This is a genomic window from Grimontia sedimenti (assembly GCF_011045095.1).
Classification (GTDB): domain Bacteria; phylum Pseudomonadota; class Gammaproteobacteria; order Enterobacterales; family Vibrionaceae; genus Enterovibrio; species Enterovibrio sedimenti.
In genome coordinates, this window is record NZ_JAALDL010000022.1 from 1 (window position 1) to 57671 (window position 57671).

Sequence of the window (57671 nt, forward strand, 5' to 3'; positions counted from 1 at the left end):
AGGCTACCGTCCACAGTTCTACTTCCGTACTACTGACGTGACCGGTACTATCGAACTGCCAGAAGGCGTTGAGATGGTAATGCCAGGCGACAACATCCAGATGGTTGTAACTCTGATTGCACCAATCGCGATGGATGAAGGTCTGCGCTTCGCAATCCGTGAAGGCGGCCGTACTGTTGGTGCGGGTGTTGTTGCTAAAATCATCGAATAAGATTTGACGACACACTAGCAAAAAGGGCATCATTTGATGCCCTTTTTCTGCGCCAAATCTTTGGATTGGACTTTTTTTCACCGATTTGCCGCAGTGGACATTGTTTTAGGGATAAGAAAATAGATGGTCATATGAATTTAAATCTATTTTCCTTGTTCTTTTACCTCGCTGACGCGAGGTTGTTGTCGTCTATGAAGTAGACTAGTTACAGGTAGAATGTATGAAAGCGAATGCTGAAGCCCAAACCGGGTCAATGGACGCCCTGAAATGGGTTGTGGTCTTTGCCTTATTGGCCGTAGCGGTAGTGGGAAATAGCCTGTACAGTGATATGTCTGTCGTGCTACGCGCTGCTGCAGTTGTTGTGTTAGTTGCCGCCGCTGGTGGTGTTGCTGCACTGACTGCCAAAGGTAAAGCAGCGATCACCTTTGCACGTGAATCGCGTATGGAAGTGCGTAAAGTGGTATGGCCTACTCGCCAGGAAACTTTGCAAACCACTCTCATCGTTCTGGCTGTCACTGTCGTCATGGCGCTCATCCTGTGGGGCATCGACGGAATCATGGTCCGTCTGGTCCGCCTATTCACTGGCGTGTGAGGTTAACTACATGAGCGAAGCTCCAAAAAAACGTTGGTATGTTGTTCAGGCTTTCTCTGGTTTCGAAGGCCGTGTAGCGAAGTCGCTGAAAGAACATATCAAAATGCACGAGATGGAAGACTTCTTTGGTGAGGTACTGGTACCAACCGAGGAAGTGGTTGAAATGCGCGCAGGACAGCGTCGTAAGAGCGAGCGTAAGTTCTTCCCAGGTTATGTTCTGGTTCAGATGCTGATGAACGATGAGTCATGGCACCTGGTGCGTAGCGTACCACGTGTAATGGGCTTCATCGGCGGTACACCAGATCGTCCAGCGCCGATTTCTGATAAAGAAGCAGACGCTATTTTGAACCGTCTGGAGAAAGCGAGCGAATCGCCAGTACACAAAACTGTGTATGAAGCGGGTGAAGTTATCCGTGTTACTGAAGGCCCATTTGCGGACTTCAATGGTGTGGTAGAAGAAGTCGATTACGAGAAGAGCCGCCTGAAGGTGTCTGTCTCTATCTTCGGCCGTGCGACACCGGTAGAACTGGAATTCAGCCAAGTAGAAAAATCCTGATCATTTTTTGCTCGGTAACAGTTGCGAGGGGCGCGAAATTTGAATACAATTTCGCGCCCTTTTGTTAAACGGGGAGTCTGCTTGTCAAAAGTAGACGTTTGAACCCAAATTTAGGTATTTAGTAATGGCTAAAAAAGTAGAAGCTTACATCAAGCTGCAAGTTGCAGCTGGTATGGCTAACCCAAGTCCACCAGTTGGTCCAGCTCTGGGTCAGCACGGCGTGAACATCATGGAATTCTGTAAAGCGTTCAACGCACGTACAGAATCTCTAGAGAAAGGTCTGCCAACTCCAGTAGTTATCTCTGTATACAGCGACCGTTCTTTCACTTTCGAAATGAAGACTCCACCTGCAGCAATTCTGTTGAAGAAAGCAGCAGGTATTAAGTCTGGTTCAGGCCGTCCTAACACTGAGAAAGTTGGTACTGTTACCGACGCTCAGATCCAGGAAATCGCTGAAACTAAAGCGAAAGACATGACTGGTGCAGACATTGAAGCGATGAAACGCTCAATCGCCGGTACCGCTCGTTCAATGGGTCTGGTAGTAGAGGGTTAAGACAATGGCAAAACTGACTAAGCGCATGCGCGTAATCCGCGAGAAAGTTGATGTGACTCGTGAGTACGACATCAACGAAGCTGTTGCTCTTCTGAAAGAACTGGCTACTGCTAAATTCGTTGAAAGTGTAGACGTTGCTGTTAACCTGGGCATCGATGCACGTAAATCAGACCAAAACGTTCGTGGCGCAACTGTACTGCCACACGGTACTGGCCGTGACATCCGCGTAGCGGTATTCACTCAAGGTGCGAACGCTGAAGCTGCTAAAGAAGCGGGTGCTGACATCGTTGGTATGGAAGACCTGGCTGAGCAAGTTAAGAAAGGCGAAATGAACTTCGACGTAGTTATCGCATCTCCAGATGCAATGCGCGTTGTAGGTCAGCTGGGTACTATCCTGGGTCCTCGCGGTCTGATGCCAAACCCGAAAGTTGGTACTGTAACTCCTAACGTTGCTGAAGCAGTTAAGAACGCTAAAGCTGGTCAGGTTCGTTACCGTAACGACAAGAACGGTATCATCCACACCACCATCGGTAAGGTTGACTTCGACGCTGACAAGCTGAAAGGTAACCTGGAAGCTCTGCTGGTAGCTCTGAAGAAAGCTAAGCCCTCTTCAGCGAAAGGCGCTTTCATCAAGAAAGTGAGCATCTCTACCACTATGGGTGCAGGTGTTGCGGTTGACCAGAACACTCTGGACGCACAAGCAAACTAATTGCTTGAAGCGATGAGTTGCTGTATAATTCGTCGCTTCAAATTTATGGCTAAGTTCGGCTTGCCGAACTTCGTCCAAGACCGTAGGCGTCTTACATAAGTAAGACTTAATCGTTACCTACGTAGACGGTGCCAGGAACATGATAGATATATTTCTTTCTTGGATCTGCGCCGTAATTACTCTCCTGCTGTGAAGCAGCGAGTGGTGTAAAAACAATCCAGGAGCAAATCCAAATGGCATTAAATCTTCAAGACAAAAAAGCAATTGTTGCTGAAGTCAACGAAGCTGCCAGCGGTGCCCTGTCTGCAGTTGTAGCTGATTCTCGCGGCGTAACAGTTGGCGCGATGACTTCTCTTCGTAAACAAGCGCGTGAAGCGGGTGTTTACATGAAAGTTGTTCGTAACACACTGGCTCGTCGTGCAGTAGACGGTACTGACTACGAATGTCTGAAAGACATCTTTGTTGGTCCTACACTGATTGCGTTCTCTACTGAGCACCCAGGTGCTGCAGCGCGTCTTTTCAAAGACTTCGCGAAAGAGAACAAAGATTTCGAGATCAAAGCTGCTGCATTCGAAGGCGCGCTGACTAACGCTGACGTACTGGCAACGCTGCCAACTTACGACGAAGCTATCGCACGTCTGATGATGTGCATGAAAGAAGCGTCTGCTGGCAAGCTGGTTCGCACTATCGCGGCTGTTCGCGATCAGAAAGAAGCTGCGTAATTCGCATTGCTTTTTACTGGTTGCTATTTAAACTAATTGTTGACTTTAAAGAGAATTGTTATGTCTATCACTAACGAGCAAATCCTAGACGCAGTTGCAGAAATGTCTGTAATGCAAGTTGTTGAACTGATCGAAGCTATGGAAGAGAAGTTCGGTGTTTCTGCTGCTGCAGCAGTTGTTGCTGGCGGCGCTGCTGCTGGTGAAGCTGCAGAAGAGCAAACTGAATTCGACGTAATCCTGACTGCTGCTGGTGCAAACAAAGTTGCAGTAATCAAAGCAGTTCGCGGCGCGACTGGTCTGGGCCTGAAAGAAGCGAAAGCAGTTGTTGACGGCGCTCCAGCACCTCTGAAAGAAGCTGTTTCTAAAGAAGAAGCAGAAGCTCTGAAGAAAGATCTGGAAGAAGCTGGTGCTTCTGTTGAAGTTAAGTAATTATTGCTTAGCTTCTTAGCCTGAAAAGGCTAATGGCTGGTGGCTAAATAGCCACCGGCCTTTTTGCGCTGTAGGGCAGTGGTGAATTTTGCACCCCGTTTAGTCACTGCTGACCATGCAAACACATCGGAATTAACCCTCTGATGTTCCTACAGTAAACGGTGGTTATTAGTTACTGTCCCTCAGTCTGGACAGTTTGGGTCACTTATCAGCGAGCTGAGGAACCCTATGGTTTACTCTTATACCGAGAAAAAGCGTATCCGTAAGGATTTTGGTAAGCGTCCTCAAGTTCTGGACGTGCCATACTTGCTGTCGATCCAGCTTGATTCTTTTGAAAAGTTTATCGAGCAGGATCCAGAAGGGCAATACGGTCTTGAAGCTGCCTTTCGCTCTGTCTTTCCGATTCAGAGCTACAACGGCAATTCCGAGCTGCAATACGTTAGCTATCGTCTCGGTGAGCCAGTTTTCGATGTTAAAGAATGTCAGATCCGTGGCGTAACTTACTCTGCACCACTGCGCGTTAAACTGCGCCTGGTGATGTTTGACAAAGATGCACCTGCTGGCACCGTAAAAGACATCAAAGAGCAAGAAGTCTACATGGGTGAAATTCCACTCATGACGGACAATGGTACCTTTGTTATTAACGGTACTGAGAGGGTTATCGTATCCCAGCTGCATCGTAGCCCGGGCGTCTTCTTCGACAGCGATAAGGGTAAAACCCATTCCTCAGGTAAAGTGCTGTATAACGCGCGTATCATTCCATACCGTGGTTCATGGTTGGACTTTGAATTCGATCCTAAGGACCTGCTGTACGTACGTATTGACCGTCGTCGTAAGCTGCCTGCATCGATCATCCTGCGTGCGTTGGAATACACCACCGACCAGATCTTGGACATGTTCTTCGAGAAAGTTGTTTTCGAAGTTCAGGGCAAGTCACTGGTGATGGAATTGGTACCTGATCGTCTTCGTGGTGAAACTGCGAGCTTCGATATTGAAGCTGACGGTAAGGTATACATCGAGCAAGGTCGCCGCATCACTGCGCGCCACATTCGCCAGCTCGAAAAAGACGGCGTGAAACAAATTGAAGTCCCTGTTGAGTACATCGTGGGCAAAGTTGCTGCACGTGACTACATCAACGAGGAAACCGGTGAGATCATCGCTGGTGCTAACCAAGAGCTGAGCCTAGAAACTCTGGCGCTTCTGTCTCAGGCTGGCCACAAGAAGATCGAAACCCTGTTCACCAACGACCTGGATCACGGACCGTACATGTCTGATACCCTGCGTATCGACAGCACGACTGACCGTCTGACCGCGTTGGTTGAAATCTACCGCATGATGCGTCCTGGTGAGCCACCAACGCGTGAAGCAGCAGAACAGTTGTTCGAAAGCCTGTTCTTCTCAGAAGATCGTTACGATCTGTCTGCTGTAGGCCGTATGAAGTTCAACAGCTCCCTGACTCGTGAAGAAATGACCGGTCCCGGCGTACTGAGCCACGATGACATCATTGAAGTGATGCGCAAGCTGATCGATATCCGTAACGGTATCGGTGAGGTGGACGATATCGACCACCTGGGCAACCGTCGTATCCGCTCTGTTGGTGAAATGGCTGAGAACCAGTTCCGTGTGGGTCTGGTACGTGTTGAGCGTGCGGTTAAAGAGCGTCTGAGCCTTGGCGATCTCGACAACGTGATGCCACAGGATCTGATCAACGCTAAGCCTATCTCTGCGGCGGTTAAAGAGTTCTTTGGCTCTTCTCAGCTGTCACAGTTTATGGACCAGAACAACCCGCTGTCAGAAGTTACGCACAAGCGTCGTATTTCTGCACTGGGTCCAGGCGGTCTGACGCGTGAACGCGCAGGCTTTGAAGTTCGAGACGTACACGCAACCCACTACGGTCGCCTGTGTCCTATCGAAACGCCTGAAGGTCCAAACATCGGTCTGATCAACTCGCTTTCAGCGTTTGCGCGTACTAACCCGTACGGCTTCCTGGAAACGCCTTACCGTAAAGTTGTTGACGGTAAAGTGTCCGATGACATCGACTACCTATCTGCGATTGAGGAAGGTCAGTTCGTTATCGCGCAGGCAAACGCTGCGCTGAACGAAGACGGCTCTTTCACAGATGAATTGATCACTGCTCGTCAGAAAGGTGAATCAGGTCTGCACCCACGTGACCATGTTCAGTACATGGACGTTGCAACCAACCAGGTTGTATCTGTGGCGGCATCTCTGATCCCGTTCCTTGAGCACGACGATGCTAACCGTGCACTTATGGGTGCGAACATGCAACGTCAGGCAGTACCAACTCTGCGCGCCGATAAGCCGCTGGTAGGTACTGGTATTGAACGTGCAGTAGCGGTTGACTCGGGCGTAACAGCTGTTGCGAAACGCGGCGGTATGGTTCAGTCCGTAGACGCATCACGTATCGTTATTAAGGTTAATGAAGATGAGCTGGTACCAGGCGAAGCAGGTATCGACATCTACAACCTGACGAAGTACACCCGTTCTAACCAGAACACCTGTATCAACCAGCGTCCATGTGTGATGCCAGGCGAGCCTGTGCAGCGCGGTGACGTACTGGCAGACGGTCCTTCGACTGACCTGGGTGAACTGGCACTTGGCCAGAACATGCGTATCGCGTTCATGCCTTGGAACGGTTACAACTTCGAGGACTCCATCCTTGTATCTGAGCGCGTAGTCCAGGAAGACCGCCTGACTACCATCCACATTCAGGAACTCCAGTGTGTGGCGCGTGATACTAAACTGGGTAGCGAAGAAATTACTGCTGACATCCCTAACGTGGGTGAGGCTGCGCTGTCTAAGCTTGACGAATCTGGTGTTGTATACATCGGTGCGGAAGTGAAAGGCGGCGACATTCTGGTAGGTAAAGTGACGCCTAAAGGCGAAACTCAGCTAACTCCAGAAGAAAAACTGCTACGTGCAATCTTCGGTGAGAAAGCGTCTGACGTGAAAGACTCTTCTCTGCGTGTTCCTAACGGCGTATCTGGTACGGTTATCGACGTACAAGTATTCACCCGTGATGGTGTAGAGAAAGACAAGCGTGCGCTTGAAATCGAAGAAATGCAGCTGAAAGAAGCCAAGAAAGACCTGACAGAAGAGTTCTCTATTCTGGAAGGTGGTCTGGTAGCACGTGTTCGTGGCGTACTGGCAAATGCTGGTTACAGCCAAGACAAACTGGCGAACATGGATCGTCAGGCGATGCTTTCTCAGACTCTTGACGACGAAGCACTGCAAACTCAGCTGGAGCAACTGGCTGAGCAGTACGACGAACTGAAAGCTGACTTCGATAAGAAGTTCGACACCAAACGCCGTAAGATCACTCAGGGTGACGATCTGGCACCGGGCGTCCTTAAGATTGTTAAGGTATACCTGGCTGTTAAACGTCGTATCCAGCCTGGTGATAAGATGGCGGGTCGTCACGGTAACAAGGGTGTTATCTCTAAGATCAACCCTGTTGAAGACATGCCGTATGACGAAACTGGTGAGCCAGTAGATATCGTACTGAACCCACTGGGTGTACCGTCTCGTATGAACATCGGTCAGATCCTTGAAACCCACCTTGGCCTGGCGGCTAAAGGTATCGGTAACAAGATCAACAAGATGATCAAAGAGCAGCAAGAACTGGCGAAATTCCGTGAGTTCCTGCAGAAGGTTTACGATCTGGGTGACACGCGTCAGAAAGTGGACATCAGTACGCTGACTGACGAAGAAGTGCATACGCTGATCAAGAACCTGCGAAGCGGTCTGCCAATCGCAACCCCTGTGTTCGATGGTGCACCAGAGCCGGCAATCAAAGAACTGTTGAAATTGGGTGACCTGCCAGAATCTGGTCAGCTGAACCTGTTCGACGGTCGTACTGGTGAGAAGTTTGAGCGTCCTGTAACTGTTGGTTACATGTACATGCTGAAACTGAACCACTTGGTTGACGATAAGATGCACGCCCGTTCTACCGGTTCTTACAGCCTTGTTACTCAGCAGCCGCTGGGTGGTAAAGCTCAGTTCGGTGGTCAGCGTTTCGGTGAGATGGAAGTGTGGGCGCTGGAAGCATACGGCGCAGCATACACCCTGCAGGAAATGCTGACTGTTAAGTCGGATGACGTGAACGGTCGTACGAAGATGTATAAGAACATCGTCGACGGCGATCACCGCATGGAACCGGGTATGCCGGAATCTTTCAACGTACTGCTGAAAGAAATCCGCTCGTTGGGTATCAACATCGAGCTGGAAGACGAATAAGCCCAGGCTTGTTTGCACTTCCCAGCGTAAAATGAGATGCAGCAATAAGGCTGCATCTCAAATACAAAGGGAATTTCCGGTATCAATATGAAAGTGCAGAGTGTCTGCACTTTTATGGGTCAACTCCTCACAGGAGCCGAATGTGAAAGACTTACTTAAGTTTCTGAAAGCACAGCACAAGACCGAAGAATTTGATGCAATCAAAATCGGTCTTGCTTCACCAGACATGATCCGTTCATGGTCTTTCGGTGAAGTGAAAAAGCCAGAAACCATTAACTACCGTACCTTTAAGCCTGAGCGTGACGGTCTGTTCTGTGCACGTATCTTTGGCCCGGTAAAAGACTACGAATGTCTTTGTGGTAAATACAAGCGCCTGAAGCACCGTGGCGTGATCTGTGAAAAATGTGGTGTTGAAGTTACTCAGACCAAAGTACGTCGTGAGCGTATGGGTCACATTGAGCTGGCTTCACCTGTTGCCCACATCTGGTTCCTGAAATCACTGCCTAGCCGTATCGGTTTGCTGATGGACATGCCTCTGCGTGACATCGAGCGTGTTCTGTACTTCGAATCATACGTTGTGATCGAACCAGGCATGACCGATCTTGAGCGTAGCCAAATGCTGTCTGAAGAACAGTATCTGGACGCGTTGGAGCAATGGGGTGATGAATTCGACGCTCGTATGGGTGCCGAAGCAGTGAAAGCCCTGCTGGCGAACATGGACCTGGCAGCTGAAGCTGAACTGATGCGCGAAGAGCTGGAAGAAACCAACTCTGAAACCAAGCGCAAGAAAATCACCAAGCGCCTGAAGCTTGTTGAAGCATTCCTGCAGTCTGGAAACAATCCTGAGTGGATGATCCTGACTGTTCTTCCAGTACTGCCGCCGGATCTGCGTCCGCTGGTACCACTGGATGGCGGTCGTTTCGCGACATCAGATCTGAACGATCTGTACCGTCGTGTTATCAACCGTAACAACCGTCTGAAGCGCCTGCTGGATCTGGCTGCACCTGACATCATCGTACGTAACGAAAAACGTATGCTGCAAGAGTCAGTTGACGCCCTGCTGGACAACGGTCGCCGTGGTCGTGCCATTACTGGTTCGAACAAGCGTCCTCTGAAGTCTCTGGCTGACATGATCAAAGGTAAGCAAGGTCGTTTCCGTCAGAACCTGCTTGGTAAGCGTGTAGACTACTCTGGCCGTTCGGTAATCACCGTTGGTCCATACCTGCGTCTGCACCAGTGTGGTCTTCCTAAGAAGATGGCACTTGAGCTGTTCAAACCATTTATCTACGGCAAGCTGGAAGCTCGTGGTCTGGCGACCACCATCAAAGCGGCTAAGAAGATGGTAGAGCGCGAAGAAGCGGTCGTTTGGGATATTCTGGATGAAGTTATCCGTGAACACCCAGTACTGCTGAACCGTGCACCGACACTTCACCGTCTGGGTATTCAGGCGTTTGAGCCAGTGCTCATTGAAGGTAAAGCAATCCAACTGCACCCACTCGTTTGTGCGGCATACAACGCCGACTTCGATGGTGACCAGATGGCTGTTCACGTACCTCTGACACTGGAAGCACAGCTAGAAGCGCGTGCTCTGATGATGTCGACCAACAACATCCTGTCTCCTGCGTCCGGTGATCCAATCATCGTACCTTCTCAGGACGTTGTATTGGGTCTGTACTACATGACCCGTGAGAAAGTTAACGCGAAAGGTGAAGCACTTTACCTGTCTGGCCCTGCGGAAGCTGAAAAAGCATACCGTACTGGCAGCGCAGAACTGCACGCACGCGTTAAGGTTCGTATCAAAGAAGTGCTGTTCGACGAATTGGGTAACCGCTCTGAGAAAGTTGAGCTGGTGGACACCACTGTTGGTCGTGCAATGCTGTGGCAAATCGTGCCTGAAGGCCTGCCATACAGCATCGTTAACCAGGCGCTGGGCAAGAAGCAAATCTCTGCTCTGCTGAACACCTGTTACCGTGCACTGGGTCTGAAAGATACCGTTATCTTCGCTGACCAAATCATGTACACCGGTTTCGCTTACGCGGCACTGTCTGGTGTATCTGTTGGTATCGACGACATGGTTATCCCGCAGGCTAAATACGACCTGATCGAAGCGGCAGAAGCTGAAGTTGCTGAGATCCAGGAGCAGTTCCAGTCTGGTCTTGTTACTGCCGGCGAACGTTACAACAAAGTTATCGATATCTGGGCTGCAGCGAACGAACAAGTTGCTAAAGCGATGATGGATAACCTGTCTTTCGACACCGTGATTAACCGTGATGGTGAAGAAGAAGAGCAGAAGTCGTTCAACAGCGTATACATGATGGCCGACTCAGGTGCTCGTGGTTCTGCTGCACAGATTCGTCAGTTGGCGGGTATGCGTGGTCTGATGGCGAAACCAGATGGCTCGATCATCGAAACGCCTATCACGGCAAACTTCCGTGAAGGTCTGAACGTACTTCAGTACTTCATCTCGACGCACGGTGCACGTAAAGGTCTTGCGGATACCGCACTGAAGACTGCGAACTCCGGTTACCTGACCCGTCGTCTGGTAGACGTAGCTCAAGACGTTGTAGTAACTGAAACTGACTGTGGTACCTCAGAAGGTATCAACATGATGGCAGTTATCGAAGGTGGTGACGTTAAAGAAGCACTGCGTGAGCGTGTTCTGGGCCGTGTGGTTGCAGAAGACGTACTCAAGCCAGGTACTGATGAAGTACTGGCGCCACGCAACACCCTGCTTGATGAGAAGTGGTGTGACATCCTGGAGCAGAACTCTGTAGACCAGGTGAAAGTGCGTTCTGTCGTAACCTGTGAAACTGACTTCGGTTGTTGTGCAAACTGTTACGGTCGCGACCTGGCTCGTGGTCACATTGTTAACCACGGCGAGTCTGTTGGTGTTATCGCGGCACAGTCAATCGGTGAACCAGGTACCCAGCTGACGATGCGTACGTTCCACATCGGTGGTGCGGCATCTCGTGCGGCAGCAGAAAGCAGCATCCAGGTGAAGAACAACGGTTCTATGCACCTGCACAATGCGAAGTTCGTTACTAACAACGCTGGCAAGCTGGTGATCACTTCACGTGCATCTGAGCTGACTATCGTTGACGAGTTCGGTCGTACCAAGGAAAGCTACAAGCTGCCTTACGGTTGTGTACTGAGCAAGAAAGATGGCGATGCTGTTAACGCGGGCGAAACCGTGGCTAACTGGGATCCGCACACCATGCCGATCATCACCGAAGTAGAAGGTCGCATCGAGTTCGTTGACATGATTGACGGTGTTACCGTTCAACGTCAAACGGATGAGCTGACCGGTCTGTCTTCAATGGTGGTTCTGGATGCTGCAGAGCGTACATCAGCAGGTAAAGACATGCGTCCTACCGTTCGTCTGATTGATGCATCTGGTAACGCGGTGATGATCCCGGGTACTGATATGCCTGCACAATACTTCCTGCCTGGTAAAGCAATTGTCCAGCTGGAAGACGGTGCAAACGTAGGTGTGGGTGATACTCTGTCTCGTATTCCTCAGGAATCTGGCGGTACGAAAGATATCACCGGTGGTCTGCCACGCGTTGCGGACCTGTTCGAAGCTCGTAAGCCTAAAGAGCCTGCAATTCTGGCAGAGATCACGGGTGCAGTTTCCTTCGGTAAAGAAACCAAAGGTAAACGCCGCCTGATCATCACGCCAACTGACGGTTCTCCATACGAAGAGATGATTCCTAAGTGGCGTCAGCTGAACGTATTTGAAGGTGAGAAAGTTGAGAAAGGTGACGTCATCGCCGATGGTCCAGAATCTCCACACGACATTCTGCGTCTTCGTGGCGTGCGTGCGGTAACTGAGTACATCACTAACGAAGTACAAGACGTTTACCGTCTGCAGGGCGTTAAGATTAACGATAAGCACATCGAGACTATCGTTCGTCAGATGCTGCGCAAAGTAACTATCCTGTCTTCAGGCGACTCTGAGTTCCTGGAAGGCGAGCAGGTAGAATACTCTCGCGTCACTATCGCGAACCGTATGCTGGAAGCGGAAGGCAAACAGCCTGCAAGCTTCGAGCGCGATCTGCTGGGTATCACCAAAGCGTCTCTGGCAACTGAATCGTTCATCTCTGCGGCATCGTTCCAGGAAACGACCCGCGTACTGACCGAAGCAGCTGTATCTGGCAAGCGCGACGAACTGCGCGGCCTGAAAGAGAACGTAATCGTTGGTCGTCTGATCCCTGCGGGTACCGGTTTTGCTTACCACAAGTCGCGCCAAGCGCGTCGCAACGTGGTAGAAGAACCAGTAGCTCCGCAAATCGATGCTGAACAAGCATCTCAGGATCTGGCAGCACTGCTGAACGCAGGTCTGAGCGACGACAACTAATCTCGCGTCATGACTGATAAAAGGCATCCTTCGGGGTGCCTTTTTTATTGCCTGAATTTCAGTAAGTCAGAGACTATCTGAGAAGCGAGAAGCGAGAAGCGAGAAGCGAGAAGCGAGAAGCGAGAAGCGGAGTCTAGAAAACCGGCTGATGAATAACATCAACCGGAAGGACTGAGAACGTTATATATTAAGCGCCGGGAGGAATTGCTAAGCTGTCCGCAATCAGCTGGATCAGCATGTCTTCTTTTTCGAAGCGCATTTCCATGATTTCGCCAACAGTAGAAATGTCGCTGTCAAAACCCGCGAAATTGTCGTCATCTAAGACAAACCCACTGTACTTGTCATTGAAGTTCAGAAGGGGCTCTGTCGTTTCTACTATATGTAAGTAGAGACCATCAATCTCTTCGTTGGTGGAGAAACCAGTGGCTTTCCAACGCTCCATGACCATGTCATAGATTTTGAAGTGACCCGCGGAGATATAGTCCACCAAGGCTTCACAGAAGCGATTCAATTCTTCTTCGGTTGGCAGACAGGTTTTATTGTTGCCAGAAAGACCAGCTACTTTGCAGTACTGAACCAGCAGTTCCTGTCTTAACGTTAACCAGTAGTCGATCACATCACTGTAACCGCCCCACTGTTGTTGTGCTTTTTCGAGTTTATTAAGCATGACCACGTTCCTCATGATCAGCGCACCTGAGCGCTTTTATAGGATTACAGCCATATCAATCAGGCCATCAATTGTCTAACATCAGGTTACTGATTTTAGAGTGCCTCAAATCGCCCGGCCAAGCAAGGATCGAAGTGTTGTTATGTCTGATCAAAAAGATCTTGTATATCTGTGTTGTGTAACTAAAGGACAACTCTGGTTGGCGGATCACAACCTTCCACTTATCTCTAAAAATCAATTGGATAAATGGGTTAAGGCAAGCTACGCCATAGGACACTTTGATGGGCATGAGGTTGTGTATGCGTATGGGCACCACAGTGCACGTGAAACTGAGCTGGCTGGATTGCGATCTTTGTTACACCTGCCCGGGGAATTGTTCAATCTCGCAGGGCGCGCTATTCAGATTGATTACATGCGTGATTCTCAGGTGTTTTGTAGCCGTTGTGGCAGTAAAAACCGTTTTGAGCCGTCTCATCCTGCGATGGTATGCGATGCCTGTGAGACGGTTCATTATCCACGGGTTTCACCTTGTGTGATTGTGGCTGTTAAAAAGGGCGGTCAAATTCTGTTGGCTCATCATCCTCGCCATAAAAACGGTATGTATACAGTGATTGCCGGTTTTGTCGAAGTGGGAGAGACGCTGGAGCAATGTGTTGCCCGTGAGGTGAAGGAAGAAACAGGAATAGATGTTAGTAACATCCGCTACTTTGACAGTCAGCCTTGGGCTTTTCCCTCCAACCTGATGATGGGGTTTGTCGCAGACTATGAGAGCGGTGAGATTAATCCAGACTATGAAGAGCTCACGGACGCGCAGTGGTTTGATGTCGATGACTTGCCGCTGGTGGCACCGGAAGGGACCATTGCCAGACGCTTGATTGAAGCGGTCAAAGTGCAGAATTAAGGGATGCAGAACATCCCTTTTTAGTGGTTACCGGAACCTATTGGGTGTGGGAAAGGATGAGGGCATTAACTGCTGCCGCTTGCTCCATCTGCACCATATGTCCAGCCCCTGCGAGAACGTGCACTTCTGCATTGCTGATGTTTGAAGCGTGCGAGGCAGGGATTACCGCATATGACTCGCCCCAAATCACAAGCGGTGACGGAATAGCATCTAAGTCCAGCGCAACGCCTTGGGTGCCATCCACAAAAAGCTGATCGGCGAGCGTGTTCAGTGAGGTTTTTACTCCATCAAGCCGTTTGTATTTGAGAACATCATCGACCAGATTACGCGTGACCAAACTACTGTCTGCAAAAAGCAGCTGCAAGACAGGTTTTAGGGTTTTCCGGCTTTCTGAATCGACAAAGCCACGGATGTAGTTGCTGTTGATGTCTTTCCCAAGGCCAGCGCTGCCAATCAAAGTCAGCGAAGCGACCTTATTGGGATGGAGCCTTGCGAGTTCACCACTAATAAGCCCGCCCATCGAATGACCGACCAAATGGGCTCTCTCAATATCGAGCTTATCCATCACAGTCACGACGGTGTTGATGAGGTCGTTAAACTGCACATCTGCTGAAATCGCTGACTGTCCGTGGTTTGGAAGATCAAGCGCCAGCACAGGCGCTTTTTCGGCAAGGGCATCCAGATTAAACAACCAGTTATCCAAGTCGCCGCCAAAGCCATGTATCAGCACATAAGGTATTCCAGATGCGTCGGCATTCTGATGACTGTATCGAATGCGTCCTGCGTCGGTGTCGATAAATGCATAGGCGGAGGCTGCTTCTTCCTCGTCTCCTTCTTCGGAAGAGGGCTGAACAAAGGCGGCGATATAGGCATCGACTTCTTCGTCTGTCACCTCTGGTGGCGCAAGCACACCGAGCAGTGCCTGAACCGAATATACATCTCCTTCCACTGCAACCTTGCGTCTTAGGAGCCCTGCATCCGGCGCTTCCACCTCGCTGGCAATCTTGTCGGTTTCCACATCCATGATCACCTGACCGACTTCAACGGTGTCGCCCTCGTCGACATGCCAATCAGTGAGGGTGCCTTCCTTCATGGAAAGCCCCCATTTGGGCATCACCACAGGTATGATCTTCTCACTCATTTATTTGCCCCCATCGTTCGGTTTACGGCGCTGACAATGTCGTTAACGGTCGGTACATAGATATCTTCCAGTGATGGAGAGAAAGGCACGGGAGTATGGGGAGGGGTCACCATGGCAATCGGTGCTTTTAGTGACGAGAAGGCTGACTCAGCCACTTGTGCAGAAACGTCTGCAGCGATTGAGCAGCGTGGGCTGGCTTCGTCTATACACACCAAACGACCTGTTTCTTCGACGCTTTCCACCACAGTATCGATATCAAGTGGGGAGAGGGTGCGTAAGTCAATCACCTCACATTGCACGCCTTGTTTCGCCAGTTGCTCAGCCGCTTCCATTGCACGTGTGACGGTCAGACCATAAGACACCAGAGTGACGTCTTTACCTTCACGAAGTACATTGGCTTCGCCAAAAGGAATGGCATAAGGGGCTTCCGGCACATCAGATTCGGTGGCATAGAGGTTTTTATGCTCAAGGAAGATCACTGGGTCATTGTCTCGGATGGACTGAATAAGCAGCCCCTTGGCATCGTAGGCATTTGATGGGCAAACAACCTTTAGCCCCGGAATATGAGTGAAAAGAGGCGTGAGCATCTGGCTGTGTTGTGCTGCGGCTCTAAAACCAGCGCCGCACATGGCGCGGATCACAACTGGCGTTTCTGCTTTACCCCCAAACATATAGCGGAACTTGGCGGCTTGGTTGAAAATCTGATCGAAGCAGACGCCCATAAAATCGATAAACATCAGCTCTGCGATCGGACGGAGCCCGCAGGTTGCAGCGCCAATGGCAGCGCCCACATAGGCACTTTCCGATAGAGGTGTATCCATCATCTGGTTAGGATGTTTGGCATAAAGCCCTTTTGTGACACCAAGCACGCCGCCCCATGCATCGTCTTCACCCGGTGCGCCGGTACCGCCGACAATGTCTTCGCCCATCATGATTACGTTAGGATCACGGGACATTTCCTGATCGATTGCTTCGTTAATTGCATCCTTGATTGATAGTGTTCTGGCCATCATCACTCTCCTTGTTATTCTGAATAGCTGACGTAAACATCAGTCAGTAGGGCACTGGCTGGTGGTTGTGGCGCATCAATCGCAGCGCGAACGGCATCTTCGATAAGTACGGCGACTTCGCCATCAATGGCGTTGAATTCGTCAGCGTTGATAAGTCCAGTTTCTTCCACGCGCTGGCGGAAGACTTTCAGGCAACAGCGGTTGGTGCGGATATCTTCCACTTCGCCGTCAGCGCGGTAGGTCTGGGCATCCCCTTCAAAGTGGCCAAAGAAGCGCACCATTTTGCACTCGAGCATCGAAGGGCCACCGCCGTTTCTGGCGCGTTTGATGACTTCTCCAGCGGCTTCATAAACAGCGAAGAAATCCGTGCCATCGACAGTGACGCCCGGCAATCCAAAGCCAGTTGCGCGGTCGACATAAGAATCACAGGCCACTGCCCAATCCACGGAGGTTGATTCCGCATAACCGTTGTTTTCAATCACAAAAATGGTGGGAAGTTGCCAGACGGCAGCAAGGTTTAAGCTTTCCAGAAAGGTCCCTTGGTTGGATGCGCCATCACCGGTAAAGCTGATGCCGACACCGCCGTGGCCAAGGTGCTTTGCGGCAAGGGCTGCGCCACAAACCAGCGGGGAGCCAGCACCTAGAATGCCGTTGGCACCCATCATGCCTTTGGATAAATCTGCAATGTGCATTGAGCCGCCTTTACCGCGACACGAACCTGTCTCCTTGCCATAGATTTCTGCCATCATGCCGTGCACGTCCACGCCTTTGGCAATACAGTGGCCGTGTCCTCGGTGAGTGGAAGCGATGCGGTCGTTGTCATTCAAATGCATCATGATGCCAACGGCCGTGGCTTCTTCACCGGCATAGAGGTGCACAAAACCCGGAATGTCGCCGCGGGAAAAGTCGACGTGAAGGCGTTCTTCGAAATCGCGGATGGTTTTCATCATCCGGTATGCGTCCAGCAACTGTTCACGAGAGAGTGGAAATGGATTATCACTCATGAGTTTCTCCTTGATGTTGTCGTTGTGTGTGTCGATGGAAAGCGAAGCAGGCCATGCTCAGCGGCAAAGGCCATACAGCGCGGTACATCGACTGTGTTGAAAGCATCATGTTTGAGGGTGACCGACACTTTGTCGTCAGGGCCAAATGGCAGCTCACGCTCGCCGTCGAGGGCGAGAGAGCCCTGCTGGCTGACAGGCGTAATGAGTAAATCGGGTTCAAAATGCTGGCTGTGCCCAATATGAACTGGCGTCAGCAATCCCGGGGCGAGTGGCGCATTGACGGAATAAATTGCGTCTTGTGGGCTGGTGAAGGAGAGGTGCATGCCCACAGGTGCTTTTCGGGTGATGGGTTGGATTAATCCGGCAATGGAAGAAAGCCCAATTAGTGAGGGGTCGGCAAAGGTAACAAACAGCTCCCGAAGGCTTTCTGGTCGCCAGACGGCGCGGGCACCGATAAAACGTTCTTGCACGACGGCTGCATCGACAAGGGCGATATCACGGGTCTCGTTGACTATGATTTCCAGTAGTTTGTTAGCTTCAAATGCCTGTGATGGAGGAATTTTTCCCGACACTGCAAGACCTGTAGCGATGCCAGTGATGGTGGGTTCTGTCAGTGGCGGAAAAGCATTATTGGTGCCGCTTGAAACGCCCGAAATGGGAGTGTTTCCGCAGGCTTTGACCACCAGACGGTGAGTACCGTCTCCGCCAAGAACGACAATCGCGGAAACACCGAGTTCGCGCATGGCATGGCTGGCATCAAGGGTATCCTGCGCAGTGGATGAAACGGGCATGGAGAGCCAGCGGACATCTGGCATCCGAAAATTATTCAGTGAAGCCTGATGCAGCCCACGTTCTATGTGCGTTCTAAGGCCAGCCCGTTCTGGCATCATCACCACCTGGTCCACACCGCCTTGGGCAAGCCCCGACAGAATGCGAAGTACCATGTTGGCTCTGTCTGTCAGTTGCAGGTTTGCGCCTTTGGCAATCACCCGTCGAATATCACGAGCGGAAATGGGGTTGGCAATGATCCCTACCGTCAATCCTGTCACAGTCATTCCTCGTCCTTGGCTGGTGGAGAGGACAGAACAAGTTACGTGCCAAATTGAAAATTGGATAAATTCCTTTTTATTTCAAAGTTTTGATTGTTTCTCTGATTGGTGTTGAGTGTGGCGTTCACACCACGGTCTGCAACAGGTGTGGCGTTCCATGCTTCAAGCTGTCACAGGGTATTCAACCCTGTGTTGTGATTGAGAAACAAATTGAATAAAACCATGGCTGAAGTCTTCGGGAGTTGTATCTGGGTTCTGTTGCTGATTAATAATTAATCAGTAAACAGGAGCAGTTGTTTATGGCAGTGACGACACAAGTCAGTGAGCACATCAAGGAAGTGCAAAGCGTGATAGATGGAAGCCAGACATCACGCGATGAAGTGATCGCGGCGTCTTGGACGCGGTGTATCGATGATTACCATCTTGACCCTGTGGTGTTGCAGGAGGCTTATATCGTGCCTCACACCCAACTCAAGGAGCACAGGGAACGGCTCGATAAGCTCATCCGCACAGCCAAATATGGTTTGGATGCTTTGTTTCACCAGGTCGCGGATCATGGCTATGTGTTAATGCTGACAGATGCCGAGGGCGTGACGGTCGATTATCAGGGAGATGCATCACTCACCTGGGAGCTGAAAAAAGCTGGGCTCTACCTCGGGGCGGAATGGTCTGAAGCGCGGGCGGGCACTTGCGGAGTTGGTTCTTGTATCTACACCGGTGAAGCGCTAACGGTGCATCAGAGTGATCACTTTGATGCCACTCATTCCCCACTGTCTTGCACAGCAGCACCGATTTACGATGTAGATGGTTCATTAGCAGCGGTGTTGGATATCTCAGCTTTGCATAGCCCCGAGCCCAAAGCCAGCCAGGCGCTCACCTTGCAACTCGTTACTTCCTGTACCCGTCGCATTGAAATGGCGGCGCTGATGAATACCTTCCGGAAGGAATGGATCATCCGCCTGAGTCAATCTCCCGCGTTTTTAGATGTGGATCCTGAATGTGCCATGGCGGTAGATGCCGAAGGAAGGGTCATTGGGATGACACATAGTACCCAACGCCTGCTTTCGCGGATTAAAGGCAACAACTGGCGCCAACCACATGCACTGTTGGGCAGTTTGCTTTCAGACTTCTTTAACCTTGATATCAATGAGCTTCCCGCGCTCAGCCGGGCACTTCCCACAGAAGAGAGGCTACTGGCCACGGTTCATGGTGATTTATGGTTTGCCCATGCTATAGCCCCGCAGCCTTCTTCAATACGGCGGCGCAAAAAAGTCGTGAGTGGCAGCTTGGCATCGCTTTATGGTGATGATGCCAAGATGGCGGATTTGGCCATCAAAGCGACCACGCTATCAATGTCGGACTTGCCACTTCTGCTGAACGGTGAAACCGGCACTGGGAAGGAGTTTTTGGCCAAAGCCATTCATGAGAGTTCGTCACGCAAATCCGGCCCTTTCATTGCCATTAATTGTGCGGCGATCCCTGAAAGTCTGATTGAAAGCGAGCTCTTTGGTTATGCAGATGGCGCCTTTACCGGCGCGCGCAGCAAAGGTAAAAGAGGGCTGATTGAGCAGGCTAACAACGGCACCCTGTTTTTGGATGAAATTGGGGATATGCCCTTGTCGCTTCAGGTCAGATTGCTTCGTGTGTTAGCTGAAAGGGAATTGCTGCCCGTCGGCGCAACCAAGGCTATCCCTGTTTCTTTCCGCGTGCTTGCGGCAACACATAAGTCCTTACCTGAACGGGTGAAAAACGGCAGTTTTCGTGAAGACCTTTTCTATCGTATCAATGGTGCCACCCTCACGATTCCCTCGCTCAGAGAGCGAAGCGATATTCTCTGGCTTGCAGAAACCTTGATCACCAAGCTGGTTGACCGAACAGTCTGTGTTTCAGCCCCGGCTGGGCACATACTTGAGCGTTATGACTGGCCCGGCAATATTCGAGAACTGGAAAATATGCTGCAGTTTGCGCTGGCCTTTTGTGAGGGAAATGAGCTGTTGCCTGAACACCTTCCTGAACAGTTGTTAAACCCAAAGCGCCTGACCTCTAGAGAGACTGAATCTACCGGAGGAACGCTTGAGGTACTCGAAGCCTGTGATTGGAATATTTCGAAAGCGGCGAAAGTGTTAGGTGTAGATCGCTCAACGGTGCATCGGCGAATCAAAAAAGCGGGTATTAAGCGTCGATATGACACGGATTGAGTCGAAAACAGGCAAAAAAAACCCGCCGTAGGGAGGCGGGGGTAAGATGCGATTATGGGTAGTGTCTGTCAGACATTTTGTTATTTGTGCAAATATTTAACATGTCATTAAAGATCCGGCAAATGTACGGTATCACTAGAGACAATATTTATGATCGCCTCCACAAAGGGTGTCTTTTGTTGTCCTCGGAGGGTGGTACAATACCGCCACCAAATTTGCAGGATGTAGACAATGACAGAACTAAAGAATGACCGCTATTTGCGTGCGCTGTTGAAGGAACCGGTAGATTACACACCGGTATGGATGATGCGTCAGGCTGGCCGCTATCTGCCTGAGTACAAGGCAACCCGCGCGGAAGCTGGCGACTTTATGTCATTGTGTAAAAATGCTGAGCTGGCGTGTGAAGTGACCCTTCAGCCGCTGCGACGCTACGATCTGGACGCTGCTATCCTGTTCTCCGATATTCTGACCATTCCAGATGCGATGGGACTGGGCCTTTACTTCGAGACTGGCGAAGGCCCGAAATTCGAGCGCCCAATCACCTGTAAAGCTGACGTAGAAAAAATCGGTCTGCCAGATCCGGAAGGTGAACTGCAATACGTGATGAATGCCGTTCGCACTATCCGCAAAGGTCTGGAAGGGAAAGTGCCGCTGATTGGTTTCTCTGGCAGCCCATGGACATTGGCGACTTATATGGTTGAAGGTGGCAGCTCAAAAGCTTTCACCAAAATCAAAAAGATGATGTACGCCGAGCCACAAACCCTGCACCTGTTGCTGGATAAGCTGGCAGACAGCGTGATTGAGTACCTGAATGCGCAAATCAAAGCGGGTGCACAGTCAGTAATGGTCTTTGATACTTGGGGTGGTGTACTGACCCCACGTGATTACAACGACTTCTCGCTGCAATACATGCACAAGATTGTTGATGGCCTGATCCGTGAAAATGATGGCCGTCGTGTACCGGTCACCCTGTTCACCAAAAATGGCGGGATGTGGCTGGAGAAAATTGCGGCAACAGGCTGTGATGGTGTGGGTCTGGACTGGACCATTGATATGGCTGACGCCAAACGTCGCATCGGTGACAAAGTGGCGCTGCAAGGCAACATGGACCCATCCATGCTTTACGCATCACCAGAGCGTATTCGTCAGGAAGTGGCGACGATTCTGGAAGGTTTCGGCAATGGCACTGGCCACGTGTTCAACCTGGGCCATGGTATCCATCTGGACGTGCCGCCTGAAAATGCAGGTGTGTTTGTGGATGCGGTACACGAGCTTTCCAAGCCTTACCACAAGTAATACCGTTTACGTTTATTGAGGCCAGCAGATGCTGGCCTTTTTCGTTTTTGCCGTCCTGTACAGGGTTCGTCGGGAATTTTCCCAAGAAAGCTGTACATGATGTTTATTTCTTTTAAAAACAAGTAATTATATTGTTCTTTCTTTCATTTTAAAAATTATGTACAGGTTAAAGCTGTTTGACTTGTTAAATGCTGATCAAATTATTGGGGGATGAAAATTTTTGGTTATTTAACCGAAATTGCATCGAACAGGTTCACCGGGAAAATTCCTCGCAAAGCTGTACGATCCAGTTAACGACTTAAAAATCAAGTAATTAAAATTCTGAAGTTGTTTGAGATTATTTGGTGTTCAGAAAAAAGCTGATTGTCATAAGAAAAGCTGATCAATGCGTTTTCTCAAGATGGGCAGGATCTCCGCTTCAAACCACGGATTTTTCCTCAGCCACAGATTATTGCGGGGAGAAGGGTGGGGTAGCGCGATAAAATCCGGTGACCAGTTAGTGTTGGCTTTCACCGTTTCAGTCAGAGTTTTGGGCTTCCCTTCCAGATAATAGCGCTGTGCATAATCGCCAATCAAAAGGGTCAATTCCACATTGGGAAGATGGGATTTAATCGCAGCGTGCCACTTTGGTGCGCACTCGGGTCTTGGCGGCAGATCGCCAGAATTACCTCGACCCGGATAGCAAAACCCCATCGGCATGATGGCGACCTGAGCAGGGTCATAGAATCTTTCTTTACCCATCTGAAGCCATTCGCGCAGGCGATCACCGCTGGGGTCATTCCATGGAATGCCGGTTTCATGCACGCGGGTTCCTGGTGCCTGACCGATGATCAGCAACCTGGCGGAAGACTCAGCCTGCACCACAGGACGCGGACCCAATGGTAAATGGGCTTCGCAGTGGCGGCACTCTTGCACCTCTTTCAACAAAATTCCCAAAGGCGTGTTTGTCATCAATACCCCAGCGTGAAGTCCATTTGATAGTTTAATGGCTCGCCATTTAGCCAGCGTGTGTAGTTGTCGACGAAAATACCAAACACTTGTTCCGGGAAGCTCTCGGCTGAGATATGAGGCGTGGTCGTAATGGAAGGATGTGTCCAAAACGGGTGCTCAGGTGCGAGCGGCTCTTTGCTGAATACGTCCAACACCGCATGCTGGATGTTTCCACCTTCGATTGCTTCGAGGAGACCTTCTTCTTCCAGCACTGGCCCGCGACCAACGTTAAACAGAATGGCTTGTTTGCAAGCAGACAGTGTATCCCGGTTGAGTAAGCCTTTGGTTTCCGGTGTGGAAGGCAATACTGAGACAATCACATCTGCTTTGGAAAAAGCCTCAGTCATGTTGGTGTTGGTGATGATCTTATCAAACCCTTCTACGGCTTTTCCGGAGCGGTTCACACCCATCACCTGCATCCCAAAATGGCGTGCGGTCTTAGCAACATGCGCACCAATTGAGCCTGTCCCAAGTATCACCATACATTTTCCGGTCAGACCCTGATAAGGCACTGGTGACCATTTGCTTTCCAGCTGCGCATCGCGGTAATGGGCAAAATGGCGAGTTAATGTCAGAAGCTGACCGATAACATACTCCGACATCAAGGGGCCGAAAATCCCACGCACATTGGTAAGTTGATAGTCACTTCTTGGTTTGGCCAGCAGGGCATCACAGCCTGCAAAGGTCGACTGCAACCATTGAAGGCTCTCTGCCTTTTCAAGCTCCGGCGCGAATTTCGGCGGGTCGGCGAGGATGATATTGGCTTTGCTGATATCTTCGGTGATTAGCAGATTAGGCAGGGCAGCGTCTTTCAATAACGCCAGATAACGTTTTTGTTGGGCTGAGCAAAGATAAAGATGGTTCAAATCTGTTCCTTTTGCTATTGCAGTATATAAAGTACACTTGCGCGGAAATCCTATCCGGCATTACACGTCGGCAATCACTGTAGACGGCAGACCATGTTACAGAATCCGATCCAGCTGCGACTCGAAAAACTCGACTCATGGCAGCATATCACTTTTATGGCAGCGCTGGTGGAGCGCATGTATCCCAACTATGCGGCGTTTTGCCAACAGACTGAGTTTGCGGAGCCTCAGGCATTCCGCCAACTTTTGGATGCAGTATGGGAAGTGCTGACGGTTAAGAACGCCAAAATCAACTTTGAGCGTCAACTGGAGAAGTTGGAAGAGCTGATCCCGACCACGGAAGAATTTGATATTTATCTGGTTTATCCAGCGATTGATGCCTGTGTGTCGATGTCGACGCTGATCCATACGCTGCTGGACCGCGACCTGCTGCTGGAATCTGTGCTGAAAGTCAGCCAGCAATCGGTGGCGAGTGTGGCGCAGCTTGAAGAAGCGCAAACCGGCGTTGAAGTGACGAACGAGAACCAGAAAGAAATGGAATCTGTCTGTGCCGAGTGGGACATGCAGTGGGCTATCTTCCGTGCACTGAAAGAAGCAGAAGAGCGTGATGTTGAGATGATCCGCGGCATTCGCAATGAACTGCGTGAAGAAGGCGTGAGTAACCTCGGTTTATCACTCTAAGCCAGCATGGCACTGATGAAATAAAAAAACGGGCCTGATGGCCCGTTTTCTTTTGGTGACGATTACTTTGAGGTTTTCTCTTCCTCGTTCAGCGACGTCGATTTCCCGTCCTCGGTGTTCTTTTGAGAGACCTCTTCTTTTTCTGAGGCTTCCGCTAATTCTTCAGTCGCTTTTTCCGCTTCTTCTTCGTCATCATCTTTGCTTTCAATCACGCCATGGGTTTCTTTCCAGTCTTCCCAGCGTTCATGGGCAAGTGCCTGCATGTTTGAAGTCTTGTCGGCCTCATCCATGATTTCTTTGCCCATCAGGTGCTCGAAGATATCTTCCAGTGTGATGATGCCCTGAACGTCGCCATACTCGTCAACAATCAGCGCCAGTTGAGAGCGCTGAGCCATCAGGCGGTCAAATGCTTTTGGCACGATAGTGGAGTCATGAACCACTGGGATTGGGCGCATCAGGCTGCCAAGTTGCTTCTGACCTTTACCGTGCTGGCTGGCGGAGAACAGCTCGAGGCGGTGTACAAAGCCAAGAATATTGTCACGTGACTCTGCGTAAACCAGCGGACGGGAGAACGGCGTGTCGTGGTGCTCACGCAGGAAATCCTCAATGGTCATGGTGGCATCAACGCGGAACAGCACAGGGCGTGGCGTCATCAGCTTGGTAACCGGCACGTCACGAAGGCTCAGTAAGTTGGTCAGCATGGTGGACTCGTCGTCTTCCAGCTCGCCACTTTCTTTCGCCAACATTGCCATCGCAGAAATTTCATCACGCAGTTTTGGCTGCTCTTTACCGTGCGCCAGTCGACGGGTCAGTTGCTCCGAAGCCCAAACGAAAGGGGTAAGTGCCCATACCATCCAACGCAGCACGGTAGCGGCGCCCGGTGCCAGTTGACGCCAGTAGGTTGCACCAATGGTTTTTGGCACGATTTCAGACAACACCAGAATCGCTAGCGTCAGCACGCCGGAGAATACGCCTAACCAGGCATCACCGAAGACTTTTGCTGCTTGTGCACCGGATGCTGCTGCACCTACGGTGTGGGCGATGGTGTTCAGGGTCAGAATCGAAGCCAATGGACGGTCGATATCATCTTTCAACAAAGACAGACGTCCGGCAGCCGGGTGACCTTGCTGTCGCATTTGGGCGAGATAACTCGGGGTAATACTCAAAAGCACCGCTTCGAGCACCGAACAGATAAATGAGACACCAATGGAAAGTGCCACAAACATGAATAGCAGGATCATCTTTTTCCAGCGTAAATGTAATAAACAGGACCAATAGTAGCGCCAAAGATCGGGTCTGAGGGCAGTAAATACAAGAGTTGCCGCCAAAATATACCCAATATTTTGTGAGGATGCGCTCAGTTTGTGGTTAAAGACTCTGCATACAGTCACTTGTAGCGCCACAAACCTTTGCCAGCTGGGCTTCTTTTGAATTAGAGTTCACTTGTCTCAAGAAAACCTAAGAAGGGAAGACCTAATGAACAAGACCAACTTGATCGACCTGATTGCTGAAAAAGCAGACCTGTCTAAAGCACAAGCTAAAGCTGCACTGGAAGCAACTCTGGCGGGTATCGAAGGTGCACTGAAAGACGGTGACCAGGTTCAACTGATCGGTTTCGGTACGTTTAAAGTTAACCACCGTGCTGCGCGCACTGGCCGTAACCCACAAACTGGTCAGGAAATCCAAATTGCAGCTGCAAACGTTCCTGCGTTTGTTGCGGGCAAAGCGCTTAAAGACGCAGTTAAGTAAGTTATACTCCGCCAAAGCAATTTCTTGTTTTGGCGGATTTTTATGCGCGTTAAAGCGTCTCTCCTCGTTTCATCTCTTATTCTTACTTTGGCGGGCTGTAGCTCGACAGAGAAAATTCAACCTCCTGTTCAAACCGTCACTGCCTCTGTGCGGGGTGATGCCACCAGTATTTTCTGGCTTGATGAACGTCAACGCTTTCCCGAGACCCTCACTGAAACAGTGATGATGGGTGACTATGGTCAGTATTCGTCTGAATACCGCTGGCGCAAAGGTGTCGTGCGTGAAATTCAGCGCGAAGGGAATACTTTGATTGATGGTAAGCTAAAGCATCAGTCAATTCTGATCCGCTATGACTCTGAAGGGCAAGCGGTGTATCAGCAATATCGCCTCATGGTACGTTGCTGCCAATACGTACCACTGAGTTGATAAGGTATTACCAGCAAGCAGAAAAGGCCTTAGAGACCGCTAAGGCGCTGGGCAAGAACAACAAAAGCTTCTTCCAAGGCTACTGGAACGAAGGGGTGTTTGAAGAGTGTGGCTCTGGTGAAGTAAAGACTCTGAAGTTCAGTGCCGAGTTTCCGGATTACATTCTGCGCAGGCTGAAGAAAGAAGATAATTTCATCGCAGCTGTCGGCAAAGTTGGCCGCAACACCAATGCGGCAGAAACCATTATCGTGCTGGATAATGACAGTGCGGATTGTTTCGAAAGACCGGAATTCTAAAGTTCGCATCTCCCAGAAAGAAAAAACGCGCCGATTGGGCGCGTTTTGACGTTTTAGTGTAGCATTTCAGCTTGAGGGATTACTCACCCTGCTCACGTGCAATCGCACGGTAGCCAATGTCATCACGGTGGAACATGCCATCCCAGCTGATTTGTGATGCCAGCTCATAAGCACGTTTTTGCGCTTCTGAAACAGTGTCACCCATTGCGGTTGCACACAGCACACGACCGCCAGCAGTCACAACATTACCGTCTTTTTCTGCGGTACCGGCATGGAACACTTTCGCTGCATCCAACTCAGTGGTTGGCAAGCCAGAAATGACATCGCCTTTGTTGTATGACGCAGGGTAGCCGCCTGCTGCCAGCACAACACCGATGGATGCGCGTGGGTCCCACTTGGACTCTACGGTATCCAGCTTACCTGCTACCGCAGCTTCGCAAAGTTCAACCAGATCAGATTGCAAACGCAACATGATTGGCTGGGTTTCTGGGTCGCCAAAGCGGCAGTTGTATTCAATCACTTTCGGTGTGCCGTCAGCCATCACCATCAGGCCTGCATAGAGGAAACCTGTGTATGGGTGGCCTTCTGACGCCATGCCGCGAACGGTTGGGTAAATCACTTCATTCATCACGCGAGCGTGAATGTCTGCGGTGACCACAGGTGCAGGGCTGTACGCGCCCATACCGCCAGTGTTCGGGCCTGTATCGCCATTACCGACACGCTTGTGATCCTGGCTGGTGGCCATTGGCAGAACGTTTTCACCGTCAACCATGACGATAAAGCTCGCTTCTTCGCCATCAAGGAACTCCTCGATAACCACACGGCTGCCAGCATCACCAAAAGCATTGCCTGCCAGCATGTCACGAATCGCGTTTTCCGCTTCTTCCAGGGTCATTGCGACGATAACGCCTTTACCTGCCGCCAGACCGTCTGCTTTCACGACGATAGGTGCGCCTTTCTCGCGCACGTACGCCAGTGCTGGCTCAATCTCTGTAAAGTTCTGGTATTCCGCTGTCGGGATTTGGTGACGGGCAAGGAAGTCTTTGGTGAAGGCTTTTGAGCCTTCCAGCTGCGCAGCAGCTTCGGTTGGGCCGAAGATAGGCAAGCCCGCTTCACGGAAAGCATCAACCACACCAATCACAAGTGGGGCTTCAGGGCCGACAATGGTCAGGCCGATATTTTTATCCTGAGCAAAAGCGACCAGCGCTGCGATGTCTTCGACGCCAATGGCGACATTTTCCAGTTTTGGCTCCAGTGCGGTACCTGCGTTGCCTGGCGCGACAAAAACGGTCTCAACTTTTGCAGACTGTGCGACTTTCCACGCCAGAGCGTGTTCACGACCGCCGCTGCCAATAACCAATACGTCCATTTTGAATCCTTCAATCAAAGCAGCCCAGAGTGACTCTGGGCTGTGAAAAATGCTTAGTGGCGGAAGTGGCGCATGCCAGTGAAGACCATTGACATGCCGTGTTCGTCAGCAGCGGCAATCACTTCGTCATCACGCATTGAACCGCCTGGCTGGATAACACAGGTAATGCCGGCTTCTGCAGCGGCATCGATACCATCGCGGAATGGGAAGAATGCATCAGACGCCATCACGCTGCCTGCCACTTCCAGATTCTCGTCAGCGGCTTTGATACCCGCAATTTTCGCCGAGTAAACGCGGCTCATCTGGCCTGCGCCTACACCGATGGTCATGTTACCTTTCGCGTAAACAATCGCGTTGGATTTCACGTATTTCGCGACTTTCCAGCAGAACAGCGCATCACGCAGTTCTTCGTCAGAAGGCTGACGCTTGGAAACCACTTTCAGGTCATCCAGAGAGACCATGCCTTGGTCACGGTCCTGAACCAGTAGACCGCCGTTAACGCGTTTCACGTCAAAGCCAGTAGTTTGTGTGGTCCATTCGCCGCAAACCAGCAGACGAACATTCTTCTTCGCGCTAACCACTCCTACCGCAGCGTCTGACACGCTTGGTGCAATGATGACTTCTACGAATTGACGGTCAACAATAGCTTGTGCGGTTTGTGCATCCAGTTCACGGTTAAACGCGATGATGCCGCCAAACGCGGAAGTTGGGTCAGTCTTGTAAGCGCGATCGTACGCTTCAAGGATGTTATCACCCAGTGCCACACCACATGGGTTGGCATGCTTAACAATCACACACGCAGGCTCGATGAACTCTTTCACACACTCCAGTGCGGCATCAGTATCTGCGATGTTGTTGTAAGACAGCGCTTTACCCTGAAGCTGGGTAGCCGTAGAGACAGACGCTTCTTCCGGATTAGCTTCGGTGTAGAAAGCCGCAGCCTGGTGGCTGTTCTCGCCGTAGCGCATGTCCTGTTTTTTTATGAACTGTTGGTTGAAGGTACGTGGGAATTTCGACTCCTCATCGCCCTCTTTGTTGTCGCCGTAAGATGGCACCATGGTACCGAAGTAGTTGGCGATCATGCCGTCGTAAGCAGCCGTGTGTTCAAATGCAGAGATAGCCAGATCAAAACGGGTTTGCAGTGTCAGTGAACCCTTGTTGGCATCCAGTTCAGCCAGCACGCGGTCGTAATCTGATGCATTCACCACGATGGTCACATCTTTGTGGTTTTTCGCCGCAGAGCGAACCATGGTTGGGCCACCGATATCGATGTTTTCAACCGCATCTTCCAGCGTACAGCCTTCTTTTGCCACTGTTTCCGCGAATGGGTAGAGGTTGACGACAACCATGTCGATTGGCGAAATACCGTGCTCGTTCATCACTGTATCGTCAGTGTCACGACGACCCAGAATGCCACCGTGTACTTTCGGGTGCAGGGTTTTCACGCGCCCATCCATCATCTCAGGAAAACCGGTGTAGTCTGATACTTCAGTCACTGCCAGACCTTGCTCTGCCAGCAGGCGAGCGGTACCGCCAGTCGACAGGATATCGACACCTTTTTCTGCGAGAGCTTTGGCAAATTCTACAATGCCGGTTTTATCAGATACGCTAATCAATGCGCGACGAATAGGACGAGCGTTTTCCATTGCTACCATCTCTTTAAATGTGGGGATAGGATATTTGGCAAAACCGCCGCTGTGAGAGCCGCTTTGCCAAATACCCGCTACGGCGAAGCCTTAATTGAATCGGCGCACATTCTAACCTAATTTATTGACGCAATCGATTGCTTTTGTGGTTTTGTCACAAAAATACGCGAGAAGGGATCTATGAAGATGTTACAAATCGGGCAGTTAGCCAAGCGCTCAGGCGTGTCGGGCGATACGCTGCGGTTTTATGAAAAAGTTGGCCTGCTGCAACCAGCTGCCCGGAGTGAAAGTGGCTACCGTCTTTACGATGAGGGTGCGGTATCGCACGTGTACTTTATTATCAAAGGCAAACGCATTGGGCTGACGCTAGAGGAAATTCAGGAGCTACTGGAAATCCGTGTGGAGGCGACCCAACACAGCTGTGCAGAGGTGAAGGGCATTACCCAGAAAAAACTTGATGAACTGGACGAGAAAATCGCTGAGCTGACTGAGATCCGCGCTGCGCTAAAGAAGCTCAATGATGCTTGCTGTGGGCATGTTGATGATGATGCCAGCCACTGTTCGATTTTGGAGGCCTTGGCGTCGGAGTAAGTCGTGAGAGGCCCAAAGAGTAAAGAAGAAGGCACGGGGCCTTCTTCTGATTTGCTTTACTGCGCCAGTTCTGCAAGCACTGCCGCGTAGTCAGGTTCGTCAGAGAGCTCACTCACCAGCTCAACATGCAGCACCACACCTTCTTCATTGAGCACCACCACCGCGCGGGCAGCCAAGCCAACCAGAGGCCCTTCAGCAATCGCCACACCATAATCTCTCATAAAGGATGGGTCCCGGAACGTCGATGCATGCTGGACGTTCTCCAAGCCTTCCAGTTCGCAAAAACGGCTCGCTGCGAAGGGCAGATCGGCGGACACACATACGACCTTGGTGTTTTTCATTGATGCTGCTTTCTCATTGAATGCGCGAACGCTGGCAGCACAGGTTGGGGTATCAATGCTTGGGAAGATATTCAGCACTACCTTGCTGCCACGAAGAGCAGCTGGCGTGAGCTCAGACAAATCACCAGCCGCGAGTGAGAAATCCGGCGCATGGTCACCGACTTTCGGTAAGTTGCCAACAAGTGGGATAGGCTCTCCCTTAAACAGGATCTGCGACATTATTCTCTCCTTAATTTACGTCGATAGTCAGAACTGGCTCTAAGTGTGGCACAGGCGTACACTAAATCCATGTTCGAAAACGGGAATACGTAAAAACCAGCTGCCGCGACCAGTGGATGCCAAAATAAGGTTTGGGAACGTGATAAGAGTGTGATAGCGTCAGGGAAATCGAAAGGATAGGTCCCCCGGCTCCAGAGCCTTGAAAAACAAGCATCTTGCGGTCGACTGGGTACATCACGAGTAATAAAGGACAAAGATGTTAAAGGTAAACGAATATTTTGATGGTGGCGTAAAGTCCATCAGCTTTGAAAACAAAGGTCCACTGAGCGTGGGCGTGATGGAAGTCGGTGAATACACCTTCGGTACTGCGGCACCTGAGCGTATGCATGTGGTGAAAGGCGAGTTAACCGTAAAACTGCCAGGTCATATCGAGTGGGAAAACTACGGTGCTGGCGATGACTTTGAAGTACCGGGTGAATCATCATTCCAGGTGAAAGTTGAGCAAACGACCGCGTACTTCTGCGAATACCTGTAATTCGTAGCCAATGATAAGCAAAAAGCGCCGAAACGGCGCTTTTTCTGTTTCTGGGATTTGTTTTGCCAATCAGTTTATGCAAATGGATGATTACAGAACGCAAAAAAGGCAAATCACCAAAGATGATTTGCCTTTTTCGTCAGAAACTTAAGTTCAGATGATTAGTTCATGCCGTACTTTTTGAGTTTCTTACGCAGAGTACCACGGTTGATACCCATCATGGTTGCTGCGCGGGTTTGGTTACCGCGAGTGTATTGCATGATGGTGTCCAGCAGTGGTTGCTCAACTTCTGCCAGTACCAGCTCGTACAGGTCATTGACTTCCTGGCCATTCAACTGCGCTAGGTAGTTTTTCAGGGAGGCTTTTACTGAGTCACGCAGTGGCTTCTGGGTGATTTGATCTTGTGAAGTCACAGTAGTCACTGTCAATGCTTCTGAAGTCAGGTTTTGTTCGAACATACTCTGTCAGCTCTTCTCGTATTTATGCAACGTTTTCGAAGTAATCTTGCAGCGCATCGATCTGCTCGTGAGCGTCTTCGATTGCGTTGAAAGTCTGGCGAAAATCGCCAATTTGGTCATGTTCTTTCAGGTACCAGCTCACGTGCTTACGCGCGATACGCAGTCCTTTTAGCTCACCATAAAACTGGTGAAGCCCCTGAACATGGCCCAACAAAATTGCTTTTACCTCTTCCATCGGTGGCGCATCGAGTGCTTCACCCGTGGCAAGGTAATGTTGGATTTCACGGAAAATCCAAGGACGCCCTTGTGCAGGGCGGCCAATCATTAAGGCATCGGCACCTGTGTAATCCAGCACAAATTTGGCTTTCTGAGGCGAATCGATATCCCCGTTGGCGATAACCGGGATAGAGATAGCTTCTTTGACCGCTCTGATGCTGTCGTACTCAGCTTCCCCTTTATACATGCAAGCGCGTGTACGGCCGTGAAGGGCCAACGCCTGAATGCCACAGTCCTCGGCCATTTTGGCGATCTGGACACAATTCTTGTTGTCCGGATCCCAGCCTGTCCGGGTTTTCAGCGTGACGGGAACGTCTACCGCAGAAACCACTGCTTTCAGGATCTGCTCAATGATATCCGGTCGGGTCAGCAGTGCTGAGCCAGCCAGTTTCTTATTGACCTTCTTTACCGGGCAGCCCATGTTGATGTCGACGATTTGCGCGCCGTTTTCAACACAGAAGCGTGCGGCATCTGCCATCAGTGCTGGCTCAGCGCCAGCGATCTGAACAGAACGGATCCCCTTTTCATCGAGATGAACCATCCGGTTTCTTGATTTGGCCGTGTGCCACATCGCCGGATTGGAAGACATCATTTCACTTACCGCCATGCCAGCCCCGTAGCGCAAACAGAGTTCGCGGAAAGGTCTGTCGGTCACGCCTGCCATAGGCGCCACGATAAGTTGGTTTTCCAGTTTGTATGGTCCGATTTGCAAGGGGATACCTTCTATGTCAGCAAGGGCGCGCATTTTACGCATTTTTTCCTGCTCTGAAAAGGCCAATATTTGAGCGTTTTGCCTTGATTTTTCAAAAATCCAGATAATTCAATTTTTTAGTACAAAAATTGTTCAATTATCACTGAGTTAGGCTCTGTACGCAGTGATGCGACACCATTCCTCTTTTTCGACAATCGCGTCAACGCTGAGTTCATCGCGGTAACAGTCTGCAACAGACTCAGCCTGACTATCCAATACACCGGACATCGCCAGTACACCTTGCGGTGCGATCAGGCTTTTGATGATTGGAGAAAGCTCGCGAAGTGGACCCGCCAGAATGTTGGCAACCACGACTTCGGCTTGCAGGTTCTCTGGTTGATCTTGAGGCAAGTAAAGCTCAAGGCGATCTGCGACGCCATTGCGTTCTGCATTGGCTTTAGATGCTTGCAGTGCTTGTGGGTCGATATCGATGCCGATAACTTTCTCTGCGCCCAGCAGAAGCGCTGCTAGCGACAAAATGCCTGAGCCGCAACCGAAGTCGATCACTGTCTTGCCAGACAAGTCCAGACCATCCAGCCACTCGAGACAGAGTGCTGTCGTTGGATGAGTACCGGTACCGAACGCCAGACCAGGATCAAGCATGATGTTGACGGCCTCTGGCTCTGGTGCATCACACCAGCTTGGGCAAACCCAAAGACGCTGACCAAAACGCATCGGCTTGAAGTTATCCATCCAGGCGCGTTCCCAGTCTTTGTCTTCCAACTGCTCAATTTTGTGCGTGAAGTTTTCATCCAGCAGCGGGCTGTTTTTTAGGATAGCCACTACTGCATTCATGTCGGTTTCTGCGTCATACAGGGCGACGATGTCGGTTTCGCCCCACAGACGGGTTTCACCCGGCATAGGTTCAAACACTGGGGTGTCTTTGGCATCAAGGAAAGTGACTGACAACGCACCGGCTTCTTCCATCAGCATGTCACCAATGGCTTCAGCGGTTTCTGCGGTTGCGTTCAGTTTGATTTGAATCCAAGGCATGGTTTCTTCACTTCTTCGTTTAACGACGATTTTAAGGCGCGGAGTCTAGCATAAAAAATAGTCAGACCGCATAGCCTCGGGGTCAAGAAAAGGAAGAAAAAGGGCAGCGAATGCTGCCCTGAGGAGTTATGCGGTTGCTTGGCGTGTCTTCGTATACTGCATACGGCTAACAAGCAGGAAGGCAAATAGACTGATGGTCAGTGAAGGCACAATGGCGTGTACACCGCCCATGTCCGGTTTAAAGGTCGAAAGCGCGGCATAGCTGCCAAGGCCTGTAATCATGGATACTAACGCACCTGAAGCGGTGGCTTTCTTCCAGTAAAGGCCAAGCACCAGCGGCCATAGGAACACCGCCTGCATACCGCCAAAGGCGAGCAGGTTCAGCCAGATGATCATGTCAGGTGGGTTGGTGGCCGCGACGAATACCAGCAGTGAGAAGATCCCCGTTACCCATAAAGAGAGTTTGGGTAATTTGCTTTCTGCATCCGACGCTTTGGCGGCATTGGGATTGATGTAGTTGAGATACAAATCCTTCAGCAGCGTCGCAGAAGCCTGAATGAGCTGTGAGTCGATGGTCGACATAATCGCTGCCATTGGGCCCGCCAGAAACACACCGGCAACGACAGGGGGCAAAACCGTCATCATTAGCGTTGGCATTATCTGATCCGGGTTATCAATTTCCGGAACAATCGCGCGGCCCAGCGCTCCGGCTAAATGCATGCCCAGCATCAATAGCGCCACCATCGCTGTACTGATCACCATGCCTTTATGCAGCGATTTACTGGATTTGTAAGACATGCAACGCACCGCGGCATGGGGAAGGCCAATCACACCGAAACAGACCAATACCCAGAAGCTCAGCATAAACGGCTCTGACAGGAAGTTATTCGGCCCGTAAGGTGTTACAAGTGCAGGATCGATGGCGTGAAGGTCAGTAATCATCTCACCCAGACTGCCGCCGGCGTGAATGATGCCAACCAGCAACGCAATAGTGCCGATGATCATCATGATGCCCTGCACGGTGTCGGTCATGACTACAGCGCGAAATCCGCCGATGGTGGTGTAAACGCCCACCGTGAAGGCAAACAGCATAAGACCGTGGGTATAGGAAAGCCCGGTGACAGTCTGCAGCAAGCGTGCGCCACCAACGAACTGAACCACCATGGTGCCGAAAAAGGCCAGTAATAAAGCCAGAGAGGCGAAAATTACCACAGCGCGGTTTTTGTAACGCGCATAGAGCATGTCATTCAGGGTGAGCGCATTGTGACGACGAGACTCAATAGCGAACTTCTTCCCAAGTACACCGAGTGTCAGCCAGGCTGCAGGTAACTGGATCATCGCCAGTAGCACCCATCCGAGCCCCATTTTGTATGCCGCACCGGGCCCACCGATAAATGAACTCGCACTGGCGTAGGTAGCCGCGAGAGTCATCGCCAGCACAAATCCGCCCATGCTTCGGCTGCCAAGTAGGTATTCATTCAAGAACCCGCCGCTGCGATCTCCTTGTTTGCGCGAATAAATGGCCAGCGCAAACACGGCAACCAGATATAGCGCCATCGGGATAAGAAGCTGACTATTCATCGGACGCTTCCTCTTCGATGTCGAGTGGCATGTCTTTGTAGATGAATTTCACCATCAGTGCACACAGCAGGGTAAATAAAAGGGGGCCGATAACGCAGGACAGCAAAAACCAAAGTGGCAAACCGAAATAGAGTGTCGGGGGAGTCTGTTCAATTCCTTCTGGGGCCAGACCATAGGCAAATCCGTACCACCATGCAAAATACGCGAGTGCGAGTGCAATCGCCCATTTGGCTTCCTTGTGAGCCTGGCGGTATCGGCTGCTAAGTGTCTTCATTAGAGCCTTCTTACTTAACGCGATAAGAGAGTGTTGATAAGAGGTCTATTGTGACAAAACCACGGAGAATGTGACAGATTTATACGTGCAGGGTTTGGGCGCGAAAAACAAAAAAGGTCGCGTAAACGCGACCTTTTGGCTTTGGCTCAGAATTACTTCTGAATGCCCAGCTTCTTCTCCAGGTAGTGGATGTTTGCACCACCGTGCTGGAAGTTCTCATCTTTCATGATTTCCAGCTGAAGAGGAATGTTGGTTTTGATGCCATCGATGATGGTTTCCTGCAGAGCGTTACGCATACGCGCAATGGCCACGTCACGGTTTTCACCGAAGCAGATCAGTTTACCAATCATGGAATCATAGTGTGGTGGCACTGAATAGCCTGAGTACACATGAGATTCCCAACGCACACCCATGCCGCCTGGCGCATGGAAGCGATCGATTTTGCCTGGGCTTGGCAGGAAGCGCTCTGGGTCTTCCGCGTTGATACGACACTCAATCGCGTGGCCGCGGATTTGGATGTCATCTTGCGTGAATGACAGAGGCTGGCCAGCTGCAATGCGAAGCTGTTCTTTGATCAGGTCAACGCCGGTTACCATTTCGGTCACAGGGTGTTCAACCTGAATACGGGTGTTCATCTCAATGAAGTAGAACTCACCGTTTTCGTACAGGAACTCAAACGTACCTGCACCGCGGTAGCCGATTTCCAAACACGCGCGGCAACAACGTTCACCGATGTACTTGCGCATTTCAGCAGTGATACCCGGCGCTGGCGCTTCTTCAACAACCTTCTGGTGACGGCGCTGCATCGAACAGTCACGCTCACCTAAGTGAATCGCACCGCCCTGACCATCAGCCAGAACCTGCACTTCAACGTGGCGTGGGTTTTCCAGGAATTTCTCCATGTAAACCATGTCATTGTTGAAGGCAGCTTTTGCTTCTGCGCGGGTCATGGCAATAGCGTCAGTCAGTTCTGCTTCAGAACGAACCACACGCATACCGCGACCACCACCACCACCGGATGCTTTGATGATCACAGGGTAGCCGATGCGTTTTGCGAAAGCCTTGTTCTTAGAATCGTCGTCGTCAAGTGGACCATCAGAGCCTGGTACACAAGGTACGCCCGCTTTTTTCATCGCGTTGATGGCAGATACTTTGTCACCCATCAGGCGGATAGTTTCAGCGCGAGGACCAACGAAAATGAAACCTGATTGCTCTACCTGCTCTGCAAAATCTGCATTCTCTGACAGGAAGCCGTAACCTGGGTGGATAGCCACCGCACCCGTCACTTCTGCAGCACTAATGATGCGTGGGATGTTCAGGTAACTTTCAACGCTTGATGCAGGACCGATACAGATAGATTCGTCTGCCAGCAATACGTGCTTCAGATCGCGATCGGCGGTGGAGTGAACGGCAACCGTTTTGATGCCGAGCTCTTTACACGCACGAAGGATGCGAAGCGCAATTTCACCGCGGTTAGCGATGACAATTTTATCTAACATAGCTGTCCTCGATTACTCGATGATGACCAGAGCTTGGTCAAACTCTACTGCTTGGCCGTCTTCACACAGGATAGCTTTCACTACACCCGCTTTGTCTGCTTGGATTTGGTTCATCATTTTCATCGCTTCAACGATGCAAAGGGTATCGCCAACGTTGACTGATTGACCCACTTCAACGAAAGACTTCGCTTCTGGGCTTGGAGAGCGGTAGAAAGTACCCACCATTGGAGACAGAACCTGGTGACCCGCAACTTCTGCTTCAACTGCTGGTGCTTCTGCTGCTGCCGGAGCCGCCGCAGGCGCTGCTGGTGCCGCTACTGGAGCAGGAGCCGCTGCGGGTGCTGCGGGTGCTGCGTAAACCTGAGTGGCAACTGGCGCGGTTGCGCGGCTGATGCGTACTGACTCTTCACCTTCAGAGATTTCCAGCTCAGCGATGCCAGATTCTTCAACAAGCTCAATCAGTTTTTTGATTTTACGAATATCCATGATGTCTATCTCTTTGAAATTATTGTTCAGTTATTCTCTGCTTGCAGACGCTTGGCGACCGCACGTAGAGCAAATTCGTAACCGTCAGCGCCCAGTCCGACAATCACGCCTTCTGCTTTATCAGAGAAGTAAGAGTGATGACGGAATGGCTCACGGGCGTGAACGTTTGAAAGGTGCACCTCAATAAAGGGAATGCCGACAGCGAGAATGGCATCTCGCAACGCCACGCTGGTGTGCGTGAACGCGGCTGGGTTGATAATAATGAAATCAACCTTTCCCATGGCCTGATGGAGGGTATCAATCAGGACGTGCTCCGCATTGGACTGCACGTGTTCAAGTTGGATATTGAAAGATGCTGCTAGTGTCGTCAGATCGGCGACGATCTGATCTAACGATTGCTGTCCGTAATGGCCTGGTTCGCGAACCCCAAGCATGTTCAGGTTCGGACCATTGATAAGTAAAACTTTGCGATTTGTCGTCATATTGATCGCTTTGTTCCTGTTCTTGTTGCGAAAAGGCGTTAACTTCTGCTTTTCAGCACCCAAGGGTGCGAGAACCTGAAAAATGGCACTCCAGCCATCTGCTGATTCGCAATTATAGAGAATTCACCGCAAATGGCAGCAAAATACTGGTCTTATCAGACAAAATCTGACAATCCAGCGTACAGATTACGCAGATATGACAGACATTTCGTGGCAGTAGTTCACGAAATGACCAGCTAGGAGGGTGAATCTGTTAGGCAGATCTCATCCGGTGTTTTAAACGCGCGGTTTTGTGCCACTCATCTTACCGACGTCTTCGGTGTTCTTTGTGTCTAATTGTTGAGACATTAAATCGAAACGGCTTAAGGATGAAATAGTTAGTCGAGGTGAGCAGTTAGGCTCAATTTTCATGCCATTTAATCCACTATTTTTTTATTTCTGGCTCAATGTAGCGGGGCTTTAGGTTTTTAAATGGAATGTCGTTCTGTTTACGGAAGCGATACCACACTATCTGAAAACTAATCAATTAAGTGCTCAAAAAATGATTCACCTGTACGATAATTAAGGCATTGAGGTGCTGCAACACCTCGCTTTAGCAAGCGTCATTGGGTGCGAGCCCCAAGATTATTGGGAGGGGAATATGATTCAGAAGCGCTATGACTCATTGAGTCGACTGTTACATTGGAGTATGGCGGCCATCATCATCTATGCGACGGTGGCGGGCTATGTCATGCATTTAGTCGTGGGGACGAAGGCGTTTGATGTGCTATCTGTGCTGAACATGTCATTTGCGACGATAGGTACTGTCTTGTTCATCATGCGATGGATTTGGAGTTATTTTCGCCCTAAGGTTGAGCCGGTTAACTCAACGACAACGTTTGAAAAAAACATCGCCAAGTTCATCCACAGTGTTATCTACCTTTTAATGTTCTTGGTGTTTGTTTCCGGTTATTTGATGCTCAAAGAGCCTTACTGGTTCTTCTGGCTGGTGAAGATACCAAATCCGGTCACTGATATGGTGATTAATGACTTCTTCTTCTTTGTTCACCGGGCTAGTTGTGCGGTGTTGGGGATTGTCGTGGTCATGCACATCGGTGCCGCCTTGTATCACCAGTTCTGGCTGCGCGATAACCTGTTAGCGCGATTGATGCCACCCAAGCCTGTGGCCATGCATTTCAGTCAAAAAAAGGGCCGCGTATAGCGGCCCTTCGGGATCAAACCTTGGTGGTTATACCACGCTGGATTTCTCTGCGATAAGTTTGTCGACCACGCTTGGGTCCGCCAGAGTAGAAGTGTCACCCAAACTGCCAGTATCGCCGGTTGCAATCTTACGCAGGATACGACGCATGATTTTGCCTGAGCGGGTTTTCGGCAGTGCGTCTGTCCAGTGGATGAAGTCCGGTGTCGCAATAGGACCGATTTCCTTACGCACCCAGTCTTTCACTTCTTTGGTCAGTTCTGCACTTGGCACTTCGCCGGCATTCAGCGTGATGTAAGCGTAGATAGCCTGACCTTTGATGTCGTGTGGAACACCAACAATTGCCGCTTCTGCAATCTTGTCGAATGCCACCAGTGCGGATTCGATTTCTGCAGTACCCATGCGGTGACCGGAAACGTTCAGTACGTCATCTACACGACCAGTGATCCAGTAGTAACCGTCTTCGTCACGACGTGCACCGTCACCAGTGAAGTACATGCCTTTGAAGGTTGAGAAGTAAGTTTGCTCGAAACGCTCGTGGTCACCATTAACGGTACGCATCTGGCCCGGCCAAGAATCCAGCATGACCAGGTTACCTTCGGTCGCGCCTTCGATGATGTTACCCATGTTATCAACCAGTGCTGGTTGTACACCGAAGAATGGACGGGTCGCAGAACCTGGCTTCAGTGCCGTTGCACCTGGCAGTGGAGTGATCAAGATGCCGCCGGTTTCAGTTTGCCACCAGGTATCCACGATAGGACACTTGCTGTCGCCGATAGTCTTGTAGTACCACTCCCACGCTTCTGGGTTGATTGGCTCACCCACAGAGCCCATGATGCGCAGTGAGTCACGCTTGGTGCCTTCAACCGCTTCGTTACCTTTCGCCATCAGGGCGCGGATTGCGGTTGGTGCGGTGTACAGAATGTTCACCTGATGCTTATCAACCACTTCGCTCATACGGGCAGTTGATGGGTAGTTAGGCACACCTTCGAACAGAATGGTTTTCGCACCGTTTGCCAGCGGCCCGTAGATCAGGTAGCTGTGACCAGTGATCCAACCTACATCGGCAGTACACCAGAAGACTTCGCCTTCCTGATAGTCGAACACGTATTTGAAGGTCATGGTCGCGTAAACCAAGTAACCACCGGTGGTGTGAAGAACACCTTTTGGCGTGCCGGTAGAGCCTGACGTATAAAGAATGAACAGCGGGTCTTCTGCGTTCATCTCTTCTGGTTCACAGTTTGCAGACACCACGGCTGTTGCTTCGTGCCACCATACATCGCGGTCTGAGTTCCACTCGATGGTGTTACCAGTGCGTTGGTAAACAACAACTTTTTCAACTGACGTGACTGATGGGTTTGCAAGCGCTGCATCCACATTTTGTTTTAATGGTACCGCACGGCCGCCACGCACGCCTTCATCGGCAGTGACAACCACTTTCGCGTTGGAGTCGACGATACGGCCAGCCAGTGCTTCTGGAGAAAAGCCACCGAATACGATGGTGTGAACGGCCCCGATGCGGGTACATGCCAGCATCGCAATCGCCGCTTCCATTACCATAGGCATGTAAAGACACACAACATCGCCTTTGCGTACGCCTTGGCCTTTCAGCGCATTGGCGAACTTACACACTTCAGTGTGCAGCTCTTTGTAAGTCAGGGATTTGTCGTCGTTCGGGTCATCGCCTTCCCAGATCAGGGCAACCTGGTCGCCTTTCGTCTCAAGGTGGCGGTCAATACAGTTGGCAGAAACGTTTAGTGTGCCATCCTCGAACCATCTAATGTCGACGTGTCCGGTATCAAAAGAGGTGTTCTTCACCTTAGTGAAAGGTTTGATCCAATCTACGATCTGGCCATGCTCACGCCAGAATCCTTCTGGGTTAACAACAGACTGCTGATACATCTCGCGGTAGGTGTCGTTGTTTGCGTGCGCTTTGGCTTCGATTTCCGGCATTACCGGATGCAGGTGAACCTCACTCATTATCTTTCTCCTTGTGTTCCTGCGTGATGCTGTCTGGCATCGTCAAATGTTCGACCACGACAAATTAGAATATAGGGTACGGTCTGGCGGTCTTGTTCCATTAAGGTCGGATAGTTAGGGATTCTCGACAATTAGACTTTAGGATGAAGAGGCCGTTTTCTCTGGGTTTTGTGACCTTTCAACAGTCACAGTGAGGCGTTGCTCTCATTTACATGCAGCGGGTTGCGGGGAAATTATCAATAAGTGGGCATTGGTACATCACCGTACTTTAGTCGAACATAGATCAGCGCCGCACTAATGGCATCATCGAGCGCGTCATGCCGCCCGGAAAGGGGTAGGTCTAGGTGGTGTGCTATCGCCTCCATACTCAGGTCGTAATAGGCATTCGGCAGAATATGTTCCAGCTTACGACGGTATATGTCACTCACTTCTATCGTGCGGTTGGGCAGTTTGAAGCCAAGATGCTTTTTGGCATAGCGGTCAAGTATCGCTTTGTCGTACTGGATGTAGTAACCCACAATCGGTCGGTTACCAATAAACGCGATCAGCCTGAGCATGGCTTCTTTTTCTGAGACGCCATCGCTCAGATCCTGATGTCGGATGCCGTGAATTTTCACCGACTGGGCGCTCAGTGAATTGGGCGCGCGAAGGGAAATGGTGAAAGGCTCGCTGGTGACAATCTTATTGCCGCGGATTTTAGTCGCAGCGATGGTCACCAGTTCGGCTTTGTGCGGGTCGAGACTGGTGGTTTCGCAATCCAATGAAACCAACTCTTCATCACTGGGCGAAGAAAACAGGGGGGCATACTCGCTGTCGCGCCACTTGTACCTGAGCCAGAGCCTTTCCACCAGGTTCATGCTAGTCCCTTACCTGATAGTGCGAAGCCAGCCGTTCTTTGAATTTTTTCACCACGCCTAGGCAATCTCGCAGCAAATCCCGTTCTGTGCGTGAAAGCTGGGTGACGTCTAACTGGTTGCCCGTGCTGGCATCGCTGTCGAGCTGTTGTTTAAGGCGCACCTTCACGAAAAGCTTTAGCGCTTCAGAGAGGTTATTGGCGGTTTCCTGATCCAGTGCCGTGCATTCGACCAGCGCATCCAGTCTTTCAAAGGTGTTGGTTTCGGTGAGCCCTTTTTCCAGTGCCAAGGTGCGAACACCATGCACCAGTGGGAAGATGCCGCCTTTTTTGACATCCAATCCTTCTTTATCCGCCTTTAAGCTACCGAAAAGCGTGAGGGGAACACGGAACGCAAGGCAGGGGCGAACGAAGGTATTGAGCGTCAACATATTGCTTTTGAGTGTGGCATGAAGCTTTTCCATCACAGGTTCCAGCAACGCTTTGTTGCCGGCCACCGCATGACTGTCCGCAATGATGGCTAGGTCCATCAGGGTGCGTTCGTCAGAAATCTTGCTGAGGGAGACCATTTCTTTTATCCACTCAGATTGGGTTTTTACCCAGCGTGGATTGTTAACCATGACATTGCCGGGACAGGGCGGGTAGCCCAGACGGCTCAACACTTCACTGAATCTTTCCATGTAATGTTGAACGTCTGGCCAATCGGCATCGTCAGCGAGAATGAGCCCGTTATCCTGATCGGTTTTCAGTACCTGTTCACCGCGACCTTCTGAGCCCATTACAAACAGGCAGCATTGATTGTGGAAGCTTTCTGGAATGGTGAGACGGAAGGCTTTTTCGATGATCTGTTCGTTGACGGCGGAAATCAGCTCCATGACAAATTGAGTGTGGATGCCGTTGTTGGTGAGATTGGCGACGAGCTGATGTTGGTTATTGGCTGCGAGCGCGAGTTCCTCAATCGAGTGCGCGCGGTTAATTTGCAGCGTGAGTACGTGAGAGTGCGTGGAAAAGAGACTCAGCACCTGAGTCATATCCAGCATGCCGACCGTCTCGCCATCTTCGGTGACGCGCACCCGTTTTACCCGGTCGCGGGTCATCAGGATCATCACGTTGAATAGATACTCGCCCATCTCGACACTGATGACCGGAGAGGTGGCAACTTCACCCACGGGAGACTCTAAGGTGCAGCCATCCTCAACCAATGCGTGCAGCAAGTTGGTTCGGGTAATGATGCCGATATTGTGCGGTTTTCCTTCGAGGGCGACCAGCGCGCAGTCTTGACGCTCGCGGCGAAGGTTTAACGTGGCATCCTGAATCGAGGTGCCATGGGGCATGGTCATGATGGGCTGGATGTTGGTTTCATCCACTTGAGTCAGGATGAATTCGGCAAGGTTCTGCTGTTGTTGCGCCTTTTCTAGCATGCGTTTTCGTTTACTGAAACTGGTATTAAAGTAGTCAGCAAACGACTGGTTTTGGCCATAGAGTTCGAGAAACACGGCTTTGGGCAGCACATAGCAAAGCGTGTCTTCTACCACGCGGTATCTGTGGTGCGCATGGCCTTTCAGTAGTGCACGGGCATCAAACAGATCGTCTTTAATATACTGCGCCTGCACTTCCTTGGTATCAGGGTTAACTTCCTGAACGCGTCCTTTGATGACGATATAAAGGGCATCATTGCCTTCCCCTTTTTCTATCAGGACATCACCGCGGCGGTAATAGGCGACATCCAATGAGGACAGCAGATGCTTGGCTTGCTTGGCATCAAGGCGGTCAAACGGGGGCGAGGAAGTGTCGAACGGTTCAGGCATGGCGGCAAACTCCGTGTTATTAACCACGCGCACAGCGTGTCTTTTCTACTCTCAGTGTGTCGTACGACCCGTTGCCTTGCCAGCCGACTTTAGTCTATTAATCCATGCTAAGTTGAGACTGTAAGTTTGGATGAATCGCTGTCAAAATAGCCACCCTCGTTGCGGCAGAAAGGATGCGCCAGAATGAGTTACCCCCGTCCCACCCCCTACTATTGGCTATCTATATATTACGGCGCCTATTTCTTTGCGTTCGGGGTTTATCTGCCTTTTTGGTCAGTCTGGCTGGCGTGGCTTGGCCTCTCTGCAGATGACATCGGTATCGTGTTGGGCGCAGGCGTTATGGCGCGCTTTGTGGTGAACCTGACCCTCACGCCCCGTTTTCACCTACCCGAGCATTTGCTTCCCGCTATTCGGTGGCTGTCATTTTTAGCCACAGTGATTGGTTTTCTGCATTTGATGGCAACGCCGGATTTACTCTGGCTAACCGCGCTTTCTATTGCGATTAACAGCGTGATAGGGCCATCCATTCCCGTTTCAGATGCATTAGCCAATCATTACAACCGCCGGAAGTTGATTGATTACGGGCGGGCGAGGCTCTGGGGCTCGCTGGCGTTTGTGGTGGGTTCCATGATGGCAGGAACCTTGGTGGAGCGCTTTGGGCCGCCAATCATTGTACCTCTCGCTGCTGGAGCGTTACTGTTGACCTGGTGTTGGAGTCTGTCTTCGCCACAGCAACTACCCGCGAAAGAAGAAACCCAAGCGATGGTTAGAACGCCATTGCTTCAGGTGCTTCGCGTGAAATCCGTGTTGGTGTTTCTTGCTACCGTCTCCTTCATTCAAGGCAGCCACGCCGCTTATTATGCATTCAGTGCGATTCATTGGACCCAGGCGGGCGTTTCCGACGTGATGGTGGGCTACCTGTGGAGCTTTGGCGTGGTGGTGGAAGTGATGATGTTTGCACTGGCCGCAAAGCTATTCGGAAATTGGCAAGTGCAATCACTGTTTCGACTGGCAGCACTGGCGGTGATTCTGCGTTGGTGTTTGACTGGGTGGAGTACAGATCTCGGCGTGCTGTTTGCAGCGCAATCACTTCATGGCCTGACGTTTGGCGTCGCCCATATCGCCGCGATGCGCTATATCCAGCAGCAGGCAAGCGACAAGATCATGGCGTTGCAGGCATTGTATAGCGCAATCCCCATGGGGGTGATCATGGCGCTTCTTACTGTGGTGAGCGGTGAGCTCTACGAACAGTTAAGCGGAGACAGCTTCTACGCCATGGCGCTTCTTGGCTTGCCTGTTCTCCTGCTGACATTAAAAACCGACACCGCGGGAGAAGCAGTAAGGTCCTGAATTTGCGGTACGCATTTAGAGCTCGCTCACGGAGATAAAGTGGCGCGTTGTTGTACAACTGAGAGCATGGTAAACAGACTCTAGTTAAAAGTTTGTCATGGAAGGGATTATGTCGGCGGGATGGATAGTGGTGCCGGTGGCACTGGCATACCTGGGCGTTTTGTTTCTTATCGCCTGGTATGGAGATAGTCGACCGCGCTGGCTTCGTGGCTGGCGTCCGTGGATATATAGCCTCTCTATCGCCGTTTATTGTACCTCCTGGACTTTCTTTGGCACCGTCGGGCAGGCATCGAGTCAGCCTTGGTCATTCTTGCCTATCTACCTTGCGCCCATTTTGGTCTTTACTATTGGCTGGCGGTTTCTCGCCCGGATTATTCTGATCGCCAAGCGCGAGCACATCACCTCGATTGCCGACTTTATTGCCGCCAGGTATGGGAAATCCCAAGGCTTGGCGGTGATGGTCACCGTGATTGCGGTGGTCGGTATTCTGCCTTACATCGCGCTGCAGCTTCGTGGGATCACCATGGGGCTGGACGTGATAGCGCCGGACATTGGCGAGAGTGCTGGGCTCAATGAAGGGCAAATTGCCTGGCTGGTCTGTATGTCACTGGCGATGTTTACCGTGTTGTTTGGTACCCGCCATATCGACTCCACCGAGCACCACCGCGGCATGATGATGGCGGTGGCCTTTGAGTCCATCGTTAAGCTGGTAGCCTTTTTGGTGGTGGGCTTCTTTGCTGTGGGCTTGCTGCTGGATGCTCCAGGGCCATTGCCGACACTGAAAGAGGCCAATGTAGTCGGAACGCCGGATTGGGGCGCATTGCTGGTTCATACTCTGCTGACCATGGCGGCGATTATCTGTTTGCCGCGCCAGTTCCACACCATGGTAGTAGAAAACGCCCGTGCGCAGGATTTGCATACCGCACGCTGGGTGTTTCCGCTTTACCTTGTGTTGATGGGCATGTTCGTTTTGCCATTGGCGTATGCAGGGCAAGCCTTCCTGCCGAATATGTCCGCTGAAACCCATGTTATCCAACTGCCGCTTTCCACCGGTAATGAAGGCATTGCGCTGCTGGCATTTTTGGGTGGTGCATCGGCGGCGAGCGGTATGGTGATTGTGTCGACCATTGCCCTTGCGATCATGGTGTCGAACGATCTGGTACTGCCACAACTGCTTCGCCGCATGCGGGTGTCGAATCGCAACTTTACCCAATTCTCCGGCCTTTTGCTGAACGTGCGCCGTGCGCTGATTTTCCTCTTGCTTATCGGGGCTTGGGGCTTCTATCAACTGATCCTCGAAGTGCCGTCGCTCTCGGCGATTGGTTTTCTCTCTTTTGCTGCAATTGCCCAGTTCGCACCGCCGCTTGTCGCGGGAATTTACTGGCGTCAGGCCAATAAAAAAGGCGTGTATGCCGGGCTCTTTGCCGGTTTCATTGTCTGGTTGATGACCCTGATGATGCAGACGGGCATGTTGGCAGGGAACGAAGACACCAACCTGGTACTCTGGATTCTGGCACCGCCGGATATCCCATTCTTCCGGTCATTAAGTCCGGTGAACTGGGGCATGATCCTGAGTGTGATGGTCAATACCTTCTGCTTTGTGCTGGTGTCGATGGCGACCCGGCCTTCGCTCAGTGAGCGTCTGCAAGCAGCGAGTTTTGTGGGTACACCGCTCCCAGAAGGGGATGATTCAAGCCTGTATCAAAGCCGTGTGACAGTGGCAGAGCTTGAAATGCTGGCGGCCCGCTTTGTTGGCCGTACCCGCATGCGCCAGACGTTCCGCACCTTCGGCGAGCAACGCGGTGAAGTCTTGTTGCCACAGCAGCAGGCGAGTGCTGCGCTGATTCGTCATACCGAACGTGTATTGGCTGGTGTATTCGGTGCATCTTCCGCCAAGCTGGTACTGACTTCTGCGCTGCAGGGCAGAAACATGCAGCTGGAGGAAATCGCTACCATTGTGGATGAAGCTTCCGAGCTTTTCGATTTCAGCCGTGGCTTGCTTCAAGGCGCAATCGAACACATCAGTCAGGGTATTTCCGTGGTAGATAAACAGCTTCGGCTGGTGGCCTGGAACCAGCGTTATGTGGAGCTTTTTAACTTCCCGCCAGATTTGATTCAGGTCGGCAGACCGATTGCGGATGTGGTTCGCTACAACGCCGAGCGCGGTTTGTGTGGCCCTGGTGATATTGAAGAGCACGTAAAAAAACGTGTGGGCTATTTGCGTCAAGGCTCGCCGCATACTTCTTCCCGTGTTCACCCTGATGGCCGGGTGATTGAAGTGCAGGGTAACCCGATGCCAGGTGGTGGGTTTGTCATGAGTTTTACTGACATCACCGCCTTCCGTGATGCGGAAGAAGCGTTGAAGCAATCCAATGAAACACTGGAAGCACGGGTTATTGAGCGGACCAAAGAGCTTGAAACCTTGAACCGTCGCCTTATCAGTGCCACCGCCAAAGCCGAGCAGGCATCGCAATCGAAAAGCCGGCTATTGGCGGCAGTAAGTCATGACTTGATGCAGCCGATGAACGCCGCGCGTCTTTTTGCTTCCTCTCTTAACGAAATGGCAGAAGAGAAAGAAACCCAAAAAATGGCGGGCCACATCGAGAGTGCGTTGGGAGCGGCTGAAGATCTTATCGGCGATTTGCTGGATATCTCCCGCATTGAGTCGGGCAAGATGAAGGCCAAAATCACCCACTTCGAGCTGGATGAAGTCTTCTCTACGCTGGCTGCAGAGTTTGGCGTGATTGCCAATGAGCAGGGTATCGATTTTCGGGTTCAACACACCGGACTTCGTATTCGCTCCGACAGACGTCTGCTGCGCCGCGTATTGCAGAACTTTCTTACCAATGCCTTCCGCTACGGTCGGGTGCTGCTGGGCGTTCGCCGTCATGGCTCCCAGTGCCGCATTGAGGTATGGGATAACGGCCCGGGTATTCCACAAGAGATGCAGCAGGACATCTTCAACGAATTTACCCGCATTGATCGCAAAGGCGCAGAGCTTGGGCTGGGACTTGGATTGGCGATTGCCCGCGGGATCAGTCGTATTCTGAACCAGCCTCTCAGCCTCCGCTCCTGGCCGGGAGAAGGGACGGTTTTTTCCATCACAGCCCGCATCGAATCAGCGCCTCAGGTTTGTGACACTGGCGTTGAGCGTGAAGAAAAGGACAAAAATAGTGAGCCACTCGCTGGGGTTCGCGTGCTCTGTGTAGATAATGAGAGGGACATCCTGGCGGGTATGGAAAGTCTGTTGACGCGGTGGGGATGTCAGGTTGATGTGGCAGAAGATCTCGATGGCGTTGTTGCGTTGATTGAGCAAGGCCAGAGGCCGGATGCCATTCTCAGTGACTATCACTTGGCGCCGGAACTGACGGGGCTCGACGTTTTGCAACGTTGCCGTGAAATGCTGGGTGATGACTTCGTCGGCGCTGTGATTACCGCCGACAGAACACAAGAAACACGAAATCTGGTGCGGGAACTGGGCTTTGGTTATATCGCCAAGCCAGTAAAACCGCTGAAACTAAGAGCGCTGCTTCAACAAGGGGTAAGCTGATATGGAAGCGTTTACGATTCCCCGATTAGACACCGATGTGGGCTTGGTTCGGGTCGAAGGGACCTGGGATCCAGTGACCGGAGAAATCCAACTGGTTGAAATTGATCAGATGGGCACAGACGGTTGGGTGGACGTGACTTTTTGGCTGTCAGAGCAAGAACACGAAGCGAGAGTGGCGGAAATTCTAACCGCCACCAAACTCTACCTCGTCACTCAATAAAATGACTGGAGCGGCTTATTGCTGCTCCTCGTTCAACAGTGTTTTGTACTCGACGAAAACCGCCGTCGTTTCACCGTAATACAGCGTACCGTCTGATTTCACGACCAGATGGATTTCACTGTCTTCTGAGTTCGGTGCTGGCAGATCAACCCACCATTCTTTATCGTCTGAACCATTAACATCCATATCGACAGGATTTGAACGGTCGCCTTCTTTCTGGATAAGACTGATTTTTGCCCCTTCCAATGGATATTCTGACGTCAGCTTTAACACCACTTCACTGTCAGACAGACTTTCCGAACGCAGCTTGAGTTTGAAGTCGCCATTTTCCAGTGAGCAAATACCACTGGTGTATCGACAGTTTGAGTCAGCAGCGAGTTTGTAGGTTTCCCCTTCTTTCGCTGCGTGGGGTTTCTCACTGACTGCTAAGTCCACGCCAAAATAGGCTATCAATGCCAGAATCGGTGCCACGAGCATGGCGGCAATTACGTGTTTGTTTTTTAACATGATAAAGAGTTCGCTTTCGTCCTTGGGCTAAGGGGTAACATACCATAGTGCAGCAGTCCCTCGAGGATAAAAAAAGCCCCTGAGCGGGGCTTTTTAGCGTTAACGTGACGCTCTTATCTAAGTGCTCAGCGTTGTTGATTAGTGGTCTTGCGCTTCACCCGCACCGCCAGGGATACGAACGTGCTCAACCAGATCTTTAACGTGTTGTGGGGTTTCTGCTGTGACACGTGATACTGCGATAGCGACACCGAAGTTCACGAGTGCACCGATTGCACCGAATGCGTTTGGCTCAATGCCCAGGAACCAGTTGCTGCCCCAGCTTTCCAGGTATTTCCAGTCCGCAATGAACAGGATGCCTTTGTGTTGGAATACGTAGAACAGTGTGATGGTGATACCTGCGATCATGCCGGCAATCGCACCTTCCTTGTTGATGGACTTGGAGAAGATACCCATCATCAGTGCAGGGAAGATTGACGAGGCGGCCAAGCCAAAGGCGAGGGCGACCGTACCGGCTGCAAAGCCCGGTGGATGGAGACCCAGATAACCTGCGAAGGCAATCGCCACCGCCATTGCAACCCGGCTCGCCATGAGCTCATTTTTCTCTGAAATATCAGGCCTGAAGACCCCTTTCAACAAGTCATGCGATACCGCCGACGAGATAGCCAGAAGCAGACCGGCTGCCGTAGACAGTGCCGCTGCCAGACCACCGGCTGCAACCAGCGCGATAACCCAGTTAGGCAGTTTCGCGATTTCAGGGTTCGCCAGAACCATGATGTCACGGTCAACTTTCAGCTCGTTCGTAGACTTATCAGAGGTGTAGTTGATCTTGCCGTCGTTGTTCTTGTCATCAAAGCCAAGCAGACCCGTTTTTTCCCAGTTCTTGAACCAGTCAGGACGCTCGTCATAAGCAAGGTGCTGGCCTGGTGCAGGGTTAACGGTGTCCATCAGGTTCAGACGCGCCATTGCTGCAACTGCTGGTGCAGTGGTGTACAGAATCGCGATGAAGAACAGTGCCCAACCTGCAGAGATACGCGCATCACGTACTTTTGGTACTGTGAAGAAACGAATGATGACGTGTGGTAGACCTGCAGTACCGATCATCAGTGACATGGTGTAAACGAACATGTTAAGGGTGTCACCGCGGACTGATGTGGTGTATTCACTGAAACCAAGTTCAGAGACCACCTGATCGAGCCGGTCGAGCAAATAGGTATCCGTGCCGGACATGGTACTACCCAAACCAATTTGTGGCAGAGGGTGGCCAGTCAGTTGCAGCGAGATAAAGATCGCTGGAATGGTGTAAGCCAGAATCAGTACACAGTACTGAGCAATCTGGGTGTAGGTGATACCTTTCATGCCGCCAAGTACTGCGTACATGAATACGATCGCCATACCGATGTACAGGCCCGTTGCGTAGTCAACTTCCAGGAAGCGACCAAATGCCACGCCCACACCTTTCATCTGACCGATAACGTAAGTCACCGATGCAATGATCAGACAGATCACGGCTACCACGCGTGCTGTGTTCGAATAGAAACGCTCACCGATGAACTCTGGAACAGTGAACTTACCGAACTTACGCAAGTAAGGCGCAAGCAGCAGTGCCAGAAGTACGTAGCCGCCAGTCCAGCCCATCAGGAATACAGAACCGCCGTATCCCATAAAGCCAATCAGACCTGCCATTGAAATAAACGAAGCTGCAGACATCCAGTCCGCTGCCGTTGCCATACCGTTTGCAACAGGGTTTACACCACCGCCAGCAACATAGAATTCTTTGGTAGAACCTGCGCGGGCCCAGATTGCGATCCCGATATAGAGAGCGAATGTGAAACCTACGACAAGGTAAGTAACGGTTTTCAAATCCATGACTACTGCTCCTTACTCGTCATCATCTACGCCAAACTCTTTATCGAGTTTGCGCATCTGAAAGGCGTAAATAAAAATGATGGCCAAGAAGGTATAAATTGACCCCTGTTGTGCGAACCAGAAGCCCAGCTTGTAGCCGCCGATACGAATTTCATTGAGTTGATCAACAAACAGGATGCCGCATCCAAACGACACCACGAACCAAACGGCAAGCAAATAAATCATCAGCCTGACGTTCTTTTGCCAATAGGCTTTGGCGTTATCTTGTTTCTGTTCCTCAGACATCACCATCTCCTTAAGTGACGAGTTAACGGATTGTTACGATTCGACAATAGCAGCCAAGGTACAAGGAGACACTGCAACTTTAGTCGACTGAGAAATGAGGCTAACCCCCTGCTATTAGGGGGTTTCTGTGATTTGAGACAAGGAAATGTCGTGTTAATGAAATGTTAAGCTAGACCAAGGTCTAATAGGCTTTAGGCTAAGGTGTAAAAGTCGAGTATGCCTTGTAGCAAATTACTTGTTGCAACAGCTGCAAGAATGAGTCCCATAACGCGGCTTATGATAGATGCGCCTACATGACCAATGATTCGATGGATAAAATTCGCACTGAGCAACAGCAACAAAGTCACCGCTAAAACCGCCAACATGATGCCTGCAGTGATCGCTTGCTCTGTGATGGCAAAGCGATGGTTATCTGTCAGCATGACGATCGCCATCATGGCACCGGGTGATGCAATGGACGGTACCGCTAATGGAAACACGGCGGTGGCAGACAGATCAGATCGGGACAGCGAATCACTGCACATTTTGGTTTCCTGATCCGGCTTACTTTCCCCAAAAATCATAGTCAGGGCAAAAAGCAGCAGTACTAGGCCGCCAGCCGCTTGAAACGCGGGGAGAGGAATTTGCATGGCTTCCAGCAGGAATTGCCCGGCCACCAGGAAAAACAGCAGAATCATGGTCGCAATCAAAATGGCTTTAAATGCCACGATACGACGCTGCTTTTCTGTCATGTGACTGGTTTGGGAGAGGTAAACGGGTACTGAGCCAATCGGGTCGATGACAGCCCATAGAACAACAAATTGAGTGATAAGCGCGCTAAGCAAACTTGGCCTCCTGATAGTGGGTAAGAGAAGGTCAGTCGGGGCTCGACATGCGCCGAGCCATGAGGCGTGATTATACACGTATTGGCTGAACCGCGCCTGAAAGGCGGATAGGAAAACATAAAACAGTGTGAGGAAGGAAGCTAGGCGTCAGATTCCATTTGCTGCAGCAGGATGACCGCCTGAGTACGGTTTTTCACCCCGAGTTTACGGAAGATCGCGGTCATGTGCGCTTTGATTGTAGCCTCTGACACATCCAACTCATAGGCAATCTGCTTGTTCAGCAGACCATCATTGAGCATGTTGAGCACTTTGTATTGCTGTGGTGTGAGAGAAGAGATCTTATCCATCAGTGACTCTTCATCGCTGTCATCACTGAAATCAATCCCAGAAGGAAAACAGGTTTCGCCTTCAAGCACGTGGTTGAGACTGTTTATCAGCTCACGCATGTCGCTGGATTTCGGAATAAAACCTATCGCGCCATTGGCTTTCACCTGACGGACTACGCTGGCCTCTTCACTGGCTGAAATCACCACGATGGGAAGCTCTGGGTATTGGACGCGAAGATGGATAAGACCGGACATGCCATTAGCGCCGGGCATTTTCAGATCCAGCAGCAACAAATCAATGTCGGGTTCTTTTTCCAGCAGGGCAGTCAGACTGTCTAGCGAGTCTGCTTCCAGCAAATTGGCACCACTGATCGCCATATGCACAGATTGAAACAGTGCATTGCGAAACAAAGGGTGGTCGTCAGCGATGACAATGGTGTATTGAGCGTCCATGGCGATTTCGTTAATACCTCTTTAACAAAAACGCTAACACCGGGGTAGGGATTGATCAATTTGCATAGGTGGGAAGTAAGAGCTTGATCCCCCGTCATTTGTGGGCAATGTCGGGGCGATCAAGTTTGTGTGCAATCAGCCTTGTTTGTTAATCAACTGATTTTGCTCAAGATGGGAAAGGAAGGGTTTAGCCTCCATAAATCCGGTCAAACGCGCATCAGGAAGTGAATTCCCGTTGGCATCCCAAAAATCAATAGTGGGTAAGCCTAGCACGTTAAGGGAAGTCAGCATTTTGATGTCCTGTGGGCGGTTGGCCGTCACATCGGCCTGCAACAGAACAAAGTTTTTCAGCTCTGGTGCCACGTTTGCATCATGGAATGTGTACTTCTCAAACTCCTTACATGCCACGCACCAGTCGGCATAGAAATCCAGCATCACCGATTTGCCTGCGGATTTCGCTGCCGCTAGCTCTCGGTTTAGATCCTCGATATTGGCAATCTTAATGAACTCGACCGATGGCACTTCGGCTTTCGCAGCAGGTGTAAATACGGCGTTATAGGTGTAAGCCGCACCACCACTCAGGCCGAGAATCGCGATAATCCCGAGCGCACTGGCGAGCTTGCCTGGCTGGAGTGTACGGCTGATGTGATACAACCAGCCGAGTGATACCAACATCCAGGCTGCCCACAGCCACACACTGACGCTTTCAGGCAGCAGACGCTCCAGCAGGAAGATAGGCGCTGCCAAGAGCACCAGACCGAAGAAGACTTTGACTCTGTCCATCCAGCCGCCAGCTTTTGGCAGCAGTTTGTTGCCAAACATCGCTGCGATGATGAGCGGAATGCCCATACCCAATGCCAGCGCGTAGAGCGTGACTGCGCCTGTCAGAAGATCACCGCTTTGCGCGACATACAAAAGTGCTCCGGACAGTGGCGCAGTGGTACATGGCGAGCAAATCAACCCGGAGATCGCGCCCATGGTGAACACACCAAGGTTGCTTCCGCCTTTTTGCTGGTTGCTGATTTCGCTTAGCTTGGTTTGAAGACTAGCCGGAAGTTGCAGGTTAAACACGCCAAACATCGACAGCGCAAGCAGCACAAACAGCGCACTCAAGCCAATCAACACATAAGGGTGTTGGAAAGCCGCTTGAAATTGTAAGCCAGCTGAAGCGACAACCAGTCCCAGCAAGGTGTAAGTCAGCGCCATACCCTGCACATAAAGCATGGAAAGTCGAAAGGTCTGCCCGTGAGTTTTCTTTCCACCACCCAACACGATACCGGTCAAAATCGGGTACATCGGCAATACACATGGTGTAAACGCCAAACCAATACCCAAGCCCAAAAACAGCAATGGCTGCCACCAGTTATCGGCGAGGCTGCTGACTTCTGTGGAAGACGAACTGGAGCCTGAGGAGGCTGGTTTTGCCGGTTCAACTGGGGTGCTGACAATTTGTGCTGGTGGCGCTTCACTGCCAGCGGCAACTGCGATTAATGGGACGGTGACGGTTTCTGGCGGATAGCAGAATCCCGCCTCTGCACAGCCTTGGTAGGTGACTTTCAGCAGCGAGTTATCCGTCGCTTCAAGCAGAGGTACTGATACCGTCAGCGGCTCCTTGTAAATCGAGACCTCACCGAAGAACTCGTCTTCGTAAGGTTGCCCTTGACGCATATCCAGCGCGCCAATTCTGGCGTCTTCACTGGGAACAACTTCTATTTTGTCCTGATAGAGGTAGTAGCCAGGTAGAACCTGCCAATCGAGATAAACTCGATCGCCTTGCTGGGTAAAGTTGAAAGGGAATGCCTGATCCACCGGAACGAACGCAGGCGCATTGCCCGCCGCCGGTGTCGGAGAATTGAAAAGGGTAAATTCCGCCTTGGCGGGAAGGGCACTTATCAGCGCCAGCGCAAAAATCGCAAAAAGTCGTGAGCCTATTTTGGACATGGCCTTCATCAAAACGGTTTCTTAAAATTGAATGAACTATATCACTGAGACCGGAAAAGCCCGAATTCGTTTCCAACTCAGATCGCATAATAAAAAAGGACGCCTGAGCGTCCTTTTTCATCGTCTTATTTTGGCTTACAACACAATACCGCCAACCACAAAGCCCAGCGCGACAGCAGTGAAGATAGTCACAACGCCTGGAATGAAGAACGGGTGGTTGAAGACCAGATTACCAATGCGGGTTGAACCTGTATCGTCCATTTCAACCGCAGCCAACAGTGTTGGGTAAGTTGGCAGAACGAACAGCGCACTCACCGCTGCAAACGAAGCAATCGCTGTCAGTGGCGCAACACCAATCGCCAATGCTGCAGGCATCAGGGCAACCGTGGTCGCACCTTGTGAGTAAAGCAGCATCGAAGCGAAGAACAGCACCAGTGCCAGCATCCATGGGTAGTCAGACAGCAAGGTGCCCGCGACTTCTTTGATGCCTTCAACGTGCGCGTTCACAAAGGTTGAACCTAACCAAGCCACACCCAGTACACACACACATGCTGTCATACCTGAGCGGAAAGTTGGTGCAGATGGGATTTTCGATGCGTCGATTTTGGTGGTTGCAACAATCAGCGCTGCTGCTGCCAACATGAAGGTCATGATGGCTTCGTTACGACCCAGCGTTGGGTTTTCAATCAGGCCGATTGAGCCTGAAATCGCTGCTGCATAAGCCACAACCAGCACGATGGCCCCCAGGAAGATGTACGTTGCTTTTTTCGCTGTAGGCGTGATTTCACGCTTGGTGGTGCCTTGCAGTTTGATCAGGCCTTTTTCCAGGCGCTCTTGGTAAACCGGATCATCTTTCAGCTCACAACCCAGGAAGTTCGCCACAAATGCGCCTGCCATACAGGCAACGAACGTAGTTGGAATACAGATAGCCAGCAGGGTCAGGTAACCGATACCCAGCGGTTCAAGAATGCCAGAGAAGAACACCACAGCCGCAGAGATTGGAGACGCCGTGATCGCGATTTGAGACGCAACAACCGCGATAGAAAGTGGGCGTGATGGACGGATGCCTTGCTCTTTCGCCACTTCTGCAATCACTGGAAGGGTGGAGAACGCAGTGTGGCCAGTACCTGCCATCAGCGTCATCAGATAAGTGACGATCGGCGCGTAGAAGGTAATTTGTTTAGGGTTTTTACGAAGAAAATCTTCGGCTTTCTCAACCAGCCAGTCCATACCACCTGCAACCTGCATCGCTGCAATTGCGGTGATCACGGACATGATGATCAAGATAACGTCGATAGGGATATAGCTTTGCGAGGTTGGCATTCCTAAGAATAAGGACAGAGCAACAACACCCGCGCCACCGGCCAAGCCGATACCAATACCGCCAATCCGTGCGCCCAGATAGATGAACGCAAGAACGACGAACAACTCCACTGCTACCATGGGTAACTCCTGTTCAGATTATTAATACAAAAAATAAAAACCAAACGGAGTCACTGTCTTATGGTGCTCATTGCCTTGTAAAAACTAGGGTTTTTAGGGCGCAGTGAATGTAAAAAAGTACCTACGTTTGGGCTTTAAAGCCCAGATGTTCAAAACAGCTGGGCAGAAAACTAAAAAAGGGTACTCATCGTGAGTACCCATTCTTTCAACGCTTAGTTATAGCGCTTCGCTTTATATTGCGGATGCATCAAGTTTTCGACGGAGAAGATATCATCGAGTTGCTCTTCCGTCAGCAATCCTCTTTCCAAGACCACTTCACGGACGCTCTTACCGGTTTCCGCACAAATCTTACCGACGATGTCGCCTTCATGGTGTCCAATGAACGGGTTCAGGTAAGTCACGATACCGATGGAGTTGTAAACGAAGGCTTCACAGATTTCTTTGTTAACTGTGATACCGTTGATGCACTTCTCGCCCAGGTTAACGCAGGCATTAGACAGGATTTCGATAGATTCAAACAGCGCCTGACCAATTACCGGCTCCATCACGTTCAGCTGCAGCTGACCGGCTTCTGCCGCAAAGGTCACCGTGGTGTCGTTTCCGATCACCTTAAAGCACACTTGGTTAACCACTTCTGGGATCACCGGGTTTACTTTCGCTGGCATGATAGAAGAACCCGCCTGCATTTCCGGCAGGTTGATTTCGTTGAAGCCAGCACGAGGACCAGAAGACAGCAAACGCAGATCGTTACAGATCTTCGACAGTTTCACCGCCAGACGCTTCAGTGCGCCGTGAACCATCACGTAAGCGCCACAGTCAGAAGTCGCTTCAATCAAGTCTTCTGCCGGGGTGCAGTTCAGACCCGTCACTTCCGCCAGACGCTGAACTGCCAGTTGTTGGTAACCTGCT

Annotated in this window: 52 protein-coding genes (1 of these 52 running past the window's edge); 22 read left to right on the forward strand and 30 right to left on the reverse strand. The window is 51.0% G+C overall.

Annotated features, from left to right (window positions below):
- From G5S52_RS20945 to rpoC, 9 genes are all read left to right on the forward strand, one after another.
- A partial coding sequence (locus G5S52_RS20945; protein ID WP_497707163.1) for an EF-Tu C-terminal domain-related protein occupies nt 1-211 on the forward strand: 211 nt, incomplete at its 5' end.
- A gap of 220 nt (nt 212-431) precedes the next feature.
- Nucleotides 432-803, forward strand: coding sequence for a preprotein translocase subunit SecE (secE, locus tag G5S52_RS20950; protein WP_002542047.1), 372 nt, complete (start codon nt 432-434; stop codon nt 801-803).
- A 10-nt stretch (nt 804-813) separates the two neighbouring features.
- Nucleotides 814-1359, forward strand: a complete 546-nt coding sequence (nusG, locus tag G5S52_RS20955) for a transcription termination/antitermination protein NusG (protein WP_002542046.1) — start codon at nt 814-816, stop codon at nt 1357-1359.
- Nucleotides 1360-1483: 124 nt separating this feature from the next.
- Nucleotides 1484-1912 (forward strand): 50S ribosomal protein L11, encoded by a 429-nt coding sequence (gene rplK, locus G5S52_RS20960; protein ID WP_002542045.1) that lies wholly within the window; start codon nt 1484-1486, stop codon nt 1910-1912.
- A 4-nt stretch (nt 1913-1916) separates the two neighbouring features.
- Nucleotides 1917-2621 (forward strand): 50S ribosomal protein L1, encoded by a 705-nt coding sequence (gene rplA, locus G5S52_RS20965; RefSeq protein ID WP_002542043.1) that lies wholly within the window; start codon nt 1917-1919, stop codon nt 2619-2621.
- 233 nt (nt 2622-2854) lie between these two features.
- Nucleotides 2855-3343 carry a 50S ribosomal protein L10 gene (gene rplJ / locus G5S52_RS20970; protein WP_002542041.1) on the forward strand — a complete coding sequence of 163 codons (489 nt, stop codon included), beginning with the start codon at nt 2855-2857 and terminating at the stop codon, nt 3341-3343.
- Nucleotides 3344-3403: 60 nt separating this feature from the next.
- Nucleotides 3404-3772, forward strand: a complete 369-nt coding sequence (gene rplL / locus G5S52_RS20975) for a 50S ribosomal protein L7/L12 (RefSeq protein WP_002542039.1) — start codon at nt 3404-3406, stop codon at nt 3770-3772.
- A 228-nt stretch (nt 3773-4000) separates the two neighbouring features.
- A complete protein-coding gene (gene rpoB, locus G5S52_RS20980) occupies nt 4001-8026 on the forward strand; it encodes a DNA-directed RNA polymerase subunit beta (RefSeq protein WP_002542037.1) in 4026 nt (1341 codons plus the stop codon).
- Between the two features lie 142 nt (nt 8027-8168).
- On the forward strand, nt 8169-12383 hold the full coding sequence (gene rpoC, locus G5S52_RS20985) for a DNA-directed RNA polymerase subunit beta' (RefSeq protein ID WP_165018230.1): 4215 nt from the start codon (nt 8169-8171) through the stop codon (nt 12381-12383).
- A 187-nt stretch (nt 12384-12570) separates the two neighbouring features.
- Here the strand turns inward: rpoC and rsd are convergent, their stop codons facing one another.
- Entirely contained in the window at nt 12571-13050 is a 480-nt protein-coding gene (rsd, locus tag G5S52_RS20990) for a sigma D regulator (RefSeq protein ID WP_165018232.1), read from the reverse strand.
- 142 nt (nt 13051-13192) lie between these two features.
- On the opposite strand from rsd, the gene nudC reads away from it, so the two are divergent.
- Nucleotides 13193-13951 carry an NAD(+) diphosphatase gene (nudC, locus tag G5S52_RS20995; RefSeq protein ID WP_165018235.1) on the forward strand — a complete coding sequence of 253 codons (759 nt, stop codon included), beginning with the start codon at nt 13193-13195 and terminating at the stop codon, nt 13949-13951.
- 37 nt (nt 13952-13988) lie between these two features.
- Here the strand turns inward: nudC and G5S52_RS21000 are convergent, their stop codons facing one another.
- Genes G5S52_RS21000 through G5S52_RS21015 form a run of 4 tightly spaced genes read right to left on the reverse strand, consistent with a single transcriptional unit; the run spans nt 13989 to nt 18161 of the window.
- On the reverse strand, nt 13989-15092 hold the full coding sequence (locus tag G5S52_RS21000; protein WP_165018237.1) for an acetoin dehydrogenase dihydrolipoyllysine-residue acetyltransferase subunit: 1104 nt from the start codon (nt 15090-15092) through the stop codon (nt 13989-13991).
- Nucleotides 15089-16102, reverse strand: a complete 1014-nt coding sequence (locus G5S52_RS21005; protein WP_165018313.1) for an alpha-ketoacid dehydrogenase subunit beta — start codon at nt 16100-16102, stop codon at nt 15089-15091. The genes G5S52_RS21000 and G5S52_RS21005 overlap by 4 nt, the downstream gene beginning before the upstream one ends.
- Nucleotides 16103-16116: 14 nt before the next feature.
- On the reverse strand, nt 16117-17106 hold the full coding sequence (locus tag G5S52_RS21010) for a thiamine pyrophosphate-dependent dehydrogenase E1 component subunit alpha (RefSeq protein ID WP_165018239.1): 990 nt from the start codon (nt 17104-17106) through the stop codon (nt 16117-16119).
- Entirely contained in the window at nt 17103-18161 is a 1059-nt protein-coding gene (locus G5S52_RS21015; RefSeq protein WP_165018241.1) for an ATP-NAD kinase family protein, read from the reverse strand. Before G5S52_RS21015 ends, G5S52_RS21010 begins: the two co-directional genes overlap by 4 nt.
- A gap of 293 nt (nt 18162-18454) precedes the next feature.
- Between G5S52_RS21015 and G5S52_RS21020 the strand changes: the two genes are divergently transcribed.
- Together G5S52_RS21020 and hemE are read left to right on the forward strand one after the other, a co-directional pair.
- Nucleotides 18455-20353 (forward strand): sigma-54-dependent Fis family transcriptional regulator, encoded by a 1899-nt coding sequence (locus G5S52_RS21020; protein WP_165018243.1) that lies wholly within the window; start codon nt 18455-18457, stop codon nt 20351-20353.
- Between the two features lie 231 nt (nt 20354-20584).
- Nucleotides 20585-21649, forward strand: coding sequence for a uroporphyrinogen decarboxylase (gene hemE, locus G5S52_RS21025; RefSeq protein ID WP_002542022.1), 1065 nt, complete (start codon nt 20585-20587; stop codon nt 21647-21649).
- A 366-nt stretch (nt 21650-22015) separates the two neighbouring features.
- Here hemE and G5S52_RS21030 read toward each other — a convergent pair whose 3' ends face one another.
- Both G5S52_RS21030 and G5S52_RS21035 read right to left on the reverse strand, forming a co-directional pair.
- Entirely contained in the window at nt 22016-22600 is a 585-nt protein-coding gene (locus G5S52_RS21030) for a uracil-DNA glycosylase family protein (RefSeq protein WP_062667848.1), read from the reverse strand.
- Entirely contained in the window at nt 22600-23505 is a 906-nt protein-coding gene (locus tag G5S52_RS21035) for a D-2-hydroxyacid dehydrogenase (protein WP_165018245.1), read from the reverse strand. The genes G5S52_RS21030 and G5S52_RS21035 overlap by 1 nt, the downstream gene beginning before the upstream one ends.
- 93 nt (nt 23506-23598) lie before the next feature.
- On the opposite strand from G5S52_RS21035, the gene G5S52_RS21040 reads away from it, so the two are divergent.
- Entirely contained in the window at nt 23599-24186 is a 588-nt protein-coding gene (locus tag G5S52_RS21040; RefSeq protein ID WP_165018247.1) for a YjaG family protein, read from the forward strand.
- Nucleotides 24187-24248: 62 nt separating this feature from the next.
- On the opposite strand, the gene G5S52_RS21045 is transcribed toward G5S52_RS21040, so the two are convergent.
- Nucleotides 24249-25427, reverse strand: a complete 1179-nt coding sequence (locus G5S52_RS21045) for a hemolysin family protein (protein WP_165018249.1) — start codon at nt 25425-25427, stop codon at nt 24249-24251.
- Between the two features lie 235 nt (nt 25428-25662).
- Here G5S52_RS21045 and hupA point away from each other — a divergent pair, with 235 nt between their 5' ends.
- From hupA to G5S52_RS24255, 3 genes are read left to right on the forward strand one after another with little or no spacing between them, the layout of a single operon-like run.
- Nucleotides 25663-25935 (forward strand): nucleoid-associated protein HU-alpha, encoded by a 273-nt coding sequence (gene hupA / locus G5S52_RS21050; protein ID WP_002542017.1) that lies wholly within the window; start codon nt 25663-25665, stop codon nt 25933-25935.
- A 42-nt stretch (nt 25936-25977) separates the two neighbouring features.
- A complete protein-coding gene (locus G5S52_RS24250; RefSeq protein ID WP_268895549.1) occupies nt 25978-26361 on the forward strand; it encodes a DUF1481 domain-containing protein in 384 nt (127 codons plus the stop codon).
- Nucleotides 26334-26657 (forward strand): DUF1481 domain-containing protein, encoded by a 324-nt coding sequence (locus tag G5S52_RS24255; protein ID WP_268895550.1) that lies wholly within the window; start codon nt 26334-26336, stop codon nt 26655-26657. Before G5S52_RS24250 ends, G5S52_RS24255 begins: the two co-directional genes overlap by 28 nt.
- A 79-nt stretch (nt 26658-26736) precedes the next feature.
- Here the strand turns inward: G5S52_RS24255 and purD are convergent, their stop codons facing one another.
- Nucleotides 26737-28026 carry a phosphoribosylamine--glycine ligase gene (gene purD, locus G5S52_RS21060; RefSeq protein WP_165018251.1) on the reverse strand — a complete coding sequence of 430 codons (1290 nt, stop codon included), beginning with the start codon at nt 28024-28026 and terminating at the stop codon, nt 26737-26739.
- Between the two features lie 53 nt (nt 28027-28079).
- On the reverse strand, nt 28080-29672 hold the full coding sequence (gene purH / locus G5S52_RS21065) for a bifunctional phosphoribosylaminoimidazolecarboxamide formyltransferase/IMP cyclohydrolase (RefSeq protein WP_165018253.1): 1593 nt from the start codon (nt 29670-29672) through the stop codon (nt 28080-28082).
- 186 nt (nt 29673-29858) lie between these two features.
- Between purH and zntR the strand changes: the two genes are divergently transcribed.
- A complete protein-coding gene (gene zntR / locus G5S52_RS21070; protein WP_205744017.1) occupies nt 29859-30263 on the forward strand; it encodes a Zn(2+)-responsive transcriptional regulator in 405 nt (134 codons plus the stop codon).
- Between the two features lie 56 nt (nt 30264-30319).
- Here zntR and tpx read toward each other — a convergent pair whose 3' ends face one another.
- Nucleotides 30320-30823 carry a thiol peroxidase gene (gene tpx / locus G5S52_RS21075; RefSeq protein ID WP_165018258.1) on the reverse strand — a complete coding sequence of 168 codons (504 nt, stop codon included), beginning with the start codon at nt 30821-30823 and terminating at the stop codon, nt 30320-30322.
- 256 nt (nt 30824-31079) lie between these two features.
- Here tpx and ppnP point away from each other — a divergent pair, with 256 nt between their 5' ends.
- On the forward strand, nt 31080-31358 hold the full coding sequence (gene ppnP / locus G5S52_RS21080) for a pyrimidine/purine nucleoside phosphorylase (protein WP_165018260.1): 279 nt from the start codon (nt 31080-31082) through the stop codon (nt 31356-31358).
- 161 nt (nt 31359-31519) lie between these two features.
- Here ppnP and fis read toward each other — a convergent pair whose 3' ends face one another.
- From fis to aroQ, 8 genes are all read right to left on the reverse strand, one after another.
- Nucleotides 31520-31816: a DNA-binding transcriptional regulator Fis gene (fis, locus tag G5S52_RS21085; RefSeq protein ID WP_002542007.1), complete on the reverse strand. Its 297-nt coding sequence runs from the start codon at nt 31814-31816 to the stop codon at nt 31520-31522.
- A gap of 22 nt (nt 31817-31838) precedes the next feature.
- Entirely contained in the window at nt 31839-32804 is a 966-nt protein-coding gene (gene dusB, locus G5S52_RS21090) for a tRNA dihydrouridine synthase DusB (RefSeq protein ID WP_039850576.1), read from the reverse strand.
- 147 nt (nt 32805-32951) lie between these two features.
- Entirely contained in the window at nt 32952-33836 is an 885-nt protein-coding gene (gene prmA / locus G5S52_RS21095) for a 50S ribosomal protein L11 methyltransferase (protein ID WP_165018261.1), read from the reverse strand.
- Nucleotides 33837-33962: 126 nt separating this feature from the next.
- Nucleotides 33963-35417, reverse strand: a complete 1455-nt coding sequence (gene panF, locus G5S52_RS21100; RefSeq protein WP_165018263.1) for a sodium/pantothenate symporter — start codon at nt 35415-35417, stop codon at nt 33963-33965.
- Complete coding sequence (locus G5S52_RS21105; protein ID WP_165018265.1) at nt 35410-35691, reverse strand: YhdT family protein; 282 nt, start codon at nt 35689-35691, stop codon at nt 35410-35412. Before G5S52_RS21105 ends, panF begins: the two co-directional genes overlap by 8 nt.
- A gap of 152 nt (nt 35692-35843) precedes the next feature.
- Nucleotides 35844-37190: an acetyl-CoA carboxylase biotin carboxylase subunit gene (accC, locus tag G5S52_RS21110; protein ID WP_165018268.1), complete on the reverse strand. Its 1347-nt coding sequence runs from the start codon at nt 37188-37190 to the stop codon at nt 35844-35846.
- A 12-nt stretch (nt 37191-37202) separates the two neighbouring features.
- Nucleotides 37203-37676 (reverse strand): acetyl-CoA carboxylase biotin carboxyl carrier protein, encoded by a 474-nt coding sequence (gene accB, locus G5S52_RS21115; protein WP_165018270.1) that lies wholly within the window; start codon nt 37674-37676, stop codon nt 37203-37205.
- Between the two features lie 26 nt (nt 37677-37702).
- Nucleotides 37703-38158, reverse strand: a complete 456-nt coding sequence (aroQ, locus tag G5S52_RS21120; RefSeq protein WP_039850575.1) for a type II 3-dehydroquinate dehydratase — start codon at nt 38156-38158, stop codon at nt 37703-37705.
- A gap of 640 nt (nt 38159-38798) precedes the next feature.
- On the opposite strand from aroQ, the gene G5S52_RS21125 reads away from it, so the two are divergent.
- A complete protein-coding gene (locus G5S52_RS21125) occupies nt 38799-39359 on the forward strand; it encodes a cytochrome b (protein ID WP_165018272.1) in 561 nt (186 codons plus the stop codon).
- A gap of 27 nt (nt 39360-39386) precedes the next feature.
- Here G5S52_RS21125 and acs read toward each other — a convergent pair whose 3' ends face one another.
- The 3 genes from acs to G5S52_RS21140 form a co-directional block, all read right to left on the reverse strand.
- Nucleotides 39387-41336, reverse strand: a complete 1950-nt coding sequence (gene acs / locus G5S52_RS21130) for an acetate--CoA ligase (protein ID WP_165018274.1) — start codon at nt 41334-41336, stop codon at nt 39387-39389.
- A gap of 236 nt (nt 41337-41572) precedes the next feature.
- Complete coding sequence (locus G5S52_RS21135; protein WP_165018276.1) at nt 41573-42193, reverse strand: 3'-5' exonuclease; 621 nt, start codon at nt 42191-42193, stop codon at nt 41573-41575.
- Nucleotide 42194: 1 nt separating this feature from the next.
- On the reverse strand, nt 42195-43997 hold the full coding sequence (locus G5S52_RS21140) for a DUF294 nucleotidyltransferase-like domain-containing protein (protein ID WP_165018278.1): 1803 nt from the start codon (nt 43995-43997) through the stop codon (nt 42195-42197).
- A gap of 183 nt (nt 43998-44180) precedes the next feature.
- Here G5S52_RS21140 and G5S52_RS21145 point away from each other — a divergent pair, with 183 nt between their 5' ends.
- The 3 genes from G5S52_RS21145 to G5S52_RS21155 all read left to right on the forward strand — a co-directional run bounded on the left by G5S52_RS21145 (nt 44181) and on the right by G5S52_RS21155 (nt 49117).
- Nucleotides 44181-45347, forward strand: a complete 1167-nt coding sequence (locus G5S52_RS21145) for a 3-phenylpropionate MFS transporter (RefSeq protein ID WP_165018280.1) — start codon at nt 44181-44183, stop codon at nt 45345-45347.
- A gap of 109 nt (nt 45348-45456) precedes the next feature.
- Nucleotides 45457-48897: a PAS domain-containing hybrid sensor histidine kinase/response regulator gene (locus tag G5S52_RS21150; protein ID WP_165018282.1), complete on the forward strand. Its 3441-nt coding sequence runs from the start codon at nt 45457-45459 to the stop codon at nt 48895-48897.
- A 1-nt stretch (nt 48898) separates the two neighbouring features.
- The gene (locus G5S52_RS21155; RefSeq protein WP_002541990.1) at nt 48899-49117 is read left to right on the forward strand and encodes a hypothetical protein; all 219 of its coding nucleotides are present in this window, start codon (nt 48899-48901) and stop codon (nt 49115-49117) included.
- 15 nt (nt 49118-49132) lie between these two features.
- On the opposite strand, the gene G5S52_RS21160 is transcribed toward G5S52_RS21155, so the two are convergent.
- The 8 genes from G5S52_RS21160 to aspA form a co-directional block, all read right to left on the reverse strand.
- A complete protein-coding gene (locus tag G5S52_RS21160; RefSeq protein WP_165018284.1) occupies nt 49133-49624 on the reverse strand; it encodes a hypothetical protein in 492 nt (163 codons plus the stop codon).
- A gap of 138 nt (nt 49625-49762) precedes the next feature.
- Nucleotides 49763-51490 (reverse strand): sodium:solute symporter family protein, encoded by a 1728-nt coding sequence (locus G5S52_RS21165; protein ID WP_165018286.1) that lies wholly within the window; start codon nt 51488-51490, stop codon nt 49763-49765.
- 12 nt (nt 51491-51502) lie between these two features.
- Entirely contained in the window at nt 51503-51775 is a 273-nt protein-coding gene (locus tag G5S52_RS21170) for a DUF4212 domain-containing protein (protein ID WP_002541987.1), read from the reverse strand.
- A gap of 191 nt (nt 51776-51966) precedes the next feature.
- Entirely contained in the window at nt 51967-52599 is a 633-nt protein-coding gene (locus G5S52_RS21175; RefSeq protein ID WP_165018288.1) for a MarC family protein, read from the reverse strand.
- A gap of 140 nt (nt 52600-52739) precedes the next feature.
- Complete coding sequence (locus G5S52_RS21180; protein WP_165018290.1) at nt 52740-53378, reverse strand: response regulator transcription factor; 639 nt, start codon at nt 53376-53378, stop codon at nt 52740-52742.
- Nucleotides 53379-53513: 135 nt separating this feature from the next.
- Nucleotides 53514-55328: a protein-disulfide reductase DsbD gene (locus tag G5S52_RS21185; RefSeq protein ID WP_165018292.1), complete on the reverse strand. Its 1815-nt coding sequence runs from the start codon at nt 55326-55328 to the stop codon at nt 53514-53516.
- Nucleotides 55329-55454: 126 nt separating this feature from the next.
- Entirely contained in the window at nt 55455-56762 is a 1308-nt protein-coding gene (locus G5S52_RS21190; RefSeq protein WP_165018294.1) for an anaerobic C4-dicarboxylate transporter, read from the reverse strand.
- A gap of 212 nt (nt 56763-56974) precedes the next feature.
- A protein-coding gene (aspA, locus tag G5S52_RS21195; protein WP_002541982.1) for an aspartate ammonia-lyase crosses the window boundary here: on the reverse strand, nt 56975-57671 show its final stretch. The gene runs 764 nt beyond the window's last position; only the last 697 of its 1461 coding nucleotides appear in the window; its start codon lies off the right edge, out of view — the gene reads right to left on this strand; the stop codon is at nt 56975-56977.

Bases quoted from the DNA above. Each gene is read 5' to 3' on its own strand.
- secE (WP_002542047.1), top strand. From the start codon at position 432: ATGAAAGCGAATGCTGAAGCCCAAACCGGGTCAATGGACGCCCTGAAA.
- nusG (WP_002542046.1), top strand. From the start codon at position 814: ATGAGCGAAGCTCCAAAAAAACGTTGGTATGTTGTTCAGGCTTTCTCT.
- rplK (WP_002542045.1), top strand. From the start codon at position 1,484: ATGGCTAAAAAAGTAGAAGCTTACATCAAGCTGCAAGTTGCAGCTGGT.
- rplA (WP_002542043.1), top strand. From the start codon at position 1,917: ATGGCAAAACTGACTAAGCGCATGCGCGTAATCCGCGAGAAAGTTGAT.
- rplJ (WP_002542041.1), top strand. From the start codon at position 2,855: ATGGCATTAAATCTTCAAGACAAAAAAGCAATTGTTGCTGAAGTCAAC.
- rplL (WP_002542039.1), top strand. From the start codon at position 3,404: ATGTCTATCACTAACGAGCAAATCCTAGACGCAGTTGCAGAAATGTCT.
- rpoB (WP_002542037.1), top strand. From the start codon at position 4,001: ATGGTTTACTCTTATACCGAGAAAAAGCGTATCCGTAAGGATTTTGGT.
- rsd (WP_165018232.1), bottom strand. From the start codon at position 13,050: ATGCTTAATAAACTCGAAAAAGCACAACAACAGTGGGGCGGTTACAGT.
- nudC (WP_165018235.1), top strand. From the start codon at position 13,193: ATGTCTGATCAAAAAGATCTTGTATATCTGTGTTGTGTAACTAAAGGA.
- G5S52_RS21000 (WP_165018237.1), bottom strand. From the start codon at position 15,092: ATGAGTGAGAAGATCATACCTGTGGTGATGCCCAAATGGGGGCTTTCC.
- G5S52_RS21005 (WP_165018313.1), bottom strand. From the start codon at position 16,102: ATGGCCAGAACACTATCAATCAAGGATGCAATTAACGAAGCAATCGAT.
- G5S52_RS21010 (WP_165018239.1), bottom strand. From the start codon at position 17,106: ATGAGTGATAATCCATTTCCACTCTCTCGTGAACAGTTGCTGGACGCA.
- G5S52_RS21015 (WP_165018241.1), bottom strand. From the start codon at position 18,161: ATGACTGTGACAGGATTGACGGTAGGGATCATTGCCAACCCCATTTCC.
- G5S52_RS21020 (WP_165018243.1), top strand. From the start codon at position 18,455: ATGGCAGTGACGACACAAGTCAGTGAGCACATCAAGGAAGTGCAAAGC.
- hemE (WP_002542022.1), top strand. From the start codon at position 20,585: ATGACAGAACTAAAGAATGACCGCTATTTGCGTGCGCTGTTGAAGGAA.
- G5S52_RS21030 (WP_062667848.1), bottom strand. From the start codon at position 22,600: ATGACAAACACGCCTTTGGGAATTTTGTTGAAAGAGGTGCAAGAGTGC.
- G5S52_RS21040 (WP_165018247.1), top strand. From the start codon at position 23,599: ATGTTACAGAATCCGATCCAGCTGCGACTCGAAAAACTCGACTCATGG.
- G5S52_RS21045 (WP_165018249.1), bottom strand. From the start codon at position 25,427: ATGATCCTGCTATTCATGTTTGTGGCACTTTCCATTGGTGTCTCATTT.
- hupA (WP_002542017.1), top strand. From the start codon at position 25,663: ATGAACAAGACCAACTTGATCGACCTGATTGCTGAAAAAGCAGACCTG.
- G5S52_RS24250 (WP_268895549.1), top strand. From the start codon at position 25,978: ATGCGCGTTAAAGCGTCTCTCCTCGTTTCATCTCTTATTCTTACTTTG.
- purD (WP_165018251.1), bottom strand. From the start codon at position 28,026: ATGGACGTATTGGTTATTGGCAGCGGCGGTCGTGAACACGCTCTGGCG.
- purH (WP_165018253.1), bottom strand. From the start codon at position 29,672: ATGGAAAACGCTCGTCCTATTCGTCGCGCATTGATTAGCGTATCTGAT.
- zntR (WP_205744017.1), top strand. From the start codon at position 29,859: ATGTTACAAATCGGGCAGTTAGCCAAGCGCTCAGGCGTGTCGGGCGAT.
- tpx (WP_165018258.1), bottom strand. From the start codon at position 30,823: ATGTCGCAGATCCTGTTTAAGGGAGAGCCTATCCCACTTGTTGGCAAC.
- ppnP (WP_165018260.1), top strand. From the start codon at position 31,080: ATGTTAAAGGTAAACGAATATTTTGATGGTGGCGTAAAGTCCATCAGC.
- fis (WP_002542007.1), bottom strand. From the start codon at position 31,816: ATGTTCGAACAAAACCTGACTTCAGAAGCATTGACAGTGACTACTGTG.
- prmA (WP_165018261.1), bottom strand. From the start codon at position 33,836: ATGCCTTGGATTCAAATCAAACTGAACGCAACCGCAGAAACCGCTGAA.
- panF (WP_165018263.1), bottom strand. From the start codon at position 35,417: ATGAATAGTCAGCTTCTTATCCCGATGGCGCTATATCTGGTTGCCGTG.
- G5S52_RS21105 (WP_165018265.1), bottom strand. From the start codon at position 35,691: ATGAAGACACTTAGCAGCCGATACCGCCAGGCTCACAAGGAAGCCAAA.
- accC (WP_165018268.1), bottom strand. From the start codon at position 37,190: ATGTTAGATAAAATTGTCATCGCTAACCGCGGTGAAATTGCGCTTCGC.
- accB (WP_165018270.1), bottom strand. From the start codon at position 37,676: ATGGATATTCGTAAAATCAAAAAACTGATTGAGCTTGTTGAAGAATCT.
- aroQ (WP_039850575.1), bottom strand. From the start codon at position 38,158: ATGACGACAAATCGCAAAGTTTTACTTATCAATGGTCCGAACCTGAAC.
- G5S52_RS21125 (WP_165018272.1), top strand. From the start codon at position 38,799: ATGATTCAGAAGCGCTATGACTCATTGAGTCGACTGTTACATTGGAGT.
- acs (WP_165018274.1), bottom strand. From the start codon at position 41,336: ATGAGTGAGGTTCACCTGCATCCGGTAATGCCGGAAATCGAAGCCAAA.
- G5S52_RS21135 (WP_165018276.1), bottom strand. From the start codon at position 42,193: ATGAACCTGGTGGAAAGGCTCTGGCTCAGGTACAAGTGGCGCGACAGC.
- G5S52_RS21140 (WP_165018278.1), bottom strand. From the start codon at position 43,997: ATGCCTGAACCGTTCGACACTTCCTCGCCCCCGTTTGACCGCCTTGAT.
- G5S52_RS21145 (WP_165018280.1), top strand. From the start codon at position 44,181: ATGAGTTACCCCCGTCCCACCCCCTACTATTGGCTATCTATATATTAC.
- G5S52_RS21150 (WP_165018282.1), top strand. From the start codon at position 45,457: ATGTCGGCGGGATGGATAGTGGTGCCGGTGGCACTGGCATACCTGGGC.
- G5S52_RS21155 (WP_002541990.1), top strand. From the start codon at position 48,899: ATGGAAGCGTTTACGATTCCCCGATTAGACACCGATGTGGGCTTGGTT.
- G5S52_RS21160 (WP_165018284.1), bottom strand. From the start codon at position 49,624: ATGTTAAAAAACAAACACGTAATTGCCGCCATGCTCGTGGCACCGATT.
- G5S52_RS21165 (WP_165018286.1), bottom strand. From the start codon at position 51,490: ATGGATTTGAAAACCGTTACTTACCTTGTCGTAGGTTTCACATTCGCT.
- G5S52_RS21170 (WP_002541987.1), bottom strand. From the start codon at position 51,775: ATGTCTGAGGAACAGAAACAAGATAACGCCAAAGCCTATTGGCAAAAG.
- G5S52_RS21180 (WP_165018290.1), bottom strand. From the start codon at position 53,378: ATGGACGCTCAATACACCATTGTCATCGCTGACGACCACCCTTTGTTT.
- G5S52_RS21185 (WP_165018292.1), bottom strand. From the start codon at position 55,328: ATGAAGGCCATGTCCAAAATAGGCTCACGACTTTTTGCGATTTTTGCG.
- G5S52_RS21190 (WP_165018294.1), bottom strand. From the start codon at position 56,762: ATGGTAGCAGTGGAGTTGTTCGTCGTTCTTGCGTTCATCTATCTGGGC.